48 protein-coding genes and 2 pseudogenes (1 of these 50 running past the window's edge) are annotated in these 49,652 nt (G+C 58.4%); 29 read left to right on the top strand and 21 right to left on the bottom strand.

Translation table 11 applies throughout. The features are described 5' to 3' along the window. Positions 1 to 380, bottom strand: partial view of a tRNA (cytidine(34)-2'-O)-methyltransferase gene (locus tag FHR87_RS13190; RefSeq protein ID WP_183167193.1) — the 5' portion only. It extends 148 nt beyond the left edge of the window; the window shows 380 of its 528 coding nt (coding positions 1-380); the start codon lies at positions 378 to 380; its stop codon lies off the left edge, out of view. On the opposite strand from FHR87_RS13190, the gene FHR87_RS13195 reads away from it, so the two are divergent. After that, positions 379 to 816: a hypothetical protein gene (locus FHR87_RS13195; RefSeq protein WP_183167194.1), complete on the top strand. Its 438-nt coding sequence runs from the start codon at positions 379 to 381 to the stop codon at positions 814 to 816. The two genes, FHR87_RS13190 and FHR87_RS13195, sit on opposite strands and share 2 nt — an antisense overlap. 21 nt (positions 817 to 837) lie before the next feature. On the opposite strand, the gene ntrC is transcribed toward FHR87_RS13195, so the two are convergent. The 5 genes from ntrC to glnA form a co-directional block, all read right to left on the bottom strand. Beyond that, positions 838 to 2,274: a nitrogen regulation protein NR(I) gene (gene ntrC, locus FHR87_RS13200; RefSeq protein WP_183167195.1), complete on the bottom strand. Its 1,437-nt coding sequence runs from the start codon at positions 2,272 to 2,274 to the stop codon at positions 838 to 840. After that, positions 2,271 to 3,353 (bottom strand): nitrogen regulation protein NR(II), encoded by a 1,083-nt coding sequence (gene glnL, locus FHR87_RS13205; protein WP_183167238.1) that lies wholly within the window; start codon positions 3,351 to 3,353, stop codon positions 2,271 to 2,273. Before glnL ends, ntrC begins: the two co-directional genes overlap by 4 nt. A gap of 193 nt (positions 3,354 to 3,546) precedes the next feature. Continuing rightward, complete coding sequence (locus FHR87_RS13210) at positions 3,547 to 4,143, bottom strand: DUF4124 domain-containing protein (protein ID WP_183167196.1); 597 nt, start codon at positions 4,141 to 4,143, stop codon at positions 3,547 to 3,549. After that, complete coding sequence (locus FHR87_RS13215; protein ID WP_183167197.1) at positions 4,143 to 4,715, bottom strand: DUF4124 domain-containing protein; 573 nt, start codon at positions 4,713 to 4,715, stop codon at positions 4,143 to 4,145. Before FHR87_RS13215 ends, FHR87_RS13210 begins: the two co-directional genes overlap by 1 nt. A gap of 190 nt (positions 4,716 to 4,905) precedes the next feature. After that, positions 4,906 to 6,312 carry a glutamate--ammonia ligase gene (gene glnA / locus FHR87_RS13220; protein WP_183167198.1) on the bottom strand — a complete coding sequence of 469 codons (1,407 nt, stop codon included), beginning with the start codon at positions 6,310 to 6,312 and terminating at the stop codon, positions 4,906 to 4,908. Between the two features lie 346 nt (positions 6,313 to 6,658). Here glnA and thiI point away from each other — a divergent pair, with 346 nt between their 5' ends. From thiI to bipL, 4 genes and pseudogenes are all read left to right on the top strand, one after another. Beyond that, positions 6,659 to 8,131: a tRNA uracil 4-sulfurtransferase ThiI gene (gene thiI, locus FHR87_RS13225; RefSeq protein ID WP_183167199.1), complete on the top strand. Its 1,473-nt coding sequence runs from the start codon at positions 6,659 to 6,661 to the stop codon at positions 8,129 to 8,131. 134 nt (positions 8,132 to 8,265) lie between these two features. After that, a complete protein-coding gene (gene typA / locus FHR87_RS13230) occupies positions 8,266 to 10,086 on the top strand; it encodes a translational GTPase TypA (RefSeq protein ID WP_183167200.1) in 1,821 nt (606 codons plus the stop codon). A gap of 83 nt (positions 10,087 to 10,169) precedes the next feature. Next, positions 10,170 to 10,271, top strand: a pseudogene (locus tag FHR87_RS19265) (type 1 glutamine amidotransferase domain-containing protein); the annotation flags it as partial. 128 nt (positions 10,272 to 10,399) lie between these two features. Beyond that, positions 10,400 to 11,344 carry a phospholipase BipL gene (gene bipL / locus FHR87_RS13240; protein ID WP_183167239.1) on the top strand — a complete coding sequence of 315 codons (945 nt, stop codon included), beginning with the start codon at positions 10,400 to 10,402 and terminating at the stop codon, positions 11,342 to 11,344. Positions 11,345 to 11,434: 90 nt separating this feature from the next. Here the strand turns inward: bipL and FHR87_RS13245 are convergent, their stop codons facing one another. From FHR87_RS13245 to FHR87_RS13255, 3 genes are all read right to left on the bottom strand, one after another. Then, positions 11,435 to 12,514, bottom strand: a complete 1,080-nt coding sequence (locus FHR87_RS13245) for a DUF4214 domain-containing protein (RefSeq protein WP_183167201.1) — start codon at positions 12,512 to 12,514, stop codon at positions 11,435 to 11,437. A gap of 228 nt (positions 12,515 to 12,742) precedes the next feature. Next, positions 12,743 to 13,471 carry an energy transducer TonB gene (locus tag FHR87_RS13250; protein WP_221189840.1) on the bottom strand — a complete coding sequence of 243 codons (729 nt, stop codon included), beginning with the start codon at positions 13,469 to 13,471 and terminating at the stop codon, positions 12,743 to 12,745. Between the two features lie 212 nt (positions 13,472 to 13,683). Beyond that, the gene (locus FHR87_RS13255; protein ID WP_183167203.1) at positions 13,684 to 15,381 is read right to left on the bottom strand and encodes a ShlB/FhaC/HecB family hemolysin secretion/activation protein; all 1,698 of its coding nucleotides are present in this window, start codon (positions 15,379 to 15,381) and stop codon (positions 13,684 to 13,686) included. Positions 15,382 to 16,388: 1,007 nt separating this feature from the next. Between FHR87_RS13255 and FHR87_RS13260 the strand changes: the two genes are divergently transcribed. The 4 genes from FHR87_RS13260 to FHR87_RS13275 all read left to right on the top strand — a co-directional run bounded on the left by FHR87_RS13260 (position 16,389) and on the right by FHR87_RS13275 (position 22,771). After that, the gene (locus FHR87_RS13260) at positions 16,389 to 19,478 is read left to right on the top strand and encodes a two-partner secretion domain-containing protein (protein ID WP_183167204.1); all 3,090 of its coding nucleotides are present in this window, start codon (positions 16,389 to 16,391) and stop codon (positions 19,476 to 19,478) included. Positions 19,479 to 19,689: 211 nt separating this feature from the next. Further along, positions 19,690 to 20,742 (top strand): FecCD family ABC transporter permease, encoded by a 1,053-nt coding sequence (locus tag FHR87_RS13265; protein WP_183167205.1) that lies wholly within the window; start codon positions 19,690 to 19,692, stop codon positions 20,740 to 20,742. Next, positions 20,742 to 21,518 (top strand): ABC transporter ATP-binding protein, encoded by a 777-nt coding sequence (locus FHR87_RS13270; RefSeq protein WP_183167206.1) that lies wholly within the window; start codon positions 20,742 to 20,744, stop codon positions 21,516 to 21,518. The genes FHR87_RS13265 and FHR87_RS13270 overlap by 1 nt, the downstream gene beginning before the upstream one ends. 86 nt (positions 21,519 to 21,604) lie before the next feature. Further along, positions 21,605 to 22,771, top strand: coding sequence for an ABC transporter substrate-binding protein (locus tag FHR87_RS13275; RefSeq protein ID WP_183167207.1), 1,167 nt, complete (start codon positions 21,605 to 21,607; stop codon positions 22,769 to 22,771). A 21-nt stretch (positions 22,772 to 22,792) separates the two neighbouring features. Here FHR87_RS13275 and FHR87_RS13280 read toward each other — a convergent pair whose 3' ends face one another. Then, complete coding sequence (locus tag FHR87_RS13280) at positions 22,793 to 23,557, bottom strand: DUF2059 domain-containing protein (protein ID WP_183167208.1); 765 nt, start codon at positions 23,555 to 23,557, stop codon at positions 22,793 to 22,795. Positions 23,558 to 23,808: 251 nt separating this feature from the next. Between FHR87_RS13280 and FHR87_RS13285 the strand changes: the two genes are divergently transcribed. Both FHR87_RS13285 and FHR87_RS13290 read left to right on the top strand, forming a co-directional pair. After that, entirely contained in the window at positions 23,809 to 24,411 is a 603-nt protein-coding gene (locus tag FHR87_RS13285) for a 2OG-Fe(II) oxygenase (RefSeq protein ID WP_183167209.1), read from the top strand. A gap of 98 nt (positions 24,412 to 24,509) precedes the next feature. Then, the gene (locus FHR87_RS13290) at positions 24,510 to 24,935 is read left to right on the top strand and encodes a DUF2141 domain-containing protein (protein WP_338021253.1); all 426 of its coding nucleotides are present in this window, start codon (positions 24,510 to 24,512) and stop codon (positions 24,933 to 24,935) included. Here FHR87_RS13290 and FHR87_RS13295 read toward each other — a convergent pair. Next, positions 24,929 to 25,240 carry a hypothetical protein gene (locus FHR87_RS13295; RefSeq protein ID WP_183167210.1) on the bottom strand — a complete coding sequence of 104 codons (312 nt, stop codon included), beginning with the start codon at positions 25,238 to 25,240 and terminating at the stop codon, positions 24,929 to 24,931. The genes FHR87_RS13290 and FHR87_RS13295 overlap by 7 nt on opposite strands. Positions 25,241 to 25,359: 119 nt before the next feature. Here FHR87_RS13295 and FHR87_RS13300 point away from each other — a divergent pair, with 119 nt between their 5' ends. Beyond that, a complete protein-coding gene (locus FHR87_RS13300) occupies positions 25,360 to 26,337 on the top strand; it encodes a magnesium transporter CorA family protein (RefSeq protein ID WP_183167211.1) in 978 nt (325 codons plus the stop codon). 80 nt (positions 26,338 to 26,417) lie between these two features. On the opposite strand, the gene argH is transcribed toward FHR87_RS13300, so the two are convergent. Further along, the gene (gene argH, locus FHR87_RS13305; protein WP_183167212.1) at positions 26,418 to 27,824 is read right to left on the bottom strand and encodes an argininosuccinate lyase; all 1,407 of its coding nucleotides are present in this window, start codon (positions 27,822 to 27,824) and stop codon (positions 26,418 to 26,420) included. Positions 27,825 to 27,929: 105 nt separating this feature from the next. Here argH and FHR87_RS13310 point away from each other — a divergent pair, with 105 nt between their 5' ends. From FHR87_RS13310 to FHR87_RS13360, 11 genes are all read left to right on the top strand, one after another. Then, on the top strand, positions 27,930 to 28,166 hold the full coding sequence (locus FHR87_RS13310) for a hypothetical protein (protein WP_183167213.1): 237 nt from the start codon (positions 27,930 to 27,932) through the stop codon (positions 28,164 to 28,166). Continuing rightward, positions 28,163 to 28,906: a LytR/AlgR family response regulator transcription factor gene (locus FHR87_RS13315; RefSeq protein WP_183167214.1), complete on the top strand. Its 744-nt coding sequence runs from the start codon at positions 28,163 to 28,165 to the stop codon at positions 28,904 to 28,906. The genes FHR87_RS13310 and FHR87_RS13315 overlap by 4 nt, the downstream gene beginning before the upstream one ends. Before the next feature lie 183 nt (positions 28,907 to 29,089). After that, entirely contained in the window at positions 29,090 to 30,031 is a 942-nt protein-coding gene (gene hemC / locus FHR87_RS13320; RefSeq protein WP_183167215.1) for a hydroxymethylbilane synthase, read from the top strand. After that, positions 30,028 to 30,801 carry a uroporphyrinogen-III synthase gene (locus FHR87_RS13325; protein ID WP_183167216.1) on the top strand — a complete coding sequence of 258 codons (774 nt, stop codon included), beginning with the start codon at positions 30,028 to 30,030 and terminating at the stop codon, positions 30,799 to 30,801. Before hemC ends, FHR87_RS13325 begins: the two co-directional genes overlap by 4 nt. A gap of 16 nt (positions 30,802 to 30,817) precedes the next feature. After that, positions 30,818 to 32,080, top strand: a complete 1,263-nt coding sequence (locus FHR87_RS13330) for a uroporphyrinogen-III C-methyltransferase (RefSeq protein ID WP_183167217.1) — start codon at positions 30,818 to 30,820, stop codon at positions 32,078 to 32,080. Then, positions 32,077 to 33,297, top strand: coding sequence for a heme biosynthesis HemY N-terminal domain-containing protein (locus FHR87_RS13335; protein ID WP_183167218.1), 1,221 nt, complete (start codon positions 32,077 to 32,079; stop codon positions 33,295 to 33,297). Before FHR87_RS13330 ends, FHR87_RS13335 begins: the two co-directional genes overlap by 4 nt. Before the next feature lie 123 nt (positions 33,298 to 33,420). Next, on the top strand, positions 33,421 to 33,912 hold the full coding sequence (locus tag FHR87_RS13340; protein WP_183167219.1) for a disulfide bond formation protein B: 492 nt from the start codon (positions 33,421 to 33,423) through the stop codon (positions 33,910 to 33,912). Between the two features lie 247 nt (positions 33,913 to 34,159). Further along, positions 34,160 to 34,624, top strand: coding sequence for a sigma D regulator (gene rsd, locus FHR87_RS13345; RefSeq protein WP_183167220.1), 465 nt, complete (start codon positions 34,160 to 34,162; stop codon positions 34,622 to 34,624). Between the two features lie 114 nt (positions 34,625 to 34,738). Then, entirely contained in the window at positions 34,739 to 35,389 is a 651-nt protein-coding gene (locus tag FHR87_RS13350; protein WP_275944080.1) for an AlgP family protein, read from the top strand. Between the two features lie 104 nt (positions 35,390 to 35,493). Continuing rightward, complete coding sequence (abc-f, locus tag FHR87_RS13355; protein ID WP_183167222.1) at positions 35,494 to 37,404, top strand: ribosomal protection-like ABC-F family protein; 1,911 nt, start codon at positions 35,494 to 35,496, stop codon at positions 37,402 to 37,404. A 135-nt stretch (positions 37,405 to 37,539) separates the two neighbouring features. After that, positions 37,540 to 37,992: a YaiI/YqxD family protein gene (locus FHR87_RS13360; RefSeq protein ID WP_183167223.1), complete on the top strand. Its 453-nt coding sequence runs from the start codon at positions 37,540 to 37,542 to the stop codon at positions 37,990 to 37,992. A 175-nt stretch (positions 37,993 to 38,167) separates the two neighbouring features. Here the strand turns inward: FHR87_RS13360 and aqpZ are convergent, their stop codons facing one another. The 4 genes from aqpZ to FHR87_RS13380 all read right to left on the bottom strand — a co-directional run bounded on the left by aqpZ (position 38,168) and on the right by FHR87_RS13380 (position 41,899). Next, the gene (aqpZ, locus tag FHR87_RS13365) at positions 38,168 to 38,899 is read right to left on the bottom strand and encodes an aquaporin Z (RefSeq protein WP_246336038.1); all 732 of its coding nucleotides are present in this window, start codon (positions 38,897 to 38,899) and stop codon (positions 38,168 to 38,170) included. 334 nt (positions 38,900 to 39,233) lie between these two features. Continuing rightward, entirely contained in the window at positions 39,234 to 39,638 is a 405-nt protein-coding gene (locus tag FHR87_RS13370) for a DUF3597 domain-containing protein (protein WP_183167242.1), read from the bottom strand. Between the two features lie 114 nt (positions 39,639 to 39,752). Next, on the bottom strand, positions 39,753 to 40,502 hold the full coding sequence (locus FHR87_RS13375) for a slipin family protein (protein ID WP_183167224.1): 750 nt from the start codon (positions 40,500 to 40,502) through the stop codon (positions 39,753 to 39,755). Beyond that, the gene (locus tag FHR87_RS13380; protein ID WP_338021254.1) at positions 40,502 to 41,899 is read right to left on the bottom strand and encodes an NfeD family protein; all 1,398 of its coding nucleotides are present in this window, start codon (positions 41,897 to 41,899) and stop codon (positions 40,502 to 40,504) included. The genes FHR87_RS13375 and FHR87_RS13380 overlap by 1 nt, the downstream gene beginning before the upstream one ends. Before the next feature lie 546 nt (positions 41,900 to 42,445). Between FHR87_RS13380 and FHR87_RS13385 the strand changes: the two genes are divergently transcribed. Genes FHR87_RS13385 through FHR87_RS13410 form a run of 6 tightly spaced genes read left to right on the top strand, consistent with a single transcriptional unit; the run spans position 42,446 to position 46,709 of the window. Beyond that, on the top strand, positions 42,446 to 42,664 hold the full coding sequence (locus FHR87_RS13385) for a 4Fe-4S binding protein (RefSeq protein ID WP_183167225.1): 219 nt from the start codon (positions 42,446 to 42,448) through the stop codon (positions 42,662 to 42,664). Between the two features lie 33 nt (positions 42,665 to 42,697). Then, positions 42,698 to 43,540 (top strand): electron transfer flavoprotein subunit beta/FixA family protein, encoded by an 843-nt coding sequence (locus FHR87_RS13390; protein ID WP_183167226.1) that lies wholly within the window; start codon positions 42,698 to 42,700, stop codon positions 43,538 to 43,540. A 10-nt stretch (positions 43,541 to 43,550) separates the two neighbouring features. Beyond that, the gene (locus tag FHR87_RS13395) at positions 43,551 to 44,633 is read left to right on the top strand and encodes an electron transfer flavoprotein subunit alpha/FixB family protein (RefSeq protein ID WP_183167227.1); all 1,083 of its coding nucleotides are present in this window, start codon (positions 43,551 to 43,553) and stop codon (positions 44,631 to 44,633) included. A 13-nt stretch (positions 44,634 to 44,646) separates the two neighbouring features. Further along, entirely contained in the window at positions 44,647 to 45,945 is a 1,299-nt protein-coding gene (locus FHR87_RS13400) for an FAD-dependent oxidoreductase (RefSeq protein ID WP_183167228.1), read from the top strand. Positions 45,946 to 45,955: 10 nt separating this feature from the next. Further along, positions 45,956 to 46,240: a ferredoxin family protein gene (locus FHR87_RS13405; protein WP_183167229.1), complete on the top strand. Its 285-nt coding sequence runs from the start codon at positions 45,956 to 45,958 to the stop codon at positions 46,238 to 46,240. Positions 46,241 to 46,250: 10 nt separating this feature from the next. Next, entirely contained in the window at positions 46,251 to 46,709 is a 459-nt protein-coding gene (locus FHR87_RS13410; protein ID WP_183167230.1) for a ferritin-like domain-containing protein, read from the top strand. A gap of 289 nt (positions 46,710 to 46,998) precedes the next feature. Here FHR87_RS13410 and FHR87_RS13415 read toward each other — a convergent pair whose 3' ends face one another. The 5 genes and pseudogenes from FHR87_RS13415 to FHR87_RS19655 all read right to left on the bottom strand — a co-directional run bounded on the left by FHR87_RS13415 (position 46,999) and on the right by FHR87_RS19655 (position 49,330). Then, positions 46,999 to 47,577: a hypothetical protein gene (locus tag FHR87_RS13415; RefSeq protein WP_183167231.1), complete on the bottom strand. Its 579-nt coding sequence runs from the start codon at positions 47,575 to 47,577 to the stop codon at positions 46,999 to 47,001. A gap of 330 nt (positions 47,578 to 47,907) precedes the next feature. After that, positions 47,908 to 48,045 (bottom strand): annotated as a pseudogene (locus FHR87_RS13420) (DUF4172 domain-containing protein); the annotation flags it as partial. A gap of 52 nt (positions 48,046 to 48,097) precedes the next feature. Beyond that, a complete protein-coding gene (locus FHR87_RS13425; protein ID WP_183167232.1) occupies positions 48,098 to 48,568 on the bottom strand; it encodes a helix-turn-helix domain-containing protein in 471 nt (156 codons plus the stop codon). Beyond that, a complete protein-coding gene (locus FHR87_RS13430; protein ID WP_183167233.1) occupies positions 48,565 to 48,891 on the bottom strand; it encodes a type II toxin-antitoxin system HigB family toxin in 327 nt (108 codons plus the stop codon). Before FHR87_RS13430 ends, FHR87_RS13425 begins: the two co-directional genes overlap by 4 nt. 28 nt (positions 48,892 to 48,919) lie before the next feature. After that, positions 48,920 to 49,330 (bottom strand): phage baseplate assembly protein V, encoded by a 411-nt coding sequence (locus FHR87_RS19655; protein ID WP_183167234.1) that lies wholly within the window; start codon positions 49,328 to 49,330, stop codon positions 48,920 to 48,922. Between the last annotated feature and the right edge of the window lie 322 nt (positions 49,331 to 49,652).

Here is a 49,652-nt window from a genome sequence, read left to right on the forward strand (position 1 = left end):
CCCCGGCTTTCAGGGCCGAACAGCAAGGCATCGCCATGGCGGTACTCGACTTCGTGAAAGGGCTGCGAGCCTTTGGTCGTAAAGGCATAGAGGCGTGGTTGATCGTGCTGCGGCCGCTGCTGCTGCAGGCTGGCGTCTACCATCGAGGTTTGCTCCGGTATGGCGATACGCAGTTTGGCCAGACAACTGGCCAGGTCGGGATGCCGTTGCAGCGTGGCGTATTCATGATAATCGAGCCCGGCGCGGCGCAAGCGTTTGTCGTCCAGCTCGAACCCTAGCGGTTCGATCAGATGCAGCATGCAACCGGTATTGGCGCAGAGTCGAATGATGTTGCCGGTATTGGGCGGAATTTCAGGCTCAAAGAGGATCACGTGAAACATGCGGGACACCGAGGCGAAAGACGACGCCCATTCTACTGCGCCAACGGCCCGACAGCGCCTGTGGCCGCGCTTTCTCGGCTCGCTGATACTGCTCGGTTTGCTGTCAGGGCTGATGCTTGGGCGCTTGACCGCGCCTGGCGAGGTGCGTCTGCTGACCATCGAGCCGCAAACGGCGGGGCTGACTTTATGGTTTGATCGTGCGCCGGAGATTTTCGCTGAATCCCGCGACGGGACCTATGCCTTGCGAATCGCCGCACGGGGCCAATCGGAACAAGGCCAGCTACGTCTTGGCCAGGCGCTGATCAATTGGCGGTTGCGACCGGTGGACCGCTATCTGCTGTTGGGGTTTGTTGCGGCTCGTCCACTGTCGGCCGCTTGGCGCGCAGTGGCAGACGGGGAACGCTGGCGAGTGGATATCCGGCTCGCCATGCCCTGAATCGCCGCAGCCAGTTCGGCTTCAGCCTTCCTCACTCTCGTCGTCGTCTCCGCCGTCGATGCGCATATCCAGCTCCTTGATCTTGCGAGTCAGGGTGTTGCGTCCCCAACCGAGCAGCAGGGCTGCGTCGCGACGGCGACCGGCGGTGTGCTTGAGAGCCGTCTCGATCATGATTCGCTCGAATGCCGGGACCGCCTCGTCCAGCAGATTGCTCTGGCCGCGCGCCAGCGCCTGATCGGCCCAGTTGCGCAAACCCTGCTCCCAGGTGACGGCCGGTTGCGCGACGCCGGTCTGGTTCAGCAGTTCGGGCGGCAGATCCTCCACCAGCACTTCGCGACCCGAGGCCATGACAGTAATCCAGCGGCAGGTGTTTTCCAACTGGCGCACGTTGCCCGGCCAGGGCAAGCGACTCAGATAGTCTTCGGTCTCCGGCTTGAGGAACTTGGGGTCTACCGAGAGTTCCTGGGCTGCCCTGGCCAGGAAGTGGCGTGCCAGGGTGGGAATGTCCTCGCGGCGATCAGACAGGCGCGGGATATGGATACGGATGACGTTCAGCCGATGAAACAGGTCTTCGCGAAACTTGCCGGCCTGGACCAGTCCTTCCAGATCCTGATGCGTCGCGGCAATGATGCGCACGTCGACCTTGACCGGCGTATGGCCGCCGACGCGGTAGAATTCGCCGTCTGCCAGGACTCGTAGCAGGCGGGTCTGGGTCTCGGCCGGCATGTCGCCAATTTCGTCGAGAAACAGGGTGCCGCCGTCGGCCTGCTCGAAACGGCCCCGGCGTTGCGCCGCGGCACCGGTAAAGGCGCCTTTCTCGTGGCCGAACAGCTCGGACTCCATTAGGTCCTTGGGGATCGCCGCCATGTTCAGGGCTATGAAAGGCGAGGTCTTGCGCGGGCTGTGGCGGTGCAGGGCATGAGCGACCAGTTCCTTGCCGGTGCCCGATTCACCGTTGATCAGCACGGTGATATTCGAATGCGAGAGGCGGCCGATGGCGCGGAAGACTTCCTGCATCGCCGGGGCTTCGCCAATGATTTCCGGCGTACGCGGCTTTTCCTCGATGATCTTTACGCCTTGCTGCTCCTGGGCGTGCTGGTTGGCGCGTTTGACCAGCGAGACGGCTTCGTCCACATCGAACGGCTTGGGTAGGTATTCGAAAGCACCACCCTGGTAAGAAGCCACTGCGCTGTCGAGGTCGGAATGCGCGGTCATGATGATTACCGGCAGGCGCGGGTGCTGTTCGCGGATCTGTGCCAGCATTTCCAGCCCGCTGGCGCCGGGCATGCGGATGTCCGAGATGATCACGTCCGGTTGCTGGCGATTGAGGCGGCTGAGCACTCCGTCGGCATTCTCGAAGCTCTGGGTGTTCATTCCTTCCTGCTGCAGGGCTTTTTCCAGCACCCAGCGTATGGAACGGTCGTCGTCTACGATCCAGACGGTTTCGCTACGGCTCATGGGGACGTCGCTCCTTGTTCCAGGGGTAAATAGACCGAAAAGGCTGTGTGGCCCGGATGGCTTTCGCATTCGATCATGCCCTGATGTTGGCTGATGATGTTCTGCGTGATGGCCAGACCGAGGCCGGTACCATCCGGACGCCCGCTGACCATAGGATAGAACAGGGTGTGCTGCAGATCGGCCGGAATCCCGGGGCCGTTGTCGATGATGCTGATATGGATGACCAGCCGATGGCGGGTGTGTCCGATAATGAACTGGCGCAAGGTGCGAGTGCGTAGCGTGATACGTCCGCCTCTTGTTCCATTATGGGCAGCAAGGGCTTGCACGGCATTGCTGACAATGTTGAGGACTGCCTGGATCATCTGCTCGCGATCCATCAGAACTTCCGGGATGCTTGGGTCGTAGTCGCGCACCAGAATGACGCTGCCCTGGCTTTCCGCCTCGATCAGGCTGGCAACGCGCTCCAGTACTTCGTGAATATTGGTCAGCGCCAGCGACGGCAGTTTGTTCGAGCCAAGCATACGATCGACCAGATTGCGCAGGCGGTCGGCTTCCTCAATGATCACCTCGGTGTAGTCCTTGAGGTGTTCTTCGGGCAGCTCGCGGGCCAGCAATTGCGCCGCGCCACGGATGCCACCCAGCGGGTTCTTGATTTCATGAGCCAGTCCGCGCACCAGCATTCTGGTGGTTTCCTGCTTGGAGAGCTGCGCTTCTTCCTTGCTCATGCGCAAGAGTCGGTCGCGTTGTAATATTTCCAGCAGAATCAGTGTCTTGTGCCGAATCAGAATGGGCGAAACGATGTAGTCCACGATCAGGCCATGACCGTTTACCGAAGTCAGGATGGCTTCGCGCTTGGTGAAAGGATGCGCTTTTTCCACGGCTTGCCGTAACGAGCAGAGCGCTTCCGGGGATTCGGTGAACAGTTCACTGATGAAATGCCCGAGGCTGCGCTGGCCGCTGACGGCCAGCAGCATTTCCGCCGCTGGATTCATGTATTCCAGCCGTAGTTCCGAGTCAAGCAGCAGGGTTGCCGTAGTCAGATTCTCGAGCAGCGCGCGCTGCAGGGCTTCGTCGATCATGAGACTGGTCTGCATACGATGAATAGGATCCGAAAATGCAAGAAGCAAACCATTTGTGCGGCGCGACGCCGCAGAATGGTTTTGCTCGATGCTCGAAAAAGGGAATGTTCTGAAGTTGGCTGTGCAGCAGAAGAAAACGATCATGATGCACTTATTCAGTGCATTTTACTGCCCAAGGATCAGGCACGAAAGATTATTCTTCTTCCGGCTTGTCCTGCATCGGGCATTCGGGGCGGATGCCGTATTCGGGAGACCGGCAGGGCCTGGCGAGTTTGCGCTGGGACAGTGACATGCGCTTGATATGGATCGTCACGGTGAGGCTGCGAGTCAGGGAATTGCCCTGGCTGTCGACTATTTCTGCGGTGAGCCGATGGCTGCCGCGATCCAGATTGTGCAACAAGAATGGCGGAGTTTGCTGGGCATCGCCTGGTTTGCCATCGAGCCAGAGTACGTAGGTATGCCCTGGCTGCAAGGCCGGCTCACTTTCCAGGAATACTTCGACATTGCCAGTGTTGTCGCGCAGCGTTTCGTTCTGTAGCGGGTGGGTAATCCGCAGCCAGGCATAGAGTGGCTGCCGTTTGGGCGGTGGCTCAGTGGGTCGTGCCACTGACGTGATCGTCGGCAGGGAATTGAGAGACTGTCGGATTTCGACTGGTCTGGCTGTTTCATCACGAGGCTGGTCGGTGAAAAGAGGATTGCCGTTCGCGTCCTTATAACGGAACACCTCGGCATACGCTGGCGAAATCAGCGCATAAAGCAGTAGCCCGGACAGATAATGCAGGTATGCCATTATGGTGCAGGGCGCGGCCTCATTGCCGGGCTGGATGTATTCACCCGTTGCAGGGTGAAGGTATTCACCGGGCCGCTCTGGATCACCCGATTGCCGCTCAGCACTTCAAGCTGCAAGGAATGTTCGCCGCGCTCGATGCCGGACAGGTGGAAAACAGTATCCGAGCCGGCCGCTCCGACCGGTTGTCCGTCCAGCAGGAGCCGTAGGCTGTGGCCAGGCTGCAAGGCTGGCGTCAGACGGGCACTGACACTGAAGTTTCCATTGTTGGAGCGCAGGGCTTGTGCGTCGGGAATTCCGCTTAATTGGATGCTCGAATAGGCTTGGGCCGTGCTGTGGGCATTCGGCAATGTGGGTGATGGTGATGATGGTGATGATGGTGATGATGGTGATGATGGCGGGGATGCATCTAGCGTATTGGCTGGCGGCAATTCGACGGTTTCGGCCTTGATGCCCTCGGGCGGCTGGTTGGTAAAGACGGTATGGCCATCCTTGTCGGTATAGCGATAGATCTCTGCCATTGCCGAGGTATCAATACAGAGCATCAGCATCAGGCCGAATGGTGCGCAGCGCATAGGATGTCTCCGAAGGGGCGGTGGCGAAAGAGTTGCACCTGTTGCGGCTGCCGGCAAGCTTCCTTGCCCTGTGTTGATAACGATGTCCGAAAACGTTTTTACCGAAGCGGATTTTTGCAGGACTTTTCGCCAGGTAAAGAAAAACCCGCGCCGAGCATGCAGTTCGGCGCGGGTTTGTGTAAGAGCCTGATCAGACGCTGTAGTACAGATCGTACTCCAGCGGATGTACAAAGGTGCGTACTTTGATCTCTTCTGCGGCTTTCAGCTCGACATAGGCGTCGAGAAACTCGTTAGTGAATACGCCGCCTTTGGTCAGGAACTCGCGATCGGCATCCAGCGCTTCCAGGGCTTCCTTCAGGCTGCCGCAGACCTGCGGGATCTGCTTGGATTCTTCCGGCGGCAGATGGTACAGATCCTTGCTGGCAGCTTCGCCGGGATGGATCTTGTTCTGGATACCATCCAGGCCGGCCATCAGCAAAGCCGCGAAAGCCAGGTAGGGGTTGGCCGCTGGGTCCGGGAAGCGCGCTTCGATACGCCGGGCTTTCGGGCTGTTGACGTAGGGGATACGGATCGAGGCCGAGCGGTTGCGAGCAGAGTAGGCCAGCATGACCGGTGCTTCGAAGCCCGGAACCAGGCGCTTGTAGGAGTTGGTGGACGGGTTGGTCAGGGCGTTCAGTGCCTTGCCGTGCTTGATGATACCGCCGATGAAGAACAGCGCCTCTTCGGACAGGCCGGCATAGCCTTCGCCAGCGAAGGTGTTCTTGCCATCCTTGGAGATGGACATGTGCACGTGCATGCCCGAGCCGTTGTCGCCATACAGCGGCTTGGGCATGAAGGTCGCGGTCTTGCCGTAGGCATCGGCCACGTTGTGCACGCAGTACTTCAGGGTCTGGACTTCGTCGGCCTTGGCAACCAGCGTGTTGAAGCTCACCCCGATTTCGTTCTGGCCGGCGGTCGCCACTTCGTGGTGGTGAACTTCGACTTTCAGGCCGAACTCTTCCAGTGCGTTGCACATGGCGGTACGGATTTCGTGGTCGTGGTCGACCGGCGGAACGGGGAAGTAGCCACCCTTCACGCCGGGACGGTGGCCCTTGTTGCCGCTTTCGAAGTCGGCGTCGGTGTTCCAGGAAGCCTGCTCGGAGTAGATCTTGAACATCGAACCGGAGATGTCGGACTTGAATTTCACTTCGTCGAAGATGAAGAACTCGGGTTCCGGTCCGAAGAATGCAGTGTCACCGATGCCGGTGGACTTCAGGTATTGCTCGGCAGCGCGGGCGATGCTGCGAGGATCACGCTCGTAAGGCTGCATGGTGGCCGGTTCGATGATGTCACAGACCAGGATCAGGGTCGGTTCTTCAGTGAACGGGTCCAGCACTGCAGTGCTGTCGTCCGGTTTCAGGATCATGTCGGAGGCTTCGATGCCTTTCCAGCCGGCGATGGAAGAACCATCGAACATCTTGCCGTCGTTGAAGAAGTCTTCATCCTGAGCTTCACGGGCTGGAATGGTTACGTGCTGCTGTTTGCCTTTGGTATCGGTAAAGCGAAGATCGATCCATTTCACGTCATGTTCCTGGATCAATTGAAGCGACTTCGACATCGTGTTCTCCAATATTATAGAGGTTGCTGGCAGTGCATCCGAAAGATGAATCAAACCGGATCGACAATAATCAGCCCTGGCAAACCGCCTCACAAGAGAGCAAATCTTGTGCCAGCAGCCCACTATAGTGCTGGGTTACAGTAATCGGATGAGCAGCTTTTGGGCATAAAGCGTCAATTATATGCACTTGTTCGAGGCTTTTGCTGGTTTATGCGCAAGTGCCGGTAAACAAGCTGTATTCAAATGTTAAACCGATCAATGGATGTCGATTTTCGTTATAATCCGCCACTTTGCCCATGATCATTGCAGCTGCTTGCCGGCTCGTTGTACCCATGAAATCGCGCCCATGAAACTGATCGTCAAGGTTTTTCCGGAAATCACCATCAAGAGTCGGCCGGTGCGCAAGCGCTTTATCCGTCAATTGGCCAGAAACATTCGCAATGTGCTGCATGACCTTGATCCCGGACTGCGTACCGAAGGTGAATGGGACAATCTGGAGCTGGACACTTCAGTCGATGATCCCAAGGTATTGCACGAGATGATCGAGCGATTGGCCTGCACGCCTGGGATCGCACACTTTCTCGAAGTGCATGAATACCCGCTGGGGGATTTCGACGATATCCTGGAGAAGTGCCGGCTGCACTTCGGCGAGCGGTTGCCCGGTAGGATCTTCGCCGTGCGCTGCAAGCGGGCCGGCAAACATCCGTTCGGCTCCATGGACGTGGAGCGCTATGTCGGTAGCCGGCTGCGCCAGGAATGCGGGGCAGCAGGCATTTCACTGAAGCAACCGGACGTCGAGGTGCGGATCGAGATTCGCGACCAGCGTCTGTTCGTGATCCATGCCCAGCACAAGGGGATTGGCGGCTATCCGCTAGGAGCGCTGGAGCAGACGCTGGTGCTGATGTCCGGTGGGTTCGATTCCACCGTGGCCGCCTGGCAGATGATGCGCCGAGGCCTGCTCACACATTTCTGCTTCTTCAATCTCGGTGGTCGCGCCCACGAGCTGGGTGTGATGGAAGTCGCCCATTATCTCTGGAAGAAATACGGTAGCTCGCATCGAGTACTGTTCATCAGCGTGCCGTTCGAAGAGGTGGTTGGCGAGATCCTGAAAAACGTCGACGATAGCCAGATGGGCGTAGTCCTCAAGCGCATGATGTTGCGCGCCGCCACGCGTATCGCCGAGCGCCTGCATATCGATGCCTTGGTGACCGGCGAGGCGATTTCTCAGGTGTCCAGTCAGACCTTGCCCAACCTCGGTGTGATCGACGCGGCCACCGACATGCTGGTGCTGCGCCCGCTGATTGCGACGCACAAGCAGGACATCATCGATACTGCCGAGAGCATCGGTACTGCCGCGTTCGCCCGGCACATGCCGGAGTACTGCGGAGTGATTTCAGTCAATCCTACGACCAGGGCCCGCCGTGGACGCATCGGGCACGAGGAAGAGCGTTTCGATATGCACGTGCTCGAACAGGCACTGGCCAATGCGCGGCAGGTTTCCATCGATCAGGTGATCGATGAAATGGGCCGTGATCTCAAGGTCGAGGAAGTCGATCAGGCTCTGGCAGGGCAGATTGTGCTGGATATTCGTCACCCGGACGCCAGCGAGGATGAGCCGCTGGAGTTACCTGGCATCGAGGTCCAGGCGTTGCCGTTCTATGCCATCAACAATCGTTTCAAGGATCTGGACGCCTCTCGTCAATATCTTCTGTATTGCGACAAAGGTGTCATGAGCCGTCTGCATGCTCATCATCTGTTGCATGAGGGGCATGTGAACGTGCGGGTCTATCGACCCGAGGCCGCAGGCGACAGGCCATGATCGAAGATACCTTGATCCGCAACCTCATCGAGCCGCAGCAATTGCGCCCTCCCGATGGCCTGTCAACGCCGTTTGCACAAACCGCCTGCAGCGTGAAGCCTGCAGTCTGAAGCTTTTTTCTTAGAGATAACATTGTGATCGAGAATCTTCGCAACATCGCCATCATCGCCCACGTCGACCATGGCAAGACCACTCTCGTGGACAAGCTGCTCAAGCTGTCCGGCACCCTTGACCGCAAGGAGGCCGAAGGCGAGCGCGTCATGGATTCCAACGACCAGGAGCGCGAACGTGGCATTACCATCCTGGCGAAGAACACCGCCATCAAATGGAATGGCTACGACATCAACATCGTCGATACCCCCGGACACGCCGATTTCGGCGGCGAGGTAGAGCGCGTGATGAGCATGGTCGATTCCGTGCTGCTCTTGGTCGACGCCCAGGACGGCCCCATGCCGCAGACCCGTTTCGTGACCCAGAAGGCATTCAAGGCCGGCCTGCGTCCGATCGTCGTGGTCAACAAGATCGACCGTCCCGGTGCTCGCCCGGACTGGGTCATCGACCAGATCTTCGACCTGTTCGACAACCTCGGGGCAACTGAAGAGCAGTTGGACTTCCCGATCATCTATGCCAGTGCCCTGAACGGTATCGCCGGTGACGATCCGGAAAACATGGCCGAGAACATGGACCCGCTGTTCCAGGCTATTGTCGATCATGTACCGGCCCCGGCTGTCGATATCGAAGGCCCGTTCCAGATGCAGATTTCCCAGCTGGACTACAACAGCTTCCTCGGCGTGATCGGCATCGGCCGCATCGCTCGCGGCAAGATCAAGGCCAACACCCCGGTCGTCGCTGTCAGCGCCGATGGCAGCAAACGCAATGGCCGAATTCTCAAGATCATGGGCCACTCGGGCCTGCAACGCGTTGAAGTGCCGGAAGCCCAGGCTGGCGATATCATTTGCATCAGCGGCTTCGATCAATTGTTCATTTCCGACACCCTGTGCGATCCTTTGAACGTCGAGGCATTACCGCCGTTGTCGGTGGATGAGCCGACCGTGAGCATGACCTTCCAGGTCAACGACTCGCCGTTCTGCGGCAAGGAAGGCAAATTCGTTACCAGCCGCAACATCAAGGAGCGTCTGGAGAAAGAGCTGCTGCACAACGTCGCGCTGCGTGTCGTACAGGGTGATGATGCCGACAAGTTCAAGGTTTCCGGCCGTGGCGAGCTGCACCTGTCGGTGCTGATCGAAAACATGCGCCGCGAAGGCTTTGAGCTGGCTATTTCCCGTCCGGAAGTGGTTATCAAGGAAGTCGACGGCGAGAAACAGGAGCCCTATGAAAACGTCACCATCGATATCGAGGAAGTCCATCAGGGTCCGGTGATGGAGCAGATGGGCCTGCGCAAGGGTGAATTGAGCAACATGGTGCCGGATGGCAAGGGCCGCCTGCGCCTCGAATACGTCATTCCGGCACGTGGCCTGATCGGCTTTCGCAACTCGTTCCTCACCATGACTTCCGGCAGCGGCATCCTCACCAGTACCTTCAGCCACTACGGGCCGATTAAGTCCGGCGAGGTAACTCACCGCCAGAACGGGGTGCTGGTCTCCATGGCCACCGGCAAGGCGCTATCCTACTCGCTGGAAACCCTGCAGGACCGTGGCAAGCTGTTCCTCGCTCCAGGCGATGAGATCTACGAAGGCCAACTGGCCGGCATCAACAGCCGCGACAACGATCTGGTGATCAACCCCACCAAAGGCAAGAAGCTCGACAACATGCGCGCTTCCGGCAAGGACGAGACCATCCAACTGGTTCCGCCGATCAGGTTCACCCTGGAGCAGGCGCTGGAATTCATCGACGATGACGAGTTGGTGGAAGTGACGCCAAAGTCCATCCGCTTGCGCAAGAAGTACCTCAACGAGAACGACCGCAAGCGCTACGAGCGCAGCAGCAAGATTTGATGCGCTGAGCGAGCGGTAAGGTAAGACAAAAGCCCTGCTGGAGTGATCTGGCGGGGCTTTTTGCTCTCTGAGCTGGAAAATGCATCGTTCTGACCCGCGGCGGGAAATATCCAGCTTTGAATCGTGTCACGGGCTTATGGCTCGGTGCAGCAGTGCATTTCGTGAAGAAAGCCAAAGTGGCTGGATAGCATTTGCGGGTTGCCAGGCTGCGGCGCAGGTCGACCATCACTGCGAAGCGTGTTGGCTTGCCACGCTGGGTCTGAGGAAAGAATAATCGGCAGGTCACGGAGAAATATGCATGTCCGATCTAGTCCTGCCTGGAACGCTTCAGCCCGATCAGCTTCGCGCCAGTTTGGGAATGCTCGATGAGTCTGTCGGGCTTTCCCATGAAGGACGTTACTACCAGGCTTTCTATGGCCTGGACCTGCCGCATCGTTCGAAAATCCAGAGCCGCCTGGGACGCGTGCAGGTCAAGGATTACGAGATTGTCGTACAGTGCTGGTGGCCGCCGGAGCCGAAGGGTACGCTGGTTTTCCTGCATGGTTACTATGACCACATGGGGCTGTATCGACATGTGGTGGATTGGGGGCTGGAACTGGGCCTGGCCGTGATTGCCTGTGATTTACCGGGGCATGGTCTTTCCAGTGGGCCACGGGCAAGCATCAACGAGTTCGACGAATACCAGCATGTGCTGAACGCATTGCTCAATGAGGCTCATCGACTCGATCTTCCGCAGCCCTGGCACTTGCTGGGGCAAAGCACCGGTGGGGCGATCCTGCTGGATTACCTGTTGCATCAGCCGGAAGACCCGGCACTGGGCCAGAGTATGTTGCTTGCGCCGCTGATCCGGCCGCAGGCCTGGGTGCGCTCAGCGCTCATCTATCGGCTGGTCCGACCGTTCGTCACGCAGATTCCGCGACGCTTCAGTGCCAACTCCAGTGACTCGGATTTCCTTGAGTTCATCCAAAAGCGCGACATGTTGCAGGCGAATATCCTGCCCGTTGCCTGGGTCGGTGCGCTGGATCGCTGGATTCAACGCATAGAAGCTGCTCCCGGTTGTTCGCGCCAAGCGCCGCTGATCGTGCAGGGCGAGCAGGATACGACGGTAGACTGGCAGTACAACCTGCCGGTGTTGGAAGAGAAATTTGTGAAACCGGAAATCCTTCGCTTGCCCACCGCCCGGCATCACTTGGTCAACGAGAGCCAGGAACTGCGCAAGGTGTATTTCGATTTTCTGCGGGAGAGAGTGGTGGGATAGAGGCTATGAGGGTATGGGGAATGATTGAGAACTACCCTCGGCCTTCCGGCCGGGATAGCTCGGTGGGTGAACCAGATGAACACCCGGATACTAGCCCATAGTATGGCCTGAGTGATCTTCCGGCACCTGGCCAACGACGGTGATGTCGGTGGAAGGTTCGGTCGTTCCAGGGTTCAGAACGATAACGTTCTGGGATTTTTCAACCGCTTCGTCGGATGAAACGAAAGCTAACGCGACATCGGCGCGGGAGATGCCGTTGGTCAACTGGCCTTCCCAGTAAGCCGCGCCGTCGGCATCAACTGTTCTGTGCAGGGCTTTCTCGTAGAGGGAACCGACGAACTGTGTATTGCTGGCATCGGTATTGGCTGCCTGGAATTCCTGCGAATTCAGAAAACCGTTGGCGATATCCAGAGGGTTGGCCCCCTGGTCGAGCTGATCGAGCCAGTACAGGGCGCCAGCCGCGTCCGGTGCACGATCGAGCAGCGCTTCGTACAGACGCATGGCGTTGCCGTCGTTCTGGTTATCGACAATCACTATGCTCTGGGAGCCGAAGCCGACGATCTCGACGTTCGACAACGTAGTGACGGCAGAGGTAGCCGTATTGGTGAACTGCAAGTGACCATCGCTTACTTGGTGGCTGTAGTCAGTGATCGCGCCGCTAAGCCGAACGGTATCGATACCGGCGCCGGCATCGATGATGTCGTTGCCTTTGCCTGATGCAATGATGTCGTTGCCAGTTCCGGTATGGATGATGTCATTGCCTTCGCCTCCTTCCACCATGCTGTCGCCATTGCCCCACAGGGTAATGGTGTCATTGCCGAGGCTGCCCACCACGATTCCACCAGCGTGATAGTTGACCACCTGATCAGGGTACGAAATGCTCCAGTCGATCTGCGCCTGGGGGGTGTAGGCGTTTTCGAATGCCAGCACTCGGCTACCGAGCAAGGCTGCATCGGGAATATTGCTGGCATCGGTGACCAATAACAAATCCGGGGTAACCCCAGCCGGGCTTTGCAGGGTCTGGCCATCCCAGTGAGCCACGTAGAACTCGCTGGTTCCTGCAGGTAGAAGGCTTCCGTGAATGGATCCTCTGATGGTGATGGGGGAAACCGACATGGTCGGGTGAAGGTTTTGGGCAACGGTATTGGGGCCGTCATATCGAAACGCCATAACGCTTTCTCCTTTTCGAGCCACCGGTAGTGGCTTGCAGGTTACGGGGAAGTGAAGGTTTTCGTGGTTGCAAGGGGAGCCCGGTAGATGCCGAAAGGGAAAAGATCCGGGCAAGCCTCAGGTTGCAGGGAGCGGTAACAGGCCGTGTGGGTCCGCAGGAAACAGACTTCTGGTCAGCATGGAAGATAGGCAGGAGAGCGCTATTGAACGCCACTCCTGGAAACTGGATCAGTTGCCCCTGTTGCCGAACGATATGGCTATGGAAACGTCCATTGGCCTGGGTGGACGAGCGAAGGGCATGCTGGCCGAGGCAGCCTTTAGAGCGCTCGCATCCAGCGCTGGATGGCCGCTGCTCCTTGCTATGCGCAGCGAGCCATGCTGAATGGCACCATCTGCCCCGAGGCTGAAACTGATGATGGGTATGCCTTCGGCTCCGCCTCTCCTGGCCTCGGGGGGGTAGATAAGGTTGCCCTGTACAACTCGCCTGATATTCCTCAGGTATTCCTTGATGAGATTCGTTTCCCGTTGCTCGTGGCTGATTGTTTGTTGCTGTTGCAAGGGGCCACCCCCAGTGCTGGCAGCGGCTTTGGCTGCCGTGGATGAGGGTGTCGCCTGCGCGGATTTTTCCAGCAATTTGTCGGGGAAGCGTTTCGGCGAGTGAACAATCTTTGGTGGGGGTTTTTGCTCGGCTGGCTTCACTGGCCTGGCTTTTCCTCGCGCTAGCGGGGGATCTGGTTTTACCTCTGGTGTCTCGCTGGTTCCCTGTGGCGGTTGTGAAGGTCGAGCGGAGGGTTGTACGGCCGCGCTGGCTGGTTTTGCTCCCGGCGAGATCTGTTCGAGTTGCCGTTCCGTAATCAATCCCTGGATTTCTATGACCAGTTTGTCTCGCTCCGGTGGTGTGGGCGGCCTGGAGTCGTTGGACAGCAAGATGAATGCTGGGCCTATATGCATGGTCATGGACAGGAGAAAACTCAGGCATATCCCGACCCTACTGTTGCCCATGGGCATTGGTTGAATCAGTGTTGAATATCGGTCGGTTTCCACAGTGGCTTCCGATATCGTCGCGTAGGAAGAGAGCGTCCGTTCGTATGGAAAGATGTCCGTTCATCCGCATGGTCCTTTTGCGTGGTGCCGGTCGAGGGCTTTCATCCTTGGTTTTGGCCTGTTACTCAGAAGCGCAGACCGAATTGCGCCAGCAGCCGACTCTGTGACTTACGCTCGCTGATGTTTTCCTGTGCTCCCAGGGTGTGGGCCAGCATCATTCTGCCGAACAGGTATTTGGAGCCGAGGTTGTAGCTGAGCCCGGCATCCTTCAGCTTTGTTCCGTTGTGTTCGGTGGTGTAGCCAGCGTTTTCCTGATAAACCCTGCCGATATCGAAGAACACTCCGAGCGAATGCTCGATACCCAGCAGGCCCGGCAATGCATGGCGCAATTCGCCATTGAACAGGTAGCCGCTGTCTGCGCTGATCCCTTCGGGATATGACTTGACTCCCGAGGTCCCGGAGATGCTCATTTGCTCGCTGCCATCCAGGTTACCGCTGAGCGATTTCTGCAGGGTCAGGGAAGCGAGTCCTGTCAATGCGTTGGTAAAGGCCATGCTGCCGTACCAGGACAGGTTGAGCTTGGAGAACTCCCCCAACGTATCGACACCCGCCCTGTTGAAGGCGCGATCCTCACGATTGTCGATATCCAGTCGACCGAAACTGACTCCGCCGGATACCGTGGTGACGATATTGAAGCCCAGCAGGTTGGTGAAACTGTCCTGCTGCAGGCCCAGTCGTGTCACTTTGATATTCCTGGAGGTCGAGGTGTCCAACTGCTTGATTTCGTCGCGCAGGCTTTTTCTGGCTAGGTTCAGCGACAGATAAAGGCTCTTTTGACGCGTCCTGATCAGTGGGTAAGAAAGCGTCGCTTCGAAGATTTCGGAAATACCCGAGGCGTCCAGGTCGGAATATTCTTCGCCGAGCTCATAACTCGTCCGTGACGCTGCCAATGTTGCCCGCAGACCATTGGACGAGAGTGGAAAGGAGTAAGCGAGCCGTCCGCTTTCCAGTCCCTGTGATTTCCGTTCCGAGCTCATGCCGCTGATGGACAGGCTGTCACCCCAGCCGAGTGGCGAAGCGATATCCAGGCCAAAGCTCATCCTGTTCTTGCCCGTATAGCGCGAGCCATGATTGTCATACAGCAGATAGCCATTAAGGCGCTTGGAGGATTCGACGTTCACGTCGAAGTCGGATGTTCCGAAATCTTCGCCGGGGGCGATGGTTACGGTGGGCATCTCGGCTCCAGGCAGGTCGTAGATCAACAGCATGGCGCGTTCGAGGCTGTCGCGAGTCAGGGCGGATGACTCCCTGGCCTGATCGAGGATGGCGTACAGTACGCGGTCATTCACCAAGGATTGGTTGTTCAACTGAAACTTGCCGTATTTGCCTACGATCACGCGGATCGATAGCACGCCATCCGATGCGTTTTGCCTTGGTACATAGGCTCTTGCCACCAGATAGCCATGGTTGCGGTAGTAGAGCGTGATTTGATTGGCCGCCTCGACGATTTCGGCCATGGACAAGTCCCTGTTTCGATAGGGGGCCAACAGCGCCAGGAGTTCGGCCTCGTCTACGAATTCAGCGCCTTCCAACCGAAAATCCCTGACGAAGAGCTTGCGGCCTTCAGGCAAGGTGAACGGTAGTTCTTCCTGCTGGATGATCTGTGGTTTGGGCGCTTCCTGCGGCAGGGGTGCCTTGGGGGGGGCCGAATCGCGAATGGCATCGGAAATGTCGTAATCAGGCAGGGCCTGGGCAAGGGCGTTTCTGGAAGAGAAATAGCCAATGGACAGGGCTGATATGACCAATACTCCCCGACAGGTCATATTCCACACAAATAGCCTGAATTGCTCGCTCACCGCTAGTTAGCCTCAGCCAAGATAGAAAGTTGTGTCAGCACTTCACCGGCATGGTTTTCCACCACGCTCAACTGCATGGATACCGGCACTCAGGCGCATGGAGTAAGCCGATACTTAACGTCTGCCTGATATCTTCTGGAGAGATATCAGGGGACGACCCTGGGTGAGTGCATGGCCGCCTATAACGGGGCTGTGGTCGTCTGGGGTTGCTGTGTTCGCTGGCAAGCAAGGCATGCTTCTTTCCTCATCCACTAAGGAGTACTGGAATGCACTGGTTCGGTCAGAGAGCATTCCAGCCATGTTGAATCAATGGCGTCAGCCTTAAGCAAAAAGAAAGCCATGTTTAACGTGGCCGTGGCTATCAGCCACTAATCAGGGTTAATGCCTCGCAATTTATTATGTATTTTGATTTATATGTTTTTCGGGGGTTTCCGACGTCGATCCGGATAGGTCGTACAGAGCGGTACATTTACTACATTATGTAGCTATGCATACAAAAATGTCGCAAACAAAACAGGGTATGGTTCGGGCGGCCAAATGGGGCTTTTACAGACAGGGACAGTGATCGGTTTTTGACGTATTTTTATATTTATATTGTTGTTTTAAGGTGTTTTTATTGATTTATGGCTGAGTGTTCCGTGTTTGTCTGGGTAGGTGACTCGCTTTGTATGGGGGCTTCTGCCATGTGACGATTCTATTTATATGAATATATTGTTAGTGATAGTGCTGTTCCGCTGTCTTCCATCGATAAATCAAATATTTATTATATGTAGATAGCTATATTGATTTATCTGGGGTTTCAGCTCTGATGCCTTGTTATACCGGTCTATGGTCCGTTTTTTGCCTGACGGGTTGCTGCTCTGCTTGACCGAAATTCTTGAGGAGTAAGGGAATACCATGGCTCGTTCTTTGCCCCAGCGGTGCTCGTTGTATCAGACCCTGCCTTTGCCTTTCTGTAGTGAGACGATCAATTGATGGCTCGCTCTGGATTGTGTCTGGTCATCTCGGCTGCGTTCTGGGCCTTGCCCCGCTTGCCGCTGGCTGCTCCAGTGATTGGTAACGGCGGAGTTTCCAGCGGCGCAGCAGTGATCAGTCAGTCAGGCGCGGTCACCACTGTCGATCAAGCCACTGCCAAGGCGACCATCAACTGGCAGAGTTTCGGTGTCGCTCCTTCCGAGACGGTCAATTTCAAGCAGCCGGATAGCTCCTCAATCACCCTCAACCGGGTCATCGGTAGTGAGAAGAGCGTGATCGACGGTGCGCTGAACGCCAATGGCCAAGTGTTTCTGATCAATTCCAATGGTGTGTTGTTCGGCCATGGTTCGCGAGTCAATACCGCTGGCTTGGTGGGTAGCACGCTGGATCTCAGCGATCAGGATTTCAATGCCGGCACCTATCGGTTCAAAGCCAATGGCACCAGAGGCAGTGTGGTCAACCAGGGCAGCCTGACCACTGGCGTGGGAGGGTATGTCGCCCTGCTGGGCAGCCAGGTCTCCAACCAGGGTGTGGTGACAGCCACCTGGGGGACGGTGGCATTGGCCAGTGGAGAGCGAATCAATCTGCGTTTCGACGGGAATTCGCTGTTGGGCCTCGATATTGAGCAAGGGGTTCTGGATGCCTTGGTAGAAAACCGCAAGGCCATCTACGCCGACGGCGGTACAGTGATCCTGACTGCCCAGGCGGCGGATGATTTGCTGACGGCCCAAGTGAACAATACCGGGCTTATTCAGGCGCAAAGTATCGACGATTTGCTGGGAGAGGTGCGTATCGATGCCCATGGTGGTACGACAACCCTCGATGGAACCCTGGATGTTTCTTCTACTACCGGCAGCGCCGGGCGTATCACGGCCCAGGCCGGACGTTTTGGCATCGCGCCGACTACCCGCTTGCTGGCAAGCGGGGCCGGGGGTCACCAGGATGGTCTGCTGGCATTGAGCAGTAGTGGTCCGTTCAGTATCGGCGATGGCAGTTCGACACTGGATGCGATAGCGCTGAACACCGCCCTGGCCCAGCTTTCGGTGGATCTGACCGCCGGCAGTGGCAACCTTGAGGTGAATGCTCCGGTCAACTGGTCTGCCCATACTTTCGGGCTGCATTCCAGTCAGGATATCAACATCAACGCAATTCTGACGGCCACTGGCGATGCCAGTTTCCTGGCCACCTGGGGCCAGTCCGTCAGGACTGCCGTTTCCGACTACGATGGCTACCGGGCCCTGGTGGATCCGCAGTTCGACGAGCGCCTCTACGGCATCAATATGGCTTTCGATACAGATGCGATGGGGCAGCACAACGATCGCTTTAAAGGCCGCATCGATTTCGACAGCCGCGGTACGGTCACCCTGGGACAGCCGGGCCAAGTACAGGCATACAAAGTAATCAATACTGCCAGTGAGTTGCAGGCGGTCGGTATGCAGGGAAACTATATCCTGGGACGTGATATCAATCTCAGCCAGGTTGGAAACTGGACGCCACTGGCCAGTGGCGGGGTCTTCAACGGCCATTTCAACGGGTTTGGCCATGTTATTGCCAATCTGAAATCCACTACTAATGGCTTGTTTCGTACGCTTGGCAGCACCCAATATGCCGGCAGCAACTGGAGAAGCTATCAGATCAGCGGGCCTTCGCTGGTGAACCTGGGGTTGACGGGGGTGGATATCCAGGTGGCGGATGCCGGCTATAACAGCATTGGAGCGCTGGTCGGAACTGCGGATGGAATCCTGAAGAATGTATTCGCCGCCGGTCATATCAACGCTACCCAGGCCCCCATGGAAAGTGGCTATGTAGGGGGGATGGCAGGTCGTATCCAGGGGCTTGCGCAAAACAGCTATGCCAGGGTCGAGGTGGCCAGCCATAACTATCTCTATTCCGGCGGTTTTGGCGGATGGATTGCAGGTAGTGCCCGCCTGGCTAACGATTATGCCGCTGGCAACGTGACGGTAACGGCCGATCCCGGCATGTTCACGTTGCGCAACGGATTGATGATGTCGGCCGGGGGATTTGTCGGAAGTTTCGATGGCGACACCATTACCAGCTCCTACGCGACTGGAAATGTCCAGGGCGGCTGGTATCTCGGTGGGTTCGTCGGCCAGATTTCCAGCACCGGGGCCATCTACCGCAGTTATGCCACCGGCAATGTCACGCTGGACGACCGGGTTTCTCCTCCGCTTTTGCCAGAAGGCAATCCGTTCAACGTGGAGTGGCGTAATACGGGAGCGGCTGGTGGCTTCGTCGGGTATAGCAATGGGACCATTGCTCGTTCCGCCTCTTCCGGTCGGGTAAGTGCCGTTTCGGGTAGTACAGTCGCCCTGGGTGGTTTCTCGGGCTATACGAATAGTCTGGATATTGCGTTTTCCATCAATAATTACTGGAATATAGAAACCAGTGGCATCAGTTTCATCGGCCGTGGCGAAGGCGTCGTTCCTGACCATAGCTCCCACCACGGCGAGGGATGGTCAAGTAGTGGTAGTGCCACCCCGGTTGCCGATGCCCTTGGCTTGACTCCTGAACAGCTGCATAGAGGTTCCCAGGGGTTGACCGCCGAGCAGTTTGCCAATGTGCAGCAGTATCAGAATGGCCCCATCGGACAATCGGTAGCCAATCAGACATCCGCTCAAGCGGCGGCCGAAGCAGCTGCGCAACAGGCCGCTGCTGAAGCTGCAGCCCAGCAGGTTGCCGCCCAAGTGGCTGCCGAGGCGGCTGCACAACAACAGGCCGCTGCCCAGGCTGCGGCTCAACAAGCCGCTGCTCAAGCCTCCGCCCAGCACACCGCTGCCCAGGCTGCGGTACCAGTCACTCGCCAGCAGAATCGCGCAGTACAGGCCCTCAGCGAGGCTACGCGTATCCGTGACCGCTACCAACAGGAGCTGGCCAAAACCTCGGCCGCGACACTGAAGGTCGCATCTTCTGGCATGCCTCTGGCTCCGCCGGTCGACGAGCACATCCATTTCAACGACGCTGGAAGTTTTTCCGCCAATATTCGTAGTATCTCGGTGGACGGCGTGCAATTCGATCTGGAAGATGAAGGTCAGGACGAAGGCGGGACGCAGGGAAAAGAAGCTCGATAATGCTCAAACAGGGATTGTCCCGTACAGGTGTCGGTGGCGAAAGGCTTCGTCCTGCGCAGGTATTCACGCGATGAGTGCATTGCTTTCCGATCATTGTGTGAGTATCGGACGGTTGAATGCCTTATCCATGTAGAGCCTTGGTAAACATCCTGGGAAGGAGGGCTGACCGAGGCTGCCCAATGTCGTCTCCGTTCCTGACAGGTGTTTCCAAATGAGCCGTCCCGTTTCTCCGTGTTCGGCTTCTAAACGGCGTCCTGCTGCGTCGATATTGCTCCCGTTACTCATCCTGTTGGTGGTTGTCATCACCCTGGTTGCCCTCGGAACAGGGCGCTATCCGGTCAGTATCCTGGATATTTTGCGATTTTCCGCTGGCCTCATCGGCTGGTCGCAACTGGAGCCGGCTCAATTCGATTTGATGTACAACCTGCTGGTCGAAATACGTCTTCCGCGCGTACTTGCTGCTCTTTTGCTGGGGGCAGCCCTGGCGGTATCCGGGGCGGCCTTTCAGGGGGTATTCCGCAATCCGCTGGTATCACCCAACCTGCTGGGGGTGCTTTCCGGTTCGGCCTTCGGTGCGGCGCTTGGTATGTTGCTGGGCGGTAACTGGTTGCTGATCCAGCTAGTGGCCTTTGCATGTGGGTTGGTGGCTGTCGGACTGGCGTTGGCGATTGCCCATGCCTTCGGTCAGGGATCGTTGATCATGCTGGTGCTCGGCGGAATTGTTTCTGGCGCTCTGTTTGCAGCACTGCTGTCGACGGTGAAATATGTCGCCGATCCCTACAATGAATTACCGGCAATCACCCTCTGGCTGATGGGTAGCCTGGCGTCGGTGGAGATCCGCGAGGTCCTCTGGGCAGCGATTCCCATGGGGGCAGCGATTGTCGCGTTGTGTGCCTCTGGTCGCTGGCTGGATGCCTTGGCAATGGGGGATGATGAGGCGCGTACGCTGGGCGTGCCGGTTGCTTTGGTGCGCTATGGGGTGATCGGTTGCGCTACCTTGCTTGGTGCGCTGACGGTCTCGCTGGCCGGCATGATTGGCTGGGTTGGCTTGATCGTACCGCATGTCGCGAGGCTGCTTTGCGGGCCCGGCCATAGCCGGTTGCTGCCGGTCTCGACATTGCTGGGGGCAAGCTTTCTGCTGATGGCCGACCTGCTGGCTCGCAGCCTGGCCGATAGTGAAATCCCTATCGGTATTGTCACCGAATTGCTGGGCATTCCGGTATTCCTGCTGGTGTTACGCCGTGTGCGCCGGGGATGGAACTGATGTCGATGGAGCCGGGAGTACTGCGTGCCTGTGGACTGCGCTTCGAGCGGGCCGGACGCACTGTGCTGGATGGCATCGACCTGAGCCTGGCATCTGGCGATATTCTCGCCTTGCTGGGCGTCAACGGTGCCGGCAAGACGACGTTGCTGCGCTGTCTGCTCGGCTTGCTACGACCTTGTGCTGGTCAGGTCAGTCTGGATGGTGCGCCACTGGCCAGTTTGTCGCGGCAGCGTCTGGCCTGTCGTCTGGCCTATGTTCCCCAAGCCCATGTCGCCCCGTTTCCTTTTAGTGTACGTGAGGTCGTTACCCTGGGACGGCTACCTTACCAGGGGCCGTTCGGGGCTGCGGGCGCAACCGATCTTGATGCGGTGGAAAGCGCGATCGACCAACTCGGGATCGGGGCCTTGGCCGAACGGCCCTATACCGAGTTGTCCGGTGGCGAACGCCAGCTCACCCTGATCGCCCGTGCCCTGGCGCAAGGAGCACGCCTTTTGATCATGGATGAGCCTGTAAGCGGCCTCGATTTTGGTCATCAGATACGCCTGCTCCGGCATCTCGAACGCCTTGCCGCAGATGGCTACGGCATCCTCAAGACAACCCATCATCCCGATCACGCCCTGGCCTGTGCCAGCCGCGTGGCAGTTCTGCATCAAGGGCGCATCGAGGTCGATGATGTGCCGGACAAAGTGCTGACGCCGGAACGAATCCGGCGCTTGTACCGGGTGGATGTGGAGGTGCTGCGGGTTTCCGGCGGACGCAGCGTAGTGATTTATTAGATGCAATCAATGGAGCCTGCCGTAAGTCGGCGTGAGCTGTCAGGTGGTAGGTATTTTCAAGGACTGTCAGAGGTTTTGGAGGCTGAGTGACCCTTCTTCATTGTTCGTGGCGTTCGTGGCGCCTGCCATGGGGTTCCGTATCCCGCCGATTATGCAACCTGCAGAATGGCTCTGTGGCCCGCCAGCGGACCTGGTTGGCATTGGGGATCGGCCTGGCCTTGTCACTGACCACCTTGGAGGCCATGGCCCGGCCAGTGACCGATATGCTCGGGCGTACTGTCGAGGTACCCGAACGTATCGACCGGGTAATCGGTGCCGCACCACCGGTCACGGCGCTGCTTTATGCGCTGGCGCCGGAGCACGTGGTGGGGCTGAATATGCCTTTCTTGCCTGGCGACGAGCGCTTCGTCGGAGCTCGGTTGCCCGCCTTGCCTGTCGTTGGCGGAATACTTGGCCACGGTCGGCGCATGCAGCCCGAGGCTATCCTGGAACTGCGTCCGGATATCGCCCTGTCCTGGGCTGGAGCCGCCGTTCCAGTGGCCAGTATCGACGAGACGATCCGTTTTTTCGAGCAGGTGGGGGTGCCGGTTCTGTTCGTGCGGCTCGATACGCTCACCGACTGGCCGGCGGCGTTCGAGTTCGTCGGGCGACTGCTGGGCCGCCAGCCGCGGGCTGCCGAGCTGGGTGCAGTCATTACCGATGCCCTGACCCGGGTCGGCCAGGCGGTGGCAGATGTTCCGCAGGCTGAGCGCAAGCGTGTTTACTACGCCGAGGGCGTGGATGGCCTGGCGACTGAATGCCATGGCTCCTTCCACGTCGAGCCCATCGATCTCGCCGGTGGCTATAACGTACACCGCTGCACGCCTAGCTCCTATGTGGGCATGGAAAAAGTGAGCCTGGAACAAGTATTGGCCTACGATCCCGAGGTGATTCTGGTTCAGGATGCCGGTTTTCTCTCCCGTCTCGATGAGCATGGCCCCTGGCGCCGGGTGCGTGCGGTACGCGACGGACAAGTCCTGCGGGTACCGCAGAGTCCGCTCAACTGGCTGGATCGACCACCATCCTTTATGCGCGCTCTGGGGATTCAGTGGCTTGCTCACGCGCTTTATCCGGAGCGCTTTCCCTTCGAGGTGCAAAGCGCTACTCGTGATTTCTACGCGCGCTTTTTCGGGGTTGCGCTCGATAATGCCGATCTTGAACGCCTGTTGGATGCCACCGCCTCACCTGGCCCCTCTCATCAGCATCATCACTGACTCCGAGCGGTGGGCAGCGCTTCAAATCCCTCCTTGCGATTGCAGTTCACCCGCTCCCTTGCCGACCGCCAGGCCCGCGCGTATGGCCTGGAGGGCGGCCTGGTAATAGGTCTGGCCTACATCGGACTGGGCGAAGGTCAGGTATTGCTCCAGTTCGGCATCGGACAGGTTGCGGTAGATGTGCAGCAGGGTGTTGTCCATGTCTGCGTCGATTTGCTGGATCAGACGCTGGCGCTGGCTATCCAGGAGGCTCAAGGCCTGCCCTCCAGACAACAGGCCGGGCATCATCTGGCTCAGGCTATCGGCTGCGACACCGGCCAGGGCCAGGCTGACTTCCGCACCGGCTGCGCTGGCTGGCAGGGCCTGGGCCAGATGACGAATCAGCAGTTGGCGGTTACTGCCGGCCTCGATCCGTGGCAAGCCATTGGCATACTTGGCCAATTGCCCACGCTGCGAGGCATGCACTTCGGCGGCCACGATCTTGCGGCCCAGCACGGACTGGTAGAAGTCGAGCGCCGGGTGAGGGTTCTTCAGGTTCGAGCGCAGGGATGTCACTGCGCGGCTGTCGACGGCCTGTGGCGCGAAGCGTTGGCTGCTGTTTTGCTGCAGTACCTGAAACAGTGCCGTGGGAAGTGTGGCCTTGTAGCGTTGCTGGGCTTGTTCCAGGGCATCCTGGAAATTGGCCCGCTGGTCGCTCCAGCCGGCAGTTTCGTAGAGTTTCTGGTAGGTATCGGCAACGCTGGGGAACGCGAAGGTCAACAGTAGGCAAGCAAGGACGGCACGCATGGCTGCTCCTGAATAGCGGGCCAGACTATTCTTGACGGCCTTGGGCCTCTTGTCGAGCTATGCCGCTGCCATTGTTCGGGCTTGTTTGCCGGCTGCCGATCAACGACGAAACCGCTACGTGCCGTTCGCGTCCACTATTGGTGGTTGCGCAGCCTGCGGCGAGCCGAATTTTTACGAATTTCGTGTGTGGCCAGGTGAAAAGCCCTGCACCAGGCTCTAGACTTGCTTACCTCTTGGCGGAGTTTCGACCCGTGCCCTTCCAATCCATCATCGACGATCTGGCTGAGCACGGCTGGTCGTTGCAGGAACACTTTCTTTGCGACGACCTGGCCCATGCCCTGGCAACCGAATGCCGCAAGCGGGAAGCGCGTGGAGATCTGGCGCCGGCCGGGGTCGGACGAGCCGACGCGCTGGCCGTACGCGAAGGTATCCGGGGCGACTTCATCCAGTGGCTGGAGCTTGGCCAGTCGGCTGTCGGCGACCGCTATCTCGAATCGATGGAGTCCTTGCGTCAGGCGTTGAACCGGGAATTTTTCCTCGGGCTGGATGAATTCGAGTGCCATTTCGCCTTCTATCCACCCGGTGCCTTCTACAAGCCCCATCTGGATCGCTTTCGCGACGATGACAGCCGCACTGTAACTGCCGTGGCTTATCTCAATCACGCCTGGCAGCCCGAGTACGGTGGCAGCATGCGCATGTATCTGGAGAACGATGAAACCCTGGATATCCCACCGTTGAGCGGCAGTCTGGTGGTCTTCATGTCCGGCGACATGCTTCATGAGGTCCTGCCGACTACCCAGGAGCGCCTGTCGCTTACCGGCTGGTTCCGTCGACGATCTGTGCAAGTACTCTAGCCCGGATGTAAATGCCGATAATTCGTTGACGCAAGCCGGGCGACTAACCACTCTTTCAGGGTCTTGTTGCGCCAAACCCATTCATGAAGGAGGTTCCTGTGGCGAGATTGCCGAGAATGATCGCTTTGTTTGCCCTGCTGGTCGCTGGCAACGCTTTAGCGCAGACGCTGGAGGTGGAACTCAGAGGCGTGCAGCACGAGCGTGGCAGTCTGCGGGTCGGGCTGTATGTCGATCCCAAAACCTTCCGCAAGGAAGTCCAGGCCTTCCAGGTCAAGCAGGTATCAGCCAGGCCGGGGACGGTCAAGGTCGAGTTCTCCGATCTCAAGCCCGGAACCTATGCCATCATGGCCTACCATGACGAGGATGGTAACGGCGAACTCAACCGCCGTCTCGGCATGTTCCCGACCGAAGGCTACGGGTTGTCGAAGAATCCCGAGATCATCGGCCCGCCGACGTTCGAGGAAAGCGAATTCAGGGTGGGCAGTGAAGCCGTGACCCGGATCGGCATCGACATGCGCTATTGATCCGGCATTTCTGCCAGATCGCTTTTGTCATCATCCTCTGGCAGTTCCGGCAGGGCGCGCAGGGCTTGCTCATAACGCTCGCGGTCGAACGGACGCTGTTCGCGCATCATCTGGCGGATTTCCCAGGCCAGGACCAGGGCCATCAAGCGCAAGGTATCTTCCCGTTCGTGGCCGACCAGGGTCAGTTTGTTGTAGACGGCCTGGGCCGTGGCTGGATCCCCGGATTCCAGCTGGTTCTCGATGGCCTGGATCAAGGCCGCTTCGGCAAAGCCTTCATCCTCGTCCCGTTCGTCATGCTCTTGCATCTTTACTTTTCCCGAATCGGTGGCAGTCTGCCGTGTTGATTTCGTCCTGCCGAAGCTTCGGCTTGGCGGTTTTGCGAACGACAGCAGCGTAGCGTTTAGTTAGAGGCAGTAATCGATAAATGATCATTTATTACCGGATCGACGACAAAGTCTTGCAGCGACAGGTCGCCGACAACCTGCAAAGCCTGCCGCCAAAAGTGCTGTGGATCGATATGTTACAGCCGAGCCAGGAAGAGGAGCGCTTCGTCGAGGCAGCCCTCGGTGTGGATATTCCGACGCGCGAGGAAATGACTGAAATCGAGGACTCATCGCGTTTCTATGAGAACGACGGCACGCTGTATATGACGCCGGTCGTGGTCAGCGGCATTGGCGAACAGCGGCCCGAAGTCAACGATGTGTTCTTCGTGTTCAACAAGGATCGCCTGGTCACTGTGCGCTATACGGAAACTTCGACCTTCCGTACTTTCCCCGGCAAGATCGCTCGTCAGCCGGAGCGACATCGGACCTGCGACATGATTCTTGCCTCGCTGATAGATGGCTTTGTCGATCGCATCGCCGACGTGCTGGAGGATCTGCAAGCGCAACTCGATGGCCTGTCCCGGCAGATTTTCGGTAACGCAGCGGTGCAGGCCAAGCAGGAAAAAGCCGATATGCAGCAAGTGATCAAATACCTGGGGCGACATAATTCACTGCTGGCCAAGCTGGACGACAGCCTGCTCAGTTTCTCCCGGTTGATTACCTACTTGCGCCAAGGTGCCCGCGACCGGATCAGCGAGCCGGCACGCAACTGGTTGAAGGCCGTGGAGCGTGACTTGCGCTCGCTTGGCGAATACCAGGCCAAGATGTCCGGGCAGATCACCTTCCTGCTCGATGCTACCCTGGGGCTGATCAATATCGAGCAGAACAGCATTATCAAGGTGTTCTCCATTGCCGCCGTACTGTTCCTGCCGCCGACCCTGGTCGGTACGGTATATGGCATGAACTTCAAGATCATGCCGGAGCTGGACTGGAGTTTCGGCTACCCATTGGCGCTGGGAATGATGGTGTTTTCGGCGCTGCTTTCCTACGTCTTGTTCAAGTACAAGGACTGGTTATAGGGTATTCAATGGACAGCACGGGTGGCGGCTGGAGAAGAAGCACTTTTCGTCCAGTTTCCACCCGTGCAAGCCTTTAGTCTTCAGCGGTTTTTCTGGCGCCCGGCCAGCAACTCGCGACCACGGACGACTGCCGCCCGTACCTGGCTTGGCGCAGTGCCGCCGATATGATCGCGGGCATTGACCGAGCCTTCCAGCGTCAGCACGGCGAATACATCCTCGCCAATCTGGTCGCTGAAGCGGCGCAGTTCGTCCAGGCTCATTTCGGCCAGATCCTTGCCGGATTCGACGCCATATTTCACTGCATGGCCGACGATCTCGTGGCAGTCGCGGAAGGGTAGGCCCTTGCGTACCAGGTAATCGGCCAGGTCAGTGGCGGTGGAAAAGCCGCGGCGGGCCGCTTCACGCATGATGTCGCGTCGCGGTTTGATCGCCGGGGCCATGTCGGCGAAGGCGCGTAGTGAGTCGCGCAAGGTGTCGACTGCGTCGAACAGCGGTTCCTTGTCTTCCTGGTTGTCCTTGTTGTAGGCCAGCGGCTGGCCCTTCATCAGGGTCAGCAGGCCGGTCAGGGCACCGAATACCCGACCGCTTTTGCCGCGTACCAGCTCGGGCACATCGGGATTTTTCTTCTGCGGCATGATGGAGGAGCCGGTGCAGAAGCGATCGGGCAGTTCTATGAACTGGAACTGCGCGCTGGTCCATAGCACCAGCTCTTCGGAAAAGCGCGAGAGGTGCATCATCGCCAGCGAAGCAGCCGCGCAGAATTCAATGGCGAAATCGCGGTCGGACACCCCATCCAGGGAGTTGCCGGAAACGGCGTCGAAACCCAGCAGCGCGCAGGTGATGCTGCGATCGATGGGGTAGGTGGTGCCGGCCAGCGCAGCGCTGCCCAGGGGCATGCGGTTGACGCGCCGGCGGCAATCGACCAGCCGCTCGTAATCGCGGGACAGCATCTCGAACCAGGCCAGCAGGTGGTGACCGAAGGTCACTGGTTGAGCGGTCTGCAAGTGGGTGAAGCCGGGCATGATGGTGTCGGCCTCCGCTTCAGCGAGCCCCAACAGGCCCTGTTGCAGGCGCGTGAGCTCGCCAAGGATGGTGTCGATCTCGTCGCGCAGCCAAAGGCGGATGTCGGTCGCTACCTGGTCGTTACGCGAACGACCGGTGTGCAATTTTTTGCCGGTAATGCCGATGCGGTCGGTCAACCGTGCCTCGATGTTCATGTGCACGTCTTCCAACTCGACGCGCCAGTCGAAACTGCCGGTTTCGATTTCCTTCTGGATTTCCTGCAGGCCGGCAGTGATGGCGTCGCGCTCGGCTTCGCTCAGCACGCCGACTTTCGCCAGCATGCCGGCATGGGCGATGGAGCCCATGATGTCGTGGCGATAGAGACGCTTGTCAAACTCGACGGAGGCAGTGAAACGGGCGACGAAGGCGTCGACGGGCTCGCTGAAGCGGCCGCCCCAGGACTGGTTGGTCTTGTCGGTGCTCATGAATGCGCTCGCTTGAATCGTGCGTGGCTACGGAAGGGTGCGAATGATAGCAGGCTCGCTACGTTCGGAGTCGTGCCAGGGAAAAGTCGTGAGCTGCTCGCCAGCATGGTTCGCAGCACCGCATTACTGCTGCCGGATACCCTGAAAAACAGGCGTGTGGATGCGGAATTAGTTCTGTTTCGTTCCGTCAAATTATTGAACATGGCTCAATCTGACGGTGCGATCAGTGGCACTTTTCGGTTCGCTGCCGAGTCTGACCCTGGAACGGTGATCAAAGATCACCACTCAATTGTGCTTTCGCCGCTGACGGCGAAGCAAGCGCAGGAAGCCGGATACCTATGAATGTCCTGATTGTCGATGACGAACCTCTGGCCCGCGAGCGCCTCAGCCGACTGGTAGGTGAGCTCGACGGTTATCGTTCTCTGGAGCCCGCTGCCAGCAACGGTGAAGAAGCGCTCGATCTGATCGATGAAATGCACCCGGATATCGTCTTGCTGGATATCTGCATGCCTGGCCTCGATGGATTACAGGTGGCGGCCAGACTTTGCGAGCGCGACACGTCGCCGGCAGTGGTGTTCTGTACCGCAGGCGATGAATTCGCCCTGGAAGCTTTCCAGGAAAGTGCGGTTGGCTATGTGGTCAAACCAGTGCGCAAGGAAAACCTGCAGGAAGCGCTCAAGAACGCCGAGCGGCCCAACCGGATGCAACTGGCCGCGCTGACCCGTCCGACTGCTATCGCCGGCAATGGTCCGCGTACCCATATAAGTGCCCGTACCCGCAAGGGTATCGAGCTGATACCGCTGGATAAGGTGCTGTATTTCATTGCCGACCACAAATACGTCACTCTGCGCCACGAAGGTGGCGAGGTTCTGCTGGATGAACCGCTCAAGGCACTGGAAGATGAATTTGGCGACCGGTTCTTCCGCATTCATCGCAACGCGCTGGTGGTTCGCGACCGAATCGAGCGACTGCAACGCACTCCGCTTGGGCATTTCCAGCTCTATCTCAGAGGGCTGGAAGAGGGGCTCACGGTAAGTCGCCGCCATGTGCCGGGAGTGCGCAAGCTGATGCAGAATCTTTGACTGCGCTGGAACGACTGCACCCTTGAATCCTTACCCTGTTCGCGGCTCCAGCCAATAGTGGCGCATTGATTCCGACCGTAGGGGCTGCTTTGACGCGTAGCTGTTACCTTTCCTCGATCCTGCCAATCCGCCCAGGCAAGACCCTGCTATCATGCGCGGCAATTCAGCTCCCGGAATTCTCCTATGACCTGCGAGATTCGTATCGCTACCCGCAAAAGTGCCCTGGCTCTTTGGCAGGCGGAATATGTCAAGGCGCGTCTGGAAGCGACTCATGCAGGGCTTGTGGTGACTCTGGTGCCGATGGTCAGCCGTGGCGACAAGTTGCTTGATGCGCCGCTGGCGAAGATTGGCGGCAAGGGGCTGTTCGTCAAGGAACTGGAGACGGCCCTGCTGGAAAACGAAGCCGATATCGCGGTGCATTCCATGAAGGATGTACCCATGGAATTTCCGGCAGGACTCGGTCTTTACTGCATCTGCGAGCGCGAAGATCCGCGCGATGCCTTTGTGTCCAATCAGCATGCCAGTCTTGCTGCCTTGCCCCCCGGCAGTGTGATTGGCACATCCAGTCTCCGTCGCCAGGCTCAACTGTTGGCCCGGCGACCGGATCTGCAGATTCGTTTCCTGCGCGGCAACGTGAACACCCGCCTGGCTAAACTGGATGCCGGTGAATACGATGCCATCATCCTGGCCGCAGCCGGTCTGATTCGCCTGGGGTTTGCCGATCGCATCCGCTCCAGCGTCGCGGTAGAAGACAGCTTGCCGGCTGGTGGTCAAGGTGCGGTAGGTATTGAATGCCGGAGTGCCGATACCTCGATTCACGCTCTGCTGGCTCCTTTGAACGATCCCCGGACAGCACTGCGGGTAACCGCCGAACGCGCGTTGAACAAACGTCTGAACGGTGGCTGTCAGGTACCCATCGCTTGCTATGCCGAACTGGAGGGTGATCAGCTCTGGCTGCGTGGACTGGTCGGCGAACCGAATGGCAGTCTTCTCCTGCGTGCCGAGCGGCGCGCTCCAGCTGCGGATGCCGAAGCCTTGGGGATTCTCGTGGCTGAAGAACTGCTGGCCAAGGGGGCCGGAAAAATCCTCGAATCCGTTTATAGTGCCACCGGAGCCGGTGAATGACCGGTTGGCGCCTCCTGCTGACGCGTCCGGCCGATGAATGCAAAGTGCTGGCCGGCATGCTTGCCGAGCAAGGTATACATAGCAGTAGCCTGCCCCTGCTGGCCATCGAGCCGCTGGTGGAAACACCGGAGCAGCGAAGCCTGATCATGGAGCTGGATCGCTATCCCGCGGTGATTGCCATCAGCAAGCCGGCGGCAAGATTGGGCCTGGAGCTGCTGGATCGCTACTGGCCGCAGCCGCCATACCGTCAGGTCTGGTTCACGCCAGGTTCGGCCAGTGGCGCGATCCTGGCCGACTATGGACTCGCTGTCTGCTGGCCGGAAGATGGCGACGACAGTGAATCCCTGCTCGAAATGCCGCATTTGGCGGAAGCGCTGGCCCAACCGGACCCGCGTGTGTTACTGATTAAGGGCGAGGGCGGGCGTGAGTTGCTTGCCGATACCTTGCGGGCACGTGGCGTTCAGGTCGATACCCTGATCCTGTACCGCCGCCGCCTACCCGAATACCCTTCGGACATACTCTTGCAGACCATCCAGGCCGAGCGCTTGAATGGCCTGGCAATTAGCAGTGGTCAAGGCTTGCAGTACCTACAAGAGCTGGCGGCCAGTACTTGGCCGGTTTTGAATCGACTGACCTTTTTCGTACCCAGCTCCCGCGTCGCCGACATGGCGCGCCAGAAGGGAGTAGGGAATGTTGTGGCCTGTCGCGGTGCCGGAACTCCGGCCTTGCTAGCGGCGTTGCGGGAAACTCCCGTACCAGCCGTTTCCTGATGCAAAGGATGGAAACATGAGCGAAGCAGACACTCAAAATAAACTGCAGAAAGACCCAGCGGTCGGCAACCCCGCGCCACCGCCACCGCCGCTGCGAAACAGCAAGGGCAGGCCGTCTTCGAACGGTTCCAATGGAGGCCCTGGCCATTCCGGTAGTGGCGGCAAAGTCTTGGCCTCGCTGGCGATTCTGATTGGGCTGGCCGGTGCCGGAGCGGCTGGATACACCTTCTGGCTGCAACAGGGGCAACTCAAGCGCATCAATGCGCAGCAGGAGCAGATCCAGAAACTGCAGGGGATTTCCCAACAGGCTCAGCAATTGGCCAGCCAGGAACGCCAACTGACCTCGCGCCTGGATCGCTTCCCGTCGGTCGAGGAACTCGATGAGCGTCGCCGCCTGCTGGCCACGCTGCAGAGCGAGCAGCAGCGGCTTTCCACCCGTGTGGAGCGTGTCCTGGGGGCGAGTCGTGAAGACTGGCGCCTGGCCGAGGCCGAGCATCTGTTGCGTATGGCCATGCTGCGACTGTCGGCCATGCAGGATGTGAAAAGCGCCATCGCCTTGCTCAACGAATCCGACCTGATCCTGCAGAAACAGGACGACCCAGGTGCCTACGCTGCACGCGAAAAGCTGATGGATAGCCTGGAAGCTCTGCGCAGCCTGCCGAACCTGGACCGCACTGGATTGTTCCTGCAACTGGGCGCGCTGCGCGGCCTGAGCAGCCAGCTGACGGCCATGGCTCCGCAATTCCACCTGACCGAGGCCAAGGCCGAACCGGCGGACGAAACCCGCTGGCAGCATTGGCTGAACGAAGTGGCCCGCTACGTGCGTATCGATCTCGACGCGGTGAATAACGTCAAACCCTTGCTGGCGGGACAGAGCCTGGGTCAAGTACGCCTTGCCCTGGCGCTGGCGATCGAGCAGGCGCAGTGGGCCGTACTCAACGGCAATACAGAAGTCTATCAGCAATCCCTGGGCCAGGCCCATGCGCTGCTAGCGGATTATTTCAATGCCGACGACCTGGAGAGCAAAGCGCTTGCCGAGCGTATCCAGGCGTTATCCGAGCGCCAGATTACTGCCACGATGCCCGACCTGACGCCTTCGCTGCGAGCACTCGAAGCCTATATCGCCGAGCGCGAGAAAGCTGCCAAGGGTGTGAAGCCGGAAGAAGGTGAGAAGAAACCCAAAGCGCCAGTAACGTCATCGACCCGGGAAAGCAGGCAGGACAAACAAGTCGCCAGGATGCCCAAGCAGGCTCTGCTAAAAGAGGGTGCACGGACATGAAGCGCCTGGCGTTCTACCTGATCCTTCTCGTCGCCATTGCAGCCGGTCTCGTCTGGGCGCTCATGCGCAGTCCCGGTTATGTTCTGCTGACCTACGATCACTTCCGCTACGAATCGACCCTGTGGATATTCGTCGGGTTACTCTTCGCGCTCTGGCTGATCATGGTACTAGTGCGTCGCTCGCTGGGGTTGATGCTGTTTTCGAGCTCGTTCTTCAACCCCTGGTCGCGCCGTTTTCGCGAACGGCGGCTGGTGAAGGCTTCGCTTCACGGTCAGCGCGAGCTTGCCGAAGGGCGTTGGGATCGTGCATTGGGCCATTTGCGTGTGGCTGCCGATTACGACCAGCGGCCTCTGGTACATTACCTCGGAGCGGCCCGTGCGGCCAACGAAATGCGTCAATACGAGCAATGCGACGAATTGCTGGTCAAGGCTCTGAAGCGTGAGCCCGCCGCGACCCTGGCCGTCGGCCTGAGCAAGGCTCAATTGCTGATGGAGCGGGGCGACCACAGCGAGGCGCGCAAGACCCTGGATGATCTGCATCTGCAATTTCCACGACAGTCACAGGTCATGCTGCTGTTGCAGCAATTGCATGTCCAGTTGAAGGAGTGGGGGCCGCTTTGCCATCTGTTACCTGATCTACGCAAGCAACGCATTCTGCCGAGCGCCCGGCAGGACGAACTGGAGCGTCTGGCCTGGACTGCGGAACTGGAGCGGACTGCGCATGAGCCCGCTGATCGCGAGGAAGTGCTGCGCAAATTGCAGCAACGCTGGCAGGACATGCCTTCCTCCTTGCGCGGTGAAACGCTCCTGATTGCATCCTATGCCAATGGCCTCTACGTGCTGGGTGCCGAGGAAAAGGCTCGGGAGCTGCTATACGAGTCCATTCGACGCCACTACGAACCGGTCCTGGTCGACCTGTTCGGACGTGTCAAGGGCATCGATCCAGCCCAGCAACAGGCTCAGGCCGAGGGCTGGTTGAAGACTCATGCGGACGATCCCGTACTGCTGTTGGCCCTCGGGCGCTTGAGTCTACGCAATGGGCAACTGGACAAGGCCCGCGATTATTTCGAGCAAAGCCTGCGTATTACCCATCGTCCCGAGACTTGCATTGAGCTGGCTTGCCTGTTCGCGCGGCAGGGCGATATCGAACGCAGCAACAAATTGTTCCAAGAAAGCCTCGAACCGGCAGATCGGAGCCTGCCTGCTCCTGTGCGGTAAAGAATCCGAGGCCGTCATGTCGTCCAGTTTGGACACGGCGGCCTCGGTGTGGCGTACCCGGTTCTTGCCAGGTTTTTCCGCTTTCTCTACCGTAGCGATTTTTCGTGCCAATGCGGAGCTTTCATGAGCCTGGGCAGCCCTCGTTCGATTTTCCTTATCGCTTTCCTTGGATGTGCGCTGAGCATGGCCGCGGCTCTTTATCTCGAGCACGTCGTCGGCCTTGCGCCATGCCCTCTGTGTATCGTCCAGCGTGTCTGTGTGATCGGCGCCGGCCTGATCTGCCTGCTGGGGGCTATCCAGAATCCGGCACGTACCGGTCGCCGGGTGTATTCGACCCTGGCCTTACTCTTTGCCCTGCTCGGTAGTATTGCCGCGTTGCGGCAGATCTGGCTGCAGGGCATCCCGCCGGAAGAGTTGCCGAGCTGTCTGCCCAGTCTGGAATACATGCTGGAAGCACTGCCGTTCCAGGAAATCATCCGCCTTGTTCTGCATGGCACCGCCGACTGCGCCGATGTCGGCTGGAGCTTTCTGGGGTTGACGCTGCCTGAATGGTGCCTGATCTTTTTCATCGGCTTGATCACACTGGGCAGTTGGCAGTTTTCCCGGACCGATTGAACCTGCTGCGGACTCCCGTTGCGCTTTTGCGGTCAGTGGATAGCCGGTGCTGCGGCATCCTGTCTTTACCGCTGGGGAAATTGTCATCAATATCAGGTTGCCGCTGCCGCTCAGGCAGAATAGCCTGACCCAATGGCGTCCATGGAGTGTCAGCGTCGCTTCTCATCAAGGCTTATGTCTGTACGACGACGGGAAAACCATCTCGGAAGGATTTGCTGAAACCAATAATTAGGGAGGTGATGTCATCATGCTCGAGATCTGTCGAAATGCTCAGGAACGCTGGGGAGGCGTGCATCTTCTGATCGATCGCTGGTTGCAGGATCGCTATGAGCTCATCAGAACCTATGTCGCACTGCAAGACGACCCAGGCAATGCAGGGCCTCAGCCGCTGCAGGAGTTCTGCGAATTGCTGCTGGACTATTGCTCGGCCGGTCACTTCGAAATCTATGAACACCTGATCAAGGAAGCCGAGGCCTTCGATGATCGGCGTGCCCTCGAACTGGCCAGCCAGATCTATCCACGCATCCAGGTCATCACCAGGATGGTTCTTTCCTTCAACGATCACTGCACTAATGGCGATTGCTGCAGCCGCCCGACGCTGACCGAGGATTTCCGGCGCCTTGGCCAGCATTTGCTCGAGCGCTTCGAGCTGGAAGACTGCCTGATCGAAGTGCTTCACACCGCTCACGAGCAGCCAGTGACGGCCGCCTGATTCCAGGCCATGGCTTTATGGTAACGGCGGGCTTGCAGATTTTATATCTGCAGGCCTGCAGTCAGCCGATCTAATCTTGTAGACGTCACCCTTCTCACCCACCAGGTTTGCACAATGTCCAGTAAGAGAGCTTCGTCCGTGTCTCCCCTGAATCTGCTTCAGCAAATGTCTGCCAGCCTCGTCGAGCATCTGGAAAAGGCTTGTGCAAAGGCTGATAAGCAAGCCAGCATCTTGCTCGGTGACTTGGAGAAGGAAAGAGGTAAAGTCCAGAAAAAATTATCCAAGGCGCGCACTCGGCTGGATGAGGCAGCGGCTGCGGGCAAATCCAAGGCCCACGCCAAAGCGCAACTGCTCTTCGATGAGCTGGATGAGTCGTTGCACTTGTTGCAATACCGCCAGAACGAGCTATTGGCCTATGTGGACAAACTCAAATCGGATTCCGCGCGGAGCCTGGAACTGGCCAAGGGTATTAGCGATGTGGAGCGTGCTGCCCATGAGGCCTTGACCGCATCCAAACGTCCGCCCGTGGTGAAGGCACCGTCTCGCAAGGCCCAGGCGGCGACTCCGGGCAAGACCCGGCCGACGACTGCGCGTATCTCCCGGTCCAAGGCTGTCGAGGCTCCAGTCGAGAAAATCGAAGTTCAAGTGCCCACCGAGCCGACCAAGCCAGTGCGTTCGCGAAGCCGATCCGGCACGTCCCCGATCAACTCCCGGCGCGTGGCCAAACCGAAAGCAACTCCGCCTCAGGACAGCCCGAGCGAATAACTGCCTGCTGCTCACCATCGGCAAGACCACTGACCACCGGCTGGAAGGTTTTTCCATGCAGATCGTATGGAGCGAACGGGTGAGCTGGTAAACTTCGCGGCCATATGATCCGACTTCAGAATCTCACCCTGCAACGTGGCCCGCAGCGCCTGCTCGAAGGCGCCGAGCTGACTATCCATCCCGGCCAGAAAGTTGGCCTGATCGGTGCCAATGGTGCTGGCAAATCCACGCTGTTCGCCTTGCTGCGCGGCGAGCTGGGGCCGGATGCCGGTGATTGTCTGCTGCCCGCCGACTGGCGTATCGCCCACATGCAGCAGGAAGTCGCTACGCTCGACCGGCTGGCAGTGGATTACGTGCTCGATGGCGACCAGCAGCTACGCCGCATCCAGTCCGAATTGATTGCTGCAGAAGCAGCCCAGGACGGTACGGCCGTCGCCCGTCTGCACATCGAGCTGGACAATGCCGACGGCTACAGTGCCGCTGCGCGAGCGCGCAAGCTATTGGCTGGCCTGGGTTTTTCTACAGAACAGATGGAGCGGCGCGTAGGCGATTTTTCCGGTGGCTGGCGAATGCGCCTGAACCTGGCCCAGGCGCTCATGTGTCCTTCCGAGCTGCTGTTACTGGACGAGCCGACCAACCACCTCGATCTGGATGCGATCCTCTGGCTTGAGGATTGGCTGAAAGGTTATCCCGGCACCCTGCTACTGATCTCCCACGACCGCGATTTCCTCGATTCGGTGGTCGATCATGTGGTGCACCTGGAACAGTGCAAACTGACGCTGTATCGCGGCGGCTACTCGGCCTTCGAGCGCACTCGTGCCGAACGCCTGGCGCAACAGCAGCAGGCCTACGAAAAGCAGCAGACGCAACGTGCGCATATGGAAAGCTTCATCCGCCGGTTCAAGGCCCAGGCGACCAAGGCTCGCCAGGCACAGAGCAGGATCAAGGCACTGGAACGGCTTGAGGAACTGGCTCCGGCACATGTGGATTCGCCGTTCGATTTCAGTTTTCGTGACGCTGACAAGGTATCCAGCCCGTTGCTGGATCTTGCCGAAGGGCATTTGGGGTATGCCGGCAAGACCGTTCTGCAACAGGTCAAACTGCAACTGGTGCCCGGTGCGCGGATTGGTTTGCTTGGCCCCAACGGCGCTGGCAAATCCACGCTGATCAAGACACTGGCCGGTGAACTGCAACCACTTGGCGGATACCTGACGCGAGGAGAAAACCTGGTGGTTGGCTATTTCGCCCAGCATCAACTGGATGCACTCGATGCTGCCGCCAGCCCCTTGTTGCACTTGCAGCGTATCGCCGCGACCGAGCGCGAACAGGTACTGCGCGATTTTCTGGGTGGCTTCGATTTTCGAGGCAACCGCTGTGACGAGCCGGTAGGCAATTTTTCTGGTGGCGAGAAGGCGCGCCTGGCGCTGGCTCTGATCGCCTGGGGCAAGCCTAATCTACTGTTGCTGGACGAGCCGACCAACCATCTCGATCTGGAAATGCGTTTGGCCCTGACCATGGCCTTGCAGGATTTTGCCGGTGCCGTGCTGGTGGTTTCCCATGACCGGCACTTGCTCAAGAGCACTACCGACGAGTTCCTGTTGGTTTCGGCTGGCCGGGTTCAACCTTTCGCCGGCGATCTTGACGACTATGCCCGCTGGCTGGTGGATTACCGTGCGCAACAAGCCGCGCCTGCCGCCACGGCAGGCGGCGCTCCAGTAGCCGACAAGCGTGCCCAGCGTCAGGCTGCCGCTGCGCTACGTCAACAACTGGCCCCGCACAAGCGGCAAGCTGAGAAGCTGGAAAAAGAGCTGGGTAGCCTGCAAGAAAAGCTTGCTGCGCTGGAAAATCGCCTGGGTGATGCTGTGTTGTACGAAGCTGCCAGAAAGGGCGAGTTGCGTGAGCTGCTTGCCGAGCAGGCTACCTGCAAAGGGCGCGAGGCCGAGCTGGAAGAGGCCTGGCTGGAAGCTCTGGAGGCGCTGGAAAGGTTGCAGAGCGAGCTGGGCTCGGAAGCCTGAGCCTTTGATCACTGCCTCGCCGCTCTCCCGGTCTTTGCGGTTTTTGCGGCTCTGAGAAGCTGGTGGTTCTTGCCATGATCGATCAATCGAAGGGGCGTATTGCCCATGAATTCAGATTCAAGAGGCGGACAGACCATGCGTGTGTGGATCGATGCCGATGCTTGTCCGCGCGGAGCAAAGGATCAACTAATCAAGTTTGCACTCAAGCGTAAGTTCGAGGTGGTACTGGTGGCAGGGCAAAGCCAGGTCAAGCCTGCTTTCGCCTGCGTCCGTCTGGTTATTGTGCCGAGCGGGCCGGACGCAGCGGACGATTATCTGGTCGAGAATGCCATGCCCGGTGAACTGGTCATCTGCAGCGATGTTCCGCTGGCCGACCGACTGGTCAAAAAAGGCGTGTCTGCGCTGGATCCGCGTGGCCGGGAATTCGATGAACGCAACATGGGCGAGCGTCTGGCGGTACGCAATCTTTTCACGGATCTGCGCGAACAGGGGCAAGTAGGGGGTGGCCAGGCTGCCTATGGCGAGCGGGACAGGCAGATCTTCGCCAATAGCCTGGATCGAATACTCGCCAGATTGATGCGTAACTGACTGTAGAAAGAATGTCCTGCTGCCGGGAGGTAGGTATGCCTCCCGGCGAGCAATCGTGAAGAAACGAAGGTCCATCATCATCCAGGCGGAACTGCTCAGCTCAGTGGCGATGGCCATGCCAGGTGGGGCGATCCGCAAATGACGCCGAAGTCATCAATCTCCCGATAATCCGGTATTACTGGGGAGTAGCCGCAAGCTCCGGCTTGTCGCGGGATGGCTCCTCTGCACCCAGGGCTCGTGCAACAAGACCGCCGATAATGCCACCGGCAATGGGAGCCAGCCAGAATAGCCAGAGCTGCTCTATATAAGCGCCTCCTGCAAACAGAGCGGGACCTGTGCTGCGGGCCGGGTTGACGGAAGTATTGGTTACCGGGATCGCAATCAGATGGATCAGCGTCAGAGCCAGCCCGATGGCAATCGGAGCAAAGCCCCCTGGAGCACGAGGAGATGTGGCCCCCATGATAACGATGAGAAAAAAGAACGTGGCGACCACTTCAATGATCAGGCTGGCCGACAATCCGTAGTGTCCCGGGCTGAGATCGCCATAACCATTGGAGGCAAAACCGCCAATGACAAAATCGGGCTTACCGATGGCAATTGAGTAAAGCACGGCAGAAGCGACGATAGCGCCGGCGACTTGAGCAACGATATACGGCGTAATGTAACTGGCAGGAATACGCCCGCCCGCCCACAGTCCTAGCGTTACGGCTGGATTGAAATGTCCACCTGAAATGTGGCCGACGGCATAGGCCATCGTCAGGACCGTCAAACCAAAAGCCAGGGCAACACCCGCAAAGCCAATGCCGAGCGTTGGAAATGCAGCAGCTAGAACCGCAGATCCGCATCCCCCGAATGTCAACCAGAAGGTTCCAAGAAATTCCGCTAGAACTTTTTTAAACATAAACATCTTCTCCATGATGAATATTGCGTTCTTAAGCGTAGCCAAGGGTGGGAGAGTTGCTTGCCATCTTTATCAAGATCAGCGGGCTGTATTGATAAAGATGATGCGGTGGACGGGAAGGAGGTTTTGTTGCCGCATGGGGAGCCTGCCCTTGAGGACTGTTTGTGTCGGACCTCTGATCGGTGCGCCAACAAACCCTGGAGTATTTTCACCAAAACAGGCTTAGGGATCGGCTTTCAGTTGGAGGGCTGCAAGGATGGCTTTTCATCCAACCTCCAACCTCCAACCTTTAGCGGCTTGCGGAGTTGCCAGGCATGCGCTGAAGGAGAGTGAAAGCGCTCTAGCTCAATAGCTCTGCTGGTATATTGCCGCCGTTTTCGGCCAGCTTCTGCATAACCGTCTTATGCAGCCATATATTCATTTGCGCCGAATCTGCCAGTTTGTCTTGCGGGCAATGCAGTTCGGTGGCCAGTTCCTTACGGGCTGACAGACTGCTATCGAGACCCAGAAGCTTTAAAAGATCGACGATAGAGGTGCGCCAGTTGAGCTTTTCAGGATTGTTTGCCGCCAGTCCTTCCAGTTTGGCAACTACGTCCACCTGGCTGATTGCCTGAGGCGCAGGCGCTGTATCCGAAGCCGTTGTACCGGTTTCCGTTACTGGGGTTCCCGGTGCTGCCTGGGGAGATGTTGTTTCTGTTTTCTTGCCGAGACCGAGTTTCTCTTTTATCAGACTGAACAGACTCATGACGTTACCTCTCTTTGATGTGGGTTTCATGTATGGGTTGGATTCAATTCGCTCCAATAAAGCGATAACCGATCCAACGAAAGCCAGGCCAGAGGGTCAGGGCTGCAAAGCCCCCTATGCCTGCTTGTTAAGCCCTTGCAACAGCTCGATGGGCAGCGGGAAGATGATGGTCGAGTTCTTGTCCACGGCGATATTGCTCAATGTCTGCATGTAGCGCAGTTGCATGGCACCGGACTGACGATTGAGAACTTCGGCGGCCTGCATGAGTTTCTCCGAGGCCTGCAGTTCGCCTTCGGCGTGGATCACCTTGGCGCGCCGTTCCCGTTCGGCTTCGGCCTGTTTAGCGATGGCGCGGACCATCGACTCATCGAGATCGACGTGCTTGATCTCAACGTTCGCTACCTTGATACCCCAGGCGTCGGTCTGCGCATCCAGCACTTGCCGGATATCACTATTGAGCCGCTCGCGTTCGGCGAGCATCTCGTCCAGCTCATGCTTGCCGAGTACCGCGCGCAGGGTGGTCTGCGCCAGTTGGCTGGTGGCGGCGAAGTAGTCTTCGACCTGGATGATCGCCTTCTGCGGGTCGATCACGCGGAAGTACACCACCGCATTGACCTTGACCGAGACGTTGTCGCGGGAGATCACATCCTGGGTGGGCACGTCCAGAACGATGGTCCGCAGGTCGACGCGCACCATCTGTTGCAAGCCCGGAATGAGGATGACCAGCCCCGGTCCCTTGACCCGCCAGAAACGCCCGAGCTGGAACACCACGCCACGCTGATATTCGCGCAGGATGCGGAAGGCCGACAGCAACAGGCCGATCAGCAGGACCACCAGAACAATAAAACTCAGTTCGAAATGCATCACGGATCTCCTTGCGGCGGTGTTTTCTCGGCCGCGATGACGTTGAGCTGCAACCCCTTGCGTGCCAGTACCCGCACTTGTTGACCGGGTTGCAAGGGCGTCTGGCTGAGCACTTGCCAGTTTTCTCCCTGCAGCGATACCCAACCATTCAACCGGTTGTCTGGTTGCACGGCGTCGATCCGCGCCAGGCTGCCGATCAGCTCGGTGTCACCGCCGACCAGCGGGCGTCGTCTGGCGCGCAAGGCCAGGCTGGTGATGGCAAAGATTGCCAGGGCGCTGATAAAGCCCAGGGTCACGATCAGCGACAGCGGAATGCCGAAACCAGGCACATCGGTATCGATCAAAATCAGGGCACCGAAGATGAACGCCACCACACCGCCGATACCGAGCATGCCGAAGCTCGGCAGAAAAGCTTCGGCAGTCATGAAGGCAAGACCGAGCAGGATCAAGGCGATTCCAGCATAGCTCACCGGCAGCAGCTGCAAGGCGTACAGCGCGAGGATCAGGCAGATGCCGCCGAGCACACCACCGATACCACTGCCCGGATTGGAAAACTCGAAGATCAGGCCATAGACGCCGATCATCATCAGCAGCAGGGCGATACTGGGGTTGGTGATCACTGCCAGGAACTGCGTACGCCAGTCCGGCGCATGGCTGATCACTGTCGCGCCGGCAGTCTGCAGGGTCACCTCGGCACCGCCCGCCGTGAGAGTCTTGCCGTCCAATTGCCGGAGCAGATCGGCCGTGTCATTGGCCAGGTAATCGATCACCTTGAGTTCGCGGGCTTCGCTGGCAGTCAGACTGACCGCCTCGCGCACCGCCTGTTCGGCCCACTCGGCGTTGCGTCCACGCAATACCGCCAGACCGCGGATGTAGGCAGCGGCATCGTTGATCTGCTTCCGGCTCAGGGCATCCTCCGTACGCGGTTCGCTTTCACTGTCGGCAGGCTTGCTGTCCTCCTGCCTGGCGGGTTTGTCCGCCGGCGCTGGAGAGCCGGGTGGACCGCCGATCTGTACCGGCGTGGCCGCGCCTAGGTTGGTGCCGGGTGTCATCGCCGCGATATGGCTGGCATAGAGGATATAAGTGCCAGCACTGGCCGCTCGGGCACCGCCCGGAGTCACAAAGCTGGCGACCGGTATCGGGCTGGCGAGAATCGCCTTGATGATCGTGCGCATCGACGTGTCCAGGCCGCCTGGGGTGTCCATGCCGATCACCACCAGCTGTGCCCCTTCGTCCACGGCGCGAGCCATGCCGCGTACCAGATAATCGGCGCTGGCCGGACCGATCGCACCATCGACACGCAACTCCACCACCACAGCCGGCGCCGCCGTCAGCCCTGCAGACAGCAGCGACAACAGCAGCGCAAGGAACCAGCGGCGTATCAGCGAAGCATCCACGGCCTCCTCCCCGGTAGCCGTCAGGGTTGTTTCAACCTGCGGTAAGGACGGCTACCTACTTAGATATAGCGTAGACAATGGTTTTCGCTGGTCCGTGCGTCTTCACCTGCATCTACGTGTGACTGGCAGCAGACTGCGCTATCCGTAAACCGGTGAGATATGCCGGTATAGAGGTAAATCCACCGAGACTGCCACTGGATGGCTGGTGACAACTGTCATGCCATATTTCTGCAAAGAAAGGCGACCAGGCTGTGCAACGAGTACGCGTTGCTTGGTGAGCGCATCCCCCAAATACCTTGCTTGCTGCCCTGGAGGCGCCATGGCAAAGCTGCTGTATATAGCAAGGACTAAAAAAGCATGTTTATTTAGAAAAAATTAGTCGAAAGACGACATAAAAAAATTCACATTATTCGGATAGCACCAACATAAAAAAAACAACTATCTGAAAAATAAAGATTTTTTTTTGCAGGAAAGGCCGATTTAACAGGTACATAACTTGCACACACTCTCCTGACCGATTAGCCCCATAACAGGAGAAACTTCATCATGGCCTATAAAATCAACGGTTCCGAATGCACCGCCTGTGCTGCCTGTGAAGCCGACTGCCCGAACGATGCCATCTATGAAAAGAGTGGTGTCTACGCCATCAAGCCTGATCTGTGCACCGAATGCGTCGGCGAATACGACGAACCCCAGTGCGTAATCAACTGCCCGGTCGACTGCATCAAGGTTGACAAGAGCGTACCTCGCTATCAGGCCAACTGATCCTTCTTTGTTACTTTTGGAGCACCAATAAGCATGCATAGCGTCGTCTGCATCAAGCAGGTGCCGGACTCGGCCCAGATCCGGGTACATCCGGTCACCAACACCATCATGCGCCAGGGCGTCCCGGCCATTATCAACCCCTATGACCTGTTCGCGCTGGAAGAGGCCCTGCGTCTCAAGGACAAGTTCGGCGGTACGGTAACCGTGATCACCATGGGTCCGCCCATGGCCGAGGCGGCCCTGCGCAAGTGCCTCTCGTTTGGTGCCGACGACGCCATCCTGGTTTCGGACCGTGCTTTTGCCGGTTCCGATACCCTGGCTACTTCCTATGCGCTCAGCGCCACTATTCGCAAGATCATGGAAGACATGCCCGTCGACCTGATCTTCACCGGCAAGCAGACCATCGACGGCGATACCGCCCAGGTCGGGCCGGGCATCGCCAAGCGCCTGGACTTCCAACTCCTCACCTACGTCTCCAAGATCGTCGACGTGGATACCGAGAAAAAAGAAATTCTCGTGGAGCGCCGGGCCGAGGGCGGTGTGCAACTGCTCAAAACTTCCACGCCCAGCCTGATCACCATGCTCGAAGGCACCAACGAAATGCGTTTCGGTGACCTGGACGACCTGTTCCGCGCCTCCCGCCACGAACTCAAGGTGTGGAACCGCGAAGCGGCCGGCATCGATGCGGTGGAAATGATCGGCCTCAAGGGCAGCCCCACCGTGGTCAGCAAGGTCTTCGCCCCACGGCCGCGCAGCAAGCGGGCCGAAATGATCGAAGTACATGACAGCGAACCGAAGAACCTGGCCGTGACCCTGCTGGCCAAACTGTTCACCCAGCATCCCAAGCTGGAACAGGAAATCGCCAAGCGGGCGTAAGGACAACGAAATGAGCGAACAACCGAAAAAATCCGCGAAGAAAAAGGTCGAACTAGACCCGCGCTTCGTCAATTACCGCCACGTCTGGGTCTGCATCGAGAGCGAACGCGGCGAAGTCCATCCGGTTTCCTGGGAGCTGCTGGGCGAAGGCCGCAAACTGGCCGACGCCTTGGGCGTGGAACTGTGCGGCGTGGTCATCTGTGGCCCTGGTGAGCGCGGCAAGGCCATCTGCGGCGAAGCGTTCCAATACGGCGCCGACAAATGCTACCTGCTCCAGGATGACGTGCTCCAGGATTACCGCAACGAGCCCTACACCAAGGCGCTCACCGACCTGGTAAACACCTACCAGCCGGAAATCCTCATGCTCGGCGCCACCACGCTGGGCCGCGACCTGGCTGGCTCCGTAGCCACCACGCTGGGCACTGGCCTGGTGGCCGACTGCACCGAACTGGTGATCGATACGGAAACCCGCAACCTGGCGTCCACCCGTCCGACATTCGGCGGTTCCTTGCTGTGTACCATCATGACCCAGCGTCACCGGCCGCAAATGGCCACCGTGCGCCCACGCGTGATGGCCATGCCGGAACCTGAAGCCTCGCGCGGCGGCGAGATCATCGAGGTTCCCTTCTCCATGATCGAAGACAGCATCATCACCAAGGTGCTGGAGTTCATTGCCGACGATACCCGTGACAAGCCCAACCTGCCTTTCGCCGACATCATCGTCGCCGGTGGCCGCGGCCTGCGTACCCCGGAGAACTTCCAACTGGTCTGGGACCTGGCCAAGGTCCTGGGTGCCGAGGTGGGTGCCTCGCGTCCCGTAGTCCAGGCCGGCTGGGCCGAACTGGATCGCCAGGTGGGGCAGTCCGGCAAGACCGTGCGGCCCAAGCTCTACATTGCCGCCGGCATCTCCGGTGCCATCCAGCATCGCGTGGGCATGGACGGGGCGGACGTGATCATCGCCATCAACACCGACCCCCATGCGCCGATCTTCGAGTTTGCCCACTACGGTATCGTCGGCAACGCCACGACCATCCTTCCGGCGCTAACCGAAGCCTTCAAGGCCCATCTGTCCCAACTGAAAAAAGTCGGCTAAGCAGGAGAACATCATGGCTGAACAATTCGATGTGATCGTGGTCGGTGCCGGCATGGCCGGCAACGCGGCCGCCTATACGCTGGCCAAGGGCGGGCTCAAGGTATTGCAGATCGAGCGCGGTGAAACGCCCGGCTCGAAGAACGTGCAGGGCGCCATCCTCTATGCGGACGCCATCGAGAAGATCATTCCCGATTTCCGCGACGACGCACCCCTGGAGCGCCACCTGATCGAGCAACGGGTCTGGGTGATGGACGACACTTCCTACGTCGGTACTCACTACCGCTCGGAAGAGTTCAACAAGCCGCCCTACAACCGCTACACCATCATTCGCGTCCACTTTGACCAGTGGTTCAACAAGAAGGCTCGCGAAGCCGGCGCGCTGACCATCTGCGAAACCACCGTGACCGAACTCTTGATCGAGGAAGGCAAGGTGGTGGGCGTGCGTACCGACCGCCAGGGTGGGGAAGTCCGCGCCGACGCGGTGATCCTGGCCGACGGCGCCAACTCTCGCCTGGCCGTGAAGGCCGGTTTCCAGCCGGAAATCAAACCCGAGAACGTGGCCCTGGCGGTGAAGGAAATCCACTTCCTGCCCCAGGAAGTCATCGAGTCCCGCTTCAATATCGGCGAAGAGGAAGGCGTGGCCATCGAGATGGCCGGCACCATCAGCGCCGGCATGATGGGCACGGGATTCCTTTACACCAATAAGGAATCCATCACCCTCGGCGTGGGTTGCATGATCTCCGACTTCAAGGAGCAGAAGGTCACTCCCTACGACCTGCTGGACCGGATGAAGGCCCACCCTTCCATCGCACCCTTGATCGCCGGCAGCGAAATGAAGGAATACGCCGCCCACCTGATTCCCGAAGGTGGTTACAACGCCATACCCCAAGTCTATGGCGATGGCTGGATGATCGCCGGAGATGCCGGCCAGTTCGTTAACGGTCTCCACCGCGAAGGCTCCAACCTGGCCATGACCACCGGCATGCTGGCGGCCCAGACCCTGATCGAACTGAAGGCCGCGAACAAGCCCTTCACCGCTGCCAACCTGGCCGCGTACAAGGCCAAGCTGGACGACAGCTTCGTCATGAAGGACCTGAAAAAATACCGTCGTCTGCCGGAAGTCTTTCACCACAACAAACACTTCTTCACCCTGTATCCAGAGCTTCTCTCCAAGGCTGCACAGACCCTCATTCGGGTCGACGGCGTGGACAAGAAGACCAAGGAGAAGGAAATCAGGAAGAGCTTCATCGCTTCGCGCTCGATATTCGGGCTGATCGGTGACGCCTTCAAGTTCTGGCGTGCCGTCGAGTAAGGAGGACACCATGTCGAAGATCGAAGAAAAGCTGTTCCAGGATCGTTATCGGGTGGACTCTGGCCGTCCGCACATCAAAATCAAGGACCCCGACCACTGCACCGAGTGCCTCGAAAAGCAATGTACCGTCTGTTGCCCGGCTGGTTGCTATACTCGTGAGACCAGCGGCAAGGTGACGCTGGTTACCGACGGCTGCCTGGAGTGCGGCACCTGCCGCATCATCTGCCAGGACAGCGGCAATCTGGAGTGGGAATGGCCCAGAGGCGGGTTCGGTATTCTGTTCAAGTTCGGTTGAGGAGTAAGGCATGGACGATATTCAGCGTTTCCTGGCGCATGCTATCCAATTGGAGCATGAATCAGCCCGCCGCTATGAGGAGCTGACCGCCGCCATGCTCACTCAAGGCGACGCCAAGGTGGCAGAATTCTTCAAGCAGATGGCTCATTTTTCCCGTTTGCACTTGAAAGAAGCCATGGAGCGTGGAGGTTTTCACGACCTGCCGAACCTGGCTCCCGAGGAGTACGATTGGCCCGAAGGCACCAGCCCGGAAGCGGCTGCCTGGGCTGGGGTGGATGGCTTCATGGACGTTCCAGGTGCCATGGCATTGGCTCTGGACGGCGAACAGCGTAGCCACGACTACTACCGGACAATTGCCGAAACAGCCAACGATCCAGACGTAAAAAGCATGGCTGCCGAATTTGCCGAAGAAGAAGCAGATCATGTAGCTCAGTTACAAGTTTGGCAGGCCGACATAGCCAAGCGTTGAAAACTGACAAGTCTGGCCTATGACTGAAATCATAGGTCAGGCTTGTATCCCGACTCCTTATACTTCACTTCCTCTAGCGTCTGGCATCTGGCATTGGAGATCTGCATGTCCGCAATGGGCATTTGGATCCAGCTAGCCACGTATGCACCTATGCCTGGGGTAAATCTCCAGCCAAGATCCAGGATCGAGTGCCGATCCCGTTTGAGCTCGCCTGTGGAGCTCCTTCTCTACATCAACGACAAAACAAAACTGAAGGGCATGGCCACATGCTTATGCCCGGCACATGACTTCATACCATCCGCAACGTAGGCTTCGGTCCGAGCTGTGCACCAGACGCGAACGGATCGGGCAGCAGATGATCGGGGCAGGTGCGGATGAACTCATCCATAGCGGCAAAGTAGGCATTAAACAGCGGTCCATCCTTCCAACAGCCTGAGTAGTAAGCTCCATCTTCCAACCCTGCGACTATCAGCTCGCGTATGGTGCACCAACCTTCTCGGCGTGCGTGCTCTCGGTCTATCGCATTGATGCTGAGCGCGTCGCACAGTCCGTCAAAGCCCATTGCAGCGGAATAGCCTTCGCTGTCGTGGAACAGTGCCTGCCCATATCCAACCAGTATATGGTTGATGGCATCTAGATCATCAGCGCGATGCTCGCTGGCCTGCTGCTCCAACCTGGCAATGACGACCTTGGTGAATGGCAGGAATGTACGCTGCTTGCCAGCCTGGCGACGCAAGGCACGTCGTTCGGCCCAGATTTCATCCCGCTGCTCACATAGGCGGCGCAGCACGCGGCGGGCGACAATCAGGCTGTCGCGTTTGGTGGTGGTTGACTTCAATCCAATATCCGCAATGGCCTGAATCTTCACAGTTTCAACTCCTATGTACGCTGTTGGATTTACACCAGCAAAACAATTTTCTTGCAAAATTACGTCCAACGCGAGACCGATTGTCTGAGCGTTTAACTTTTCATCATAAGGTTAGAACCACCGGCTTCTAGCCGGTCAGCTTTAGCGCCACCCCGATTGATTGGAGTGCTATGGCATGGAGTACAGATATCTTCGCAGCATCGTAGCCGGCTGTACGCGCCGCATGCAGATCATCACTTGCTGGATCAGTGAGGGCTGGAATGGTCTGGAAGTCAGTGGCCGTCTTTGGTGTGAGAAGACATTTTTCGGTTGGCATATGCCAGGCCGCTTTCAGCGCTCGACTATCTGATAGCGGGTACTACGTCCTCCGCCGGGAAGCCGTTGCAGCAAGCCTTTTTCCAGCAGATCGGCCAGGTGCCTGGTAGCTGTCGCTTTGCTCACCTTGGCTGCTGCCTGGTACTGCGCAGCGACGCCCTGGTGACCACACTCCATGCATTGCCGATAATTGGTCATGATCATTTCAAGCAATCGGATAGAACGCGCCTGGGTCAAGATGAAAACGCTGGGCCAGGCGCTGGATATCCAGGCTGCTCAGGATGCGTTTGTTATTGAGGGTACGCGATACAACCGTTTTATCGCCGATTTCCGGCAGATCGGAGCCTGTAAGCCCGTTCTGCTTCATTAGAAATTTCAGTATATCTACCCCCTTAATCGCACTGACCCGCTCATTGATGTCGGTAAACTGGGGCGCGGTGTCTTCGTAACGCTTGATCGAGGCACACAACATATCGATCACCCGTTCGGTCGACTTGCTCCCATCGTCGGATTCGGTGAGTTCATCCAGCAAGGCCAGGGCTTTGTCGTACTCGGCCTCGTTGGTGATTTCCTGGATCAGGGTGCCGTTCATATGTTCCAAGGTCTGCTGTAGTTCTTTCAAGCGTACCGCCAGTTCGTGGATGGCATCGTGATTAATGGCTTCAGCAGCACTCATGGCATGACTCCTGTGTTCTTGGGGTTGCGATACCACTTGTTTGCCTTGTCGTATTCGGTGTGGTTGAAAATATGCTTCACATAGACCCGCTGTTTGGCAAAGTCGATAGCCGCAATCAGACAGATCTCATTGCCACCAATATCTATTACCCACCAACTACTGCAAGACGTGAAATTGTCCAGTGAGGCAAGGGTGGTCCTGAGCTCCAGGGGCGTTCTGGCGATTGAGTGATCAAGCACCTTGAAGACCTCCATGATGCTGGCAGCCTTAACGGGATACTGCTCGCATGCTTCGACAAAAGCCTTCTTCTTGAAGACGTGCATAAACGTCCCTGTTGATCTTTTAGCAACCTTATGAAGAGGTTGCTGTTTTGTCAACTTCTGAATCTGGCAGCTTCGACTCCAGCTCCAGACTGGTCGTGAACGACTCCGCCATAAAACTATGCCGCACATGACTGCCCGGCCAGACGATGGTGGCGATCTCGGTTTTGATGCCGGTGAGCGAGTAGGTCCGCTCCGGGATCAGATCCGGCCGACCCTTGGCGAAGGTATAGCTGAGCGAGGCGGTCCCGCGTTGGACGCGCTGCCAGTCGGCTTCGGCGGCTTTCTGGGCGCTGGCAAGGAAGGCAAAGCAGCGCAGCCAGTCGGTTTCCAGCTCGCCGGTTTTCACTCGGCAGCGGACACCGTCCGGGTCGACGGCAGTCACAATGCCGAGGCGGATCAGGTTATCGAGGCGGCGGGTCAGATCGGCTGAGGTCGTCATGGGCCAATGCTGGCCCGGCAGACGGGGTGTTGTCCTGTGGCGCAGTCGTTAAAAGAGAAGTCCTTTATTTACGCCACTGGTATCGCTTGGACAGCTTCTGTCAGTCATAGCAAAAGTCATAGTTTCGACACGGGGCTATTTCAATAGGATCTACGGGGGCAGGTTCATGAGCGAGAAGAGTATCTGATAGAGGGGACGTCCAAGGTTTACTACGGCTAGGTGTACTCTGAACCTGCCCCACCAGAGCGGACGCCAGGAAGCGATACTTTGATCGCAACCTGGAGGTTCCCATGCAACGTATTACCCGTCGTCGCTACACCGA

Source organism: Azomonas macrocytogenes (genome assembly GCF_014191985.1).
GTDB lineage: Bacteria > Pseudomonadota > Gammaproteobacteria > Pseudomonadales > Pseudomonadaceae > Azomonas > Azomonas macrocytogenes.

Bases quoted from the DNA above. Each gene is read 5' to 3' on its own strand.
- FHR87_RS13195 (WP_183167194.1), top strand. From the start codon at position 379: ATGCGGGACACCGAGGCGAAAGACGACGCCCATTCTACTGCGCCAACG.
- ntrC (WP_183167195.1), bottom strand. From the start codon at position 2,274: ATGAGCCGTAGCGAAACCGTCTGGATCGTAGACGACGACCGTTCCATA.
- glnL (WP_183167238.1), bottom strand. From the start codon at position 3,353: ATGATCGACGAAGCCCTGCAGCGCGCGCTGCTCGAGAATCTGACTACG.
- FHR87_RS13210 (WP_183167196.1), bottom strand. From the start codon at position 4,143: ATGGCATACCTGCATTATCTGTCCGGGCTACTGCTTTATGCGCTGATT.
- FHR87_RS13215 (WP_183167197.1), bottom strand. From the start codon at position 4,715: ATGCGCTGCGCACCATTCGGCCTGATGCTGATGCTCTGTATTGATACC.
- glnA (WP_183167198.1), bottom strand. From the start codon at position 6,312: ATGTCGAAGTCGCTTCAATTGATCCAGGAACATGACGTGAAATGGATC.
- thiI (WP_183167199.1), top strand. From the start codon at position 6,659: ATGAAACTGATCGTCAAGGTTTTTCCGGAAATCACCATCAAGAGTCGG.
- FHR87_RS13245 (WP_183167201.1), bottom strand. From the start codon at position 12,514: ATGGCGTTTCGATATGACGGCCCCAATACCGTTGCCCAAAACCTTCAC.
- FHR87_RS13250 (WP_221189840.1), bottom strand. From the start codon at position 13,471: ATGACCATGCATATAGGCCCAGCATTCATCTTGCTGTCCAACGACTCC.
- FHR87_RS13255 (WP_183167203.1), bottom strand. From the start codon at position 15,381: ATGACCTGTCGGGGAGTATTGGTCATATCAGCCCTGTCCATTGGCTAT.
- FHR87_RS13260 (WP_183167204.1), top strand. From the start codon at position 16,389: ATGGCTCGCTCTGGATTGTGTCTGGTCATCTCGGCTGCGTTCTGGGCC.
- FHR87_RS13265 (WP_183167205.1), top strand. From the start codon at position 19,690: ATGAGCCGTCCCGTTTCTCCGTGTTCGGCTTCTAAACGGCGTCCTGCT.
- FHR87_RS13270 (WP_183167206.1), top strand. From the start codon at position 20,742: ATGTCGATGGAGCCGGGAGTACTGCGTGCCTGTGGACTGCGCTTCGAG.
- FHR87_RS13280 (WP_183167208.1), bottom strand. From the start codon at position 23,557: ATGCGTGCCGTCCTTGCTTGCCTACTGTTGACCTTCGCGTTCCCCAGC.
- FHR87_RS13295 (WP_183167210.1), bottom strand. From the start codon at position 25,240: ATGCAAGAGCATGACGAACGGGACGAGGATGAAGGCTTTGCCGAAGCG.
- FHR87_RS13300 (WP_183167211.1), top strand. From the start codon at position 25,360: ATGATCATTTATTACCGGATCGACGACAAAGTCTTGCAGCGACAGGTC.
- argH (WP_183167212.1), bottom strand. From the start codon at position 27,824: ATGAGCACCGACAAGACCAACCAGTCCTGGGGCGGCCGCTTCAGCGAG.
- FHR87_RS13310 (WP_183167213.1), top strand. From the start codon at position 27,930: ATGGTTCGCAGCACCGCATTACTGCTGCCGGATACCCTGAAAAACAGG.
- FHR87_RS13315 (WP_183167214.1), top strand. From the start codon at position 28,163: ATGAATGTCCTGATTGTCGATGACGAACCTCTGGCCCGCGAGCGCCTC.
- hemC (WP_183167215.1), top strand. From the start codon at position 29,090: ATGACCTGCGAGATTCGTATCGCTACCCGCAAAAGTGCCCTGGCTCTT.
- FHR87_RS13325 (WP_183167216.1), top strand. From the start codon at position 30,028: ATGACCGGTTGGCGCCTCCTGCTGACGCGTCCGGCCGATGAATGCAAA.
- FHR87_RS13330 (WP_183167217.1), top strand. From the start codon at position 30,818: ATGAGCGAAGCAGACACTCAAAATAAACTGCAGAAAGACCCAGCGGTC.
- FHR87_RS13335 (WP_183167218.1), top strand. From the start codon at position 32,077: ATGAAGCGCCTGGCGTTCTACCTGATCCTTCTCGTCGCCATTGCAGCC.
- FHR87_RS13340 (WP_183167219.1), top strand. From the start codon at position 33,421: ATGAGCCTGGGCAGCCCTCGTTCGATTTTCCTTATCGCTTTCCTTGGA.
- rsd (WP_183167220.1), top strand. From the start codon at position 34,160: ATGCTCGAGATCTGTCGAAATGCTCAGGAACGCTGGGGAGGCGTGCAT.
- FHR87_RS13350 (WP_275944080.1), top strand. From the start codon at position 34,739: ATGTCCAGTAAGAGAGCTTCGTCCGTGTCTCCCCTGAATCTGCTTCAG.
- abc-f (WP_183167222.1), top strand. From the start codon at position 35,494: ATGATCCGACTTCAGAATCTCACCCTGCAACGTGGCCCGCAGCGCCTG.
- FHR87_RS13360 (WP_183167223.1), top strand. From the start codon at position 37,540: ATGCGTGTGTGGATCGATGCCGATGCTTGTCCGCGCGGAGCAAAGGAT.
- aqpZ (WP_246336038.1), bottom strand. From the start codon at position 38,899: ATGTTTATGTTTAAAAAAGTTCTAGCGGAATTTCTTGGAACCTTCTGG.
- FHR87_RS13370 (WP_183167242.1), bottom strand. From the start codon at position 39,638: ATGAGTCTGTTCAGTCTGATAAAAGAGAAACTCGGTCTCGGCAAGAAA.
- FHR87_RS13375 (WP_183167224.1), bottom strand. From the start codon at position 40,502: ATGCATTTCGAACTGAGTTTTATTGTTCTGGTGGTCCTGCTGATCGGC.
- FHR87_RS13385 (WP_183167225.1), top strand. From the start codon at position 42,446: ATGGCCTATAAAATCAACGGTTCCGAATGCACCGCCTGTGCTGCCTGT.
- FHR87_RS13390 (WP_183167226.1), top strand. From the start codon at position 42,698: ATGCATAGCGTCGTCTGCATCAAGCAGGTGCCGGACTCGGCCCAGATC.
- FHR87_RS13395 (WP_183167227.1), top strand. From the start codon at position 43,551: ATGAGCGAACAACCGAAAAAATCCGCGAAGAAAAAGGTCGAACTAGAC.
- FHR87_RS13400 (WP_183167228.1), top strand. From the start codon at position 44,647: ATGGCTGAACAATTCGATGTGATCGTGGTCGGTGCCGGCATGGCCGGC.
- FHR87_RS13405 (WP_183167229.1), top strand. From the start codon at position 45,956: ATGTCGAAGATCGAAGAAAAGCTGTTCCAGGATCGTTATCGGGTGGAC.
- FHR87_RS13410 (WP_183167230.1), top strand. From the start codon at position 46,251: ATGGACGATATTCAGCGTTTCCTGGCGCATGCTATCCAATTGGAGCAT.
- FHR87_RS13425 (WP_183167232.1), bottom strand. From the start codon at position 48,568: ATGAGTGCTGCTGAAGCCATTAATCACGATGCCATCCACGAACTGGCG.
- FHR87_RS13430 (WP_183167233.1), bottom strand. From the start codon at position 48,891: ATGCACGTCTTCAAGAAGAAGGCTTTTGTCGAAGCATGCGAGCAGTAT.
- FHR87_RS19655 (WP_183167234.1), bottom strand. From the start codon at position 49,330: ATGACGACCTCAGCCGATCTGACCCGCCGCCTCGATAACCTGATCCGC.